The organism is Bacillus sp. GC_Bacil_1, assembly GCF_026540675.1.
Lineage (GTDB): Bacteria > Bacillota > Bacilli > Bacillales > Bacillaceae_G > Bacillus_A > Bacillus_A cereus.
The window spans coordinates 1-48,193 of the sequence record NZ_JALNUG010000029.1; the positions used below are offsets into that span (position 1 = coordinate 1).

Sequence of the window (48,193 nt, forward strand, 5' to 3'; positions counted from 1 at the left end):
ACACAAGTCTTTTGACTTGTGTTTTTTTGTATTGTTAAAAAGAATGGGAAAGAAGTAATGGTAATACAAACACGTTGCACAAGAGTTAATCATATTATATAAGAGATGGGTGTATATTTTTCTGGAAATTGTTAAGGATTAGAAGTATAAAATAGGTTCACTTAAATAGGGAGGGAAGGTTATGAAATTACAAAGTGAAGTTTGTATTGTTTGTGAGGCAAAAAGAAAAGAAGGTATATATGTTTATAATAATTTAATATGTTATGAATGTGAAAAGGATATGGTGAATACAGAGACAGATGATCCGAAATATATACATTATTTAAAGCAACTTCGAAAATTAGAAGTATCATATTTTTAAATAGGCATATGCCTATTATTTTTTTTGTTCTGTATAATAGATGGAGAATGAATAATAAGGAAGAGATGTAGATGAATCAAAATCATATGCCTTTATATGAGGCGTTAATCGAGTTTAAAGAAAGAGGGCCGTTATCCTTTCATGTCCCAGGTCATAAGAATGGTTTAAACTTCCCTCAGAAGGCAATAAGAGAGTTTAAAGATATTCTATCTATTGATGTAACTGAGTTAGCAGGACTAGATGATTTGCATAGTCCGTTTGAATGTATAGATGAGGCACAACGATTATTGGCTGAAGTGTATGATACAAAGAAAAGTTATTTTTTAATTAATGGTTCAACAGTCGGGAACTTAGCGATGATTTTGTCTTGTTGTGGGGAACATGATATTGTTCTTGTACAAAGAAATTGTCATAAATCAATTATTAATGGTTTAAAACTAGCGGGAGCAAATCCCATTTTTTTAGATCCATGGATTGATGAAACTTATAATGTACCAGTGGGAGTTCGTAATGAAATTATTAAGAAAGCAATTGGAAAATATCCAAATGCGAAAGCACTCATTCTAACGCATCCTAATTATTATGGTATGGGGATGGATTTAGAGGCAAGCATCGCTTTTGCACATGCACATGAAATCCCTGTTTTGATAGATGAGGCACATGGGGCACATCTTTGTTTAGGAGAACCATTCCCGAAATCAGCGTTAACATATGGTGCAGATATTGTAGTGCATTCTGCACATAAGACATTACCCGCAATGACAATGGGTTCCTATTTACATATAAATAGTCACTTAGTAGATGAAGAGAAGGTTACTACTTATTTAAGTATGCTACAATCTAGTAGTCCATCGTATCCAATTATGGCTTCCTTGGATATAGCACGCTTTACAATGGCGCGTATAAAAGAAGAAGGTCATGGTGAAATTGTTGAGTTTTTACGGAGATTTAAGGAACGGTTACGTTCTATTCCCCAAATCGCCATTTTAGAATATCCGTTGCAAGACGAGTTAAAGGTTACCGTACAAACTCGTTGTCAGTTATCAGGGTACGAATTACAGTCCGTATTTGAAAAGGTCGGTATATATACAGAGATGGCTGATCCGTACAATGTCCTATTTATTTTACCCCTGCAAGCAAATGAGGGGTATATGAAGGTTATAGAGATGATCCGAGTAGCATTGCAACATTATGACGTGAAAGACAAGAGGGAATCTATTCGTTATACTTATAAAGGTGAATTCTCTCCGTTGCCGTATACGTATAAACAACTAGAAAGATATGGAACAAGGATAGTATTTATAGAAGAGGCTGTTGGAATGATAGCGGCGGAAATGGTGATTCCGTATCCACCTGGGATTCCATTGGTTATGTATGGAGAGAGAATTACTTCAGAGCATAAAGAGCAAATTATGTATTTAGAGAGAGCAGGAGCTCGTTTTCAAGGTAATACGAAATATATGAAAGTGTATGATATAGAAAGTAGGTTTTAGGATGAAGGGATTATTTGTAACAATTGAAGGCCCAGAAGGTTCAGGTAAAACAACGTTAATTAAAAGCTTATTGCCATATTTTGAACAAAAAGCACAAAAGGTAATGGCGACAAGGGAACCAGGTGGTATTGCAATTTCTGAGGACATTAGGACGATTTTACATAAACAAGAATATACGATGATGGAAGCACGTACAGAAGCGCTTCTTTATGCTGCTGCGCGCAGACAACATTTAGTAGAAAAAGTTATGCCAGCACTTAATGAGAACTATCTCGTGTTATGTGATCGTTTTATAGATAGTTCTTTAGCATATCAAGGCTATGCAAGAGGATTGGGTATGGATAAGGTATTTGAAATAAATCGTTTCGCAACAGAGGACTGTATGCCTAGTTTAACAATTTATCTAGACATTGAGCCTGAGGTTGGCTTGGCTCGGATTGAAAAAGATGCAGGACGTGAAGTAAATCGACTAGATATGGAAGATATCTCTTTCCATAAACGTGTGCGCGAAGGGTATTTACAAGTTGTAGAACGTTTCTCGGAGCGTATTGTATTGGTAAATGCTGATCAGCCGATGGAAAAACTTATAGAAGAAGTTGTTCAGATTATAGAAGATAAATTGTTATAATAGAAGGAAAGAATAAAATAAGTGAGGTATGCATTATGATGAAGACGTGGGAGCAGCTTTCTGCTATACAACCCATCGGTGTAAAAATGTTGATGAATAGCATTGCAAAAGAGCGTATATCCCACGCTTACTTGTTAGAGGGAGGGAAAGGTACGGGAAAGTTTGCGACAGCAATTCAAATGGCAAAGAGTTTCCTCTGTTCTCAGCGGAATGGAGTAGAGCCCTGTCATGTATGCACAAATTGTAAGCGAATTGATTCAGGTAACCACCCTAACTTACATATTGTAAAACCAGACGGATTATCTATTAAGAAGCAGCAAATTCATGATTTACAAGAAGAGTTTTCAAAAACAGGATTAGAGGCAAATAAAAAATTATATATTATTGAGCACGCAGATCGTATGACGGCAAATGCGGCAAATACACTTTTGAAATTTTTAGAAGAACCAAGTAGTGATACAACCGCTATTTTACTTACTGAACAAAGTCATCAAATTTTAAATACGATTTTATCTCGTTGCCAAGTTGTTACGTTTAGACCGTTACCTACAGAATCTTTAATTAGAAGATTACAGGAAGAAGGTATTACAGCATCTTTATCGACACTTGCTGCTCAACTCACAAATAGTTTTGATGAAGCTTTAGCTTTATGTAGTGATGAATGGTTTGCACAAGCACGAGCTTTAGTGATAAAATTATGTGAAGCGCTCGAAAAAGATAAAACCTCTATTTTTTTTGTACAAGAAAAATGGGGAAAACACTTTGGAGAGAAAGAACAATTACAGCAAGGGTTAGATATGTTACTCCTTATTTATAAGGATTTACTATATGTTCAACTTGGAGAAGAAGATCGTCTTGTTTTTCATGAGCAGAAAGAGATATTTGAATCGTTTTCCTATGCTCAGAAGCGCATTGTATCAGCTCTCTTTAATATATTAGAGGCAAAAAATAGAATCAACGCTAATGTAAATGCGCAGCTTGTGTTCGAACAGTTAGTGTTGCGGTTGCAGGAGGGATGACCGTTTTGTATGATGTAGTAGGTGTTCGCTTTAAGAAGGCCGGAAAGGTATATTACTTTGATCCAAATCAGTTCGATATCTCTGAAAATGAGTTTGTTATTGTAGAAACGGTAAGAGGTATTGAATACGGAAAAGTAGTTATTACCAAAAAGCAAGTTGATGAAAACGACGTTGTATTACCGCTAAAAAAGGTTATTCGTATTGCAAATGAAAATGATCGTACCATTGTTGAAGAGAACAAACATGCTGCAAAAGAAGCATATCAAGTCTGTCAGCAAAAGGTAGTAGAGCATAATCTTGATATGAAACTTGTAGATGTAGAGTATACATTCGATCGTAATAAGATTATTTTCTATTTTACTGCGGATGGTCGGATTGATTTCCGCGAACTAGTGAAGGACTTAGCGGCAATTTTTAGAACAAGAATTGAACTAAGACAAATTGGTGTTCGTGATGAAGCGAAGATGCTAGGTGGTATTGGTCCATGTGGTCGTATGCTTTGTTGTTCTACTTTTTTAGGAGATTTTGAACCTGTATCCATTAAAATGGCAAAGGATCAAAATTTATCATTAAATCCTGCAAAAATCTCTGGTTTATGTGGTCGCTTAATGTGTTGCTTAAAATATGAGAATGATGAATATGAGGCGGCAAAGGAACAACTTCCTGATTTAGATCAACGTATACAAACCCCGCATGGTACTGGCCGTGTGATCGGATTAAATATTTTAGAAAGATTAATTCAAGTGGAACTAGTAGACAAGGAACGGATAGTAGAATATACGTTAGATGAGTTAGTGAATAAAGGGGTCGTTTCGAGTCAAACCACAGATTAATGAGGTGGGTGCTTGTGGAGAAAAAAGATATTTTTGAATCGGTTTCTAGTATGGAAGAGCAAATTGGACATTTATACAAACAGTTGGGAGAGTTAAAACAGCATCTTGCAGAGTTGTTGGAAGAAAACCAGCATATAAAAATGGAAAATAACAATTTGCGACACCGTTTTGAAGAAGTGCAGAATAAAGAAAAACAAAAAACTCAAAAGCGTAAAGAAGTGAAGCCGAAAACAGATATTGGTGAAGGCTATGACAATTTAGCGAGACTGTATCAAGAAGGTTTTCATATTTGCAATCTACATTATGGAAGTGTACGTAAAGAGGGAGATTGTTTGTTCTGTCTGTCATTCTTAAATAAAAAGTGAAATTACCTTTCCAATTATAATTGGAAAGGTAATTTTTTATACATGAAATAGGGTAGGTTAAGGGTAAGAAAAGGAGCAGTATATGAATTTATATGAAGATGAACGTTTAGATTACTTATTAGCGCAAGACATGAAGATTATACAAAGCCCATCAGTATTTAATTTTTCTTTAGATGCTGTTTTACTGGCAGATTTTGCATGGGTACCAATTCAAAAGGGGAATTTACTTGATTTGTGTACAGGTAACGCAGTTGTCCCCCTTCTATTAAGTACAAGAACAAAAGGAAAGATTACTGGTGTGGAAATTCAAGAACGCTTATATGATATGGGAGTAAGAAGTGTTCAATATAATGGGCTGGAAGAAAGAATTCACCTCATACATGGAGATTTGAAAGATATGCCAGAGAAACTCGGACGTCATCAATATGATGTTGTTACATGTAATCCACCATATTTTCAAACACCTCAAACTTCAGAGAAAAATATGAATGAACATTTAGCGATAGCTCGTCATGAAATTATGTGTACATTAGAAGATGTTGTATCTGCAAGTAGTCAGTTAGTAAAACAAGGTGGGAAAGTGGCGTTTGTACATCGTCCAGGGCGATTACTCGACATTGTCACATTAATGCGTAAATATAAAATTGAACCAAAGCGTGTGCGATTTGTTTATCCTAAGGTTGGAAAAGAAGCAAATACATTGTTAATTGAAGGAATTAAGGATGGAAATGCAGATTTAAAAATTTTACCACCTCTCGTTGTATATGAGAACAATAACGAATATACAAAGGAGATACGTTCAATTTTATATGGAGAAGAATAAGCATTTTTTTTATGTGGTAGAGTGCTCTGATGGAAGTTATTATGCTGGATATACAAACCATATAGAAAAACGAATACAGACTCATAATAGCGGCAAAGGAGCTAAGTATACACGCGTCAGGCTTCCTGTCGTTTTAAAATATGTAGAGACCCATGATGATAAGCGTACAGCTATGCAAGCGGAGTATTACTTTAAGCAATTAACGAGAAAACAAAAAGAGGCATATATGCAAAAAGGAGAACGCTATGTGGCAACAAAAAAGCTTTCAACAAAATGAAAAGGGAGTTTTATATTTAGTACCAACTCCTATTGGAAATTTAGAAGATATGACATTTCGTGCAATCCGAATTTTAAAAGAAGTTGATTTAATTGCTGCTGAAGATACGAGACAAACGAAAAAACTTTGTAATTATTTTGAAATTGAAACACCTGTCACGAGTTATCATGAGCATAATAAAGAAGTAAGTGGAAAGAGAATATTAGAGAAGTTAGAGGATGGAAAGAATGTAGCACTTGTTAGTGACGCTGGTATGCCGTGTATTTCTGATCCGGGTTACGATATTGTTGTTGAGGCAGTAGCTGAGCAATATCATGTAATTCCGCTTCCTGGAGCAAATGCAGCCCTTACAGCATTAATTGCATCCGGTCTTGAAACAAAGCAGTTTTATTTCTATGGTTTCTTGCAGAGAAACAAAAAGGAACGGAAGATGGAGTTAGAAAAGCTTCGTTATGTACAAACTACAATGATGTTTTATGAAGCGCCTCATCGTTTAGATGATACTTTAATTTCGATGCAGGAAGTGTTGGGAAATAGAGAGATTGTATTGTGTCGAGAGTTAACGAAAAAATTTGAGGAATTTATTCGAGGGACAATTCAAGAAGCAATTGAGTGGACGAAGCAAAATGAAGTACGTGGTGAGTTTTGTATTTTAGTAGCTGGTTCAACAGAAGAACCTGCTCCAGAAGAACAATGGTGGGAATCTCTTTCAGTATATGATCATATTGAACACTATATAAATGAAAAAGGTATGAATTCAAAAGAAGCGATTAAAACAGTCGCTAAAGATCGAGATTTGTCGAAAAGAGATGTATATCAAATCTATCATGTCGATAAAAAATAAGCTTCTCATAATTGAGAAGCTTATTTTGCTGTTTCGATATAATCTTGAAGTTCGTTTAAGATTTGCTCAGCGCCTTCTTTGCTTAAGATGATTTTACCTTCAGCTAAAGAAAGGTTACCGTCAGATACTTCACCAGTTACTTGGCAAGTCATGTTTGGTTTATATTTCTTTAAGATGATTTTTTCGTCATCAACATAGATTTCAAGAGCGTCCTTTTCTGCAATACCTAAAGTACGGCGTAATTCGATTGGAATTACTACACGACCTAATTCATCAACTTTACGAACAATACCAGTAGATTTCATAATTTTTTTCCTCCTAAATAAATAGTTTATAAGTTTCGAGTCTATTTTTAGATTCGTCATTTTTCGACAAAATACCCTATGGACATATGATACCAATCATTTACATTTCCGTCAATTCTTAAATTCTATATTTTTTAAAAAGATTTATAGATTTCTTATTTCTTATATATAATAGATTGAGAGGAAATTCCACAATTATTTACAATATTTTCAGAAAAAAATAACAAATTTCAAGTGGAGATTGTATATTTTTTTGAAATATGAGCAATAGATGATAAAGATATCGAGCATTAAGACCCAGAATTCAAAATTAGGTTGGCTTAAAGAAGATAAGTGAGATTCGGGCTGCTCGTAAAAGCCCGATTGATGTGGGCTAATAATCAGTGGGGATGAAGAAAAACCCCACTGATTAAAGTTTCACTTTATATATGAGTTTTTGATATACTGTTTATAAATACATATGAGGTTATTCGGGAGGTCCAAAACAATGACAGAGGAAAATAAGTCCTTTTATATTACTACCCCAATTTATTATCCAAGTGGAAAATTACACATTGGACATGCTTATACGACAGTAGCAGGAGATGCGATGGCACGATATAAGCGTATGCAAGGATATAATGTGCATTATTTAACAGGAACTGATGAGCATGGACAGAAGATCCAAAAGAAAGCAGAAGAGTTAAATATTACGCCACAGGCATATGTTGATAATATTGTTGCAGGAATTAAAGAGCTTTGGGAGAAGATGGATATTTCTTATGATGATTTTATTCGTACAACTGAAGATCGTCATAAAGATGTTGTCGAAAAAATCTTTAAGCAATTAGTAGATCAAGGTGACATTTATCTTGATGAATATGAAGGTTGGTATTCTGTACAAGATGAGACGTTCTATACAGAGCATCAATTAGTAGATCCAATTATGGAAGGTGACAAAGTAGTTGGAGGGAAAAGCCCAGATAGTGGTCATGATGTAGAACTTGTTCGTGAAGAATCTTATTTCTTTAGAATGGGTAAATATGTCGACAGACTATTAAAGTTCTATGAAGATAATCCACATTTCATTCAGCCGGAGTCTCGTAAAAATGAAATGATTAATAATTTTATTAAACCAGGATTAGAAGATTTAGCAGTTTCTCGTACTTCATTTGACTGGGGAGTTCGTGTTCCTGGTAACCCAAAACACGTTATTTACGTATGGGTTGACGCATTATCTAACTATATTACGGCGTTAGGTTATGGAACAGCAAATGAAGAGAAATATAAAAAATTCTGGCCTGCAGATGTGCATTTAGTTGGGAAAGAAATCGTTCGTTTCCATACAATTTATTGGCCGATAATTTTAATGGCATTAGATTTACCTCTTCCAAAGAAAGTCTTTGCTCATGGCTGGATTTTAATGAAGGATGGAAAGATGAGTAAGTCAAAAGGAAACGTAGTAGATCCAGTTACATTAATCGATCGTTATGGATTAGATGCATTACGTTATTACTTACTTCGTGAAGTTCCATTTGGATCTGATGGCGTATTTACACCAGAAGGATTTGTGGAGCGTATTAATTTCGACTTAGCAAATGACTTAGGTAATTTATTAAATCGTACAGTAGCTATGATTGATAAGTACTTTAACGGAGAAATCCCTGCATTTAAAGCAAATGTAACAGAATTTGATGAAACGTTAGTAGCGTTTGCACAAGATACTTTGAAAAAAGTAGAAGAAGCAATGGAGAATATGGAGTTCTCTGTAGCGTTAGGATCTATTTGGCAATTGGTTAGTCGTACGAATAAATATATTGATGAAACACAACCATGGGTATTAGCAAAAGATGAGAATGATCGTGAAAAGTTAGCTTCCGTAATGGCTCATTTAGCAGAAGTACTTCGTCAAACAGGTATTATGCTTATGCCATTCTTAACAGTAGCACCAAGCAAGATGTTTGCTCAGCTTGGCCTTACTGATGAGGCTCATAAATCTTGGGAAAGTCTATCTACAATTGGCTGTATTCCAGCTGGAACAAAAGTAGAAAAAGGAAACCCGATTTTCCCTCGTTTAGAAATAGAATTGGAAGTAGAGTACATTAAAGAACAAATGAAAAGCTCTGCCCCTAAAGTAGAAGAGAAAAAAGAAGAAGAGCCGAAGGCAGAAGAAATTACAATTGATGATTTCTTTAAAGTAGAATTACGCGTAGCTGAAGTACTATCTGCTGAACCTGTGAAAAAAGCAGACAAGTTGTTAAAAATCCAACTAGACTTAGGCACAGAAAAGCGTCAAGTTGTTTCTGGAATTGCAAAATTCTATTCGCCAGAAGACCTAAAAGGTAAAAAGGTTATTTGTGTAACAAACTTAAAACCTGTAAAATTACGCGGTGAATTATCGCAAGGTATGATTTTAGCGGGTGAAGAGAATGGCGTATTGTCATTAGCATCAATTGACCAAAATCTACCAAATGGTACAAAAATCAAGTAATTAAGACAAGAAAAGAGATGTTTCACGTGTAACATGTGTGAAGCGTCTTTTTTCTTTTTACATTCTCTATTTTTGCATTAAGATTGTAGTATTGTTATCGTTAAGTTATTAAAGAACTTATTTTTGTAGAATAAACTGGATTTCAATATAAAAGGAGTTATGTATTATGTTGTTTGATACACATTCGCATTTGAATGCAGAGCAATTTGAAGAAGATTTGCAAGAAGTTATTGCCCGAATGAAAGAAGCGGGAGTTACTTATACAGTTGTTGTTGGTTTTGATGAAGTAACGATAAAAAAGGCGATGGAATTAGCTGAAGCTTATGATTTTATTTACGCTGCGGTTGGATGGCATCCAGTTGATGCAATTGACATGACAGAAGAACATTTAGCTTGGTTAGAAGAACTTGCTTCTCATCCTAAAGTCGTTGCACTTGGAGAAATGGGTTTAGATTATCATTGGGATAAGTCTCCAAAAGAAATACAGAAAGAAGTATTTCGTAAACAAATTGCATTAGCGAAAAAAGTGAAATTGCCGATTATTATACATAATCGCGATGCAACTCAAGATATTGTTGATATTCTAGAAGAAGAGAATGCAGCTGAAGTAGGAGGCATTATGCATTGTTTTAGCGGCAGCGTAGAAGTAGCAGAGCGATGTGTTGATATGAACTTTCTAATTTCGTTAGGCGGACCAGTTACATTTAAAAACGCTAAAAAGCCGAAAGAGGTTGCTACGGAGATTCCATTAGAGAAATTGTTAATAGAGACGGATTGTCCATATCTAACGCCGCATCCATTTCGAGGGAAACGAAATGAACCGAGTTATGTAAAACTCGTAGCAGAAGAAATTGCGAATTTAAAAGGTGTTTCTTATGAGGAAGTAGCAGAAATGACAACCAAAAATGCAAAAGCTTTATTTGGTGTTGAATAAAAAAGAATGGGGAAACCTGTTCTTTTTTATTTTGAAAAAACACTAGTAGAAGTGATGAAGAAAATAAATGTGAATGATGAAGTGTTACAATAAGGACAGAGAACAAAGATTTTTCTATTCTATTTTTTAAAATATAAGAATGAGGAAAATAATAATGGAAAAGTCGTCATTTTTTTGTTTTACTAAGTAGAGACGAAACGAGTGTGGAGGCAAGCATGAAAATAAAAGAGATTATCGTTGTAGAAGGTAAAGATGATACAGTTGCGATTAAGCGTGCTGTTGATGCGGATACAATTGAAACGAACGGTTCAGCAATCGGTGATCATGTTATTGAGCAAGTTAAATTAGCGCAGCAAAAAAGGGGCGTTATTATTTTCACAGATCCAGATTATCCTGGAGAGCGTATTCGAAAAATTATTTCTGACAAGGTTCCCGGCTGTAAGCATGCCTTTTTACCGAAGGAAGAAGCGCTTGCTAAAAGGAAAAAGGGAGTTGGGATCGAACATGCTTCTAATGAGTCGATTCGCCGTGCTCTAGAGAATATACATGAAGAAATGGAAGCTTATACAAGTGAAATTAGTTGGAGTGATTTAGTCGATGCAGGCTTAGTGGGCGGAGAAATGGCAAAGAGCCGCAGAGAAAGAATGGGTAAGCTATTAAAGATTGGTTATACAAATGCAAAACAGTTACATAAACGATTACAGATGTTTCAAGTTTCAAAGGAATCATTTGGAGAAGCTTATAAGCAAGTAATACAGGAGGAAAAAAAATGAAGGATATCGCAACGCCAAATCGTACAAAAGACATTGTTGAAAAGTATGGATTTTCATTCAAAAAAAGTTTAGGACAAAACTTTTTAATTGATACAAATGTATTAAATCGTATTGTCGATCATGCAGAAATTGGTTCAGAAAGTGGTGCAATTGAAATTGGACCAGGTATCGGTGCATTAACAGAGCAATTAGCGAAGCGTGCTAAAAAAGTAGTGGCTTTTGAAATTGATCAAAGACTATTACCAATTTTAGATGAGACGTTAGCACCATATGGTAACGTTACAGTTATTAATAAAGACGTACTAAAAGCGGATGTACATGAAGTATTTAATGAGCAATTTGAAGAAGGGCAAGATGTAATGGTAGTAGCTAACTTGCCATACTATATTACAACGCCAATTTTATTTAAATTGCTTGAAGAAAAGTTACCAGTTCGTGGATTTGTTGTTATGATGCAAAAAGAAGTTGGAGATCGTTTAGCTGCTAAACCTGGAACGAAAGAGTATGGTTCTTTATCGATTGCTATTCAGTATTATACAGAAGTTGAAACAGTTATGACTGTACCGCGTACAGTGTTTGTACCACAGCCAAATGTTGATTCTGCAATTATTCGCCTTCTAAAGCGTCCGAAACCGGTTGTAGAGGTGACAGATGAAACATTCTTCTTTGAAGTAGTACGAGCAAGTTTCGCACAGCGCCGTAAAACTTTGATGAATAATTTATCAAATAATTTAAATGGTTTCCCGAAAGATAAGGAATTATTGGATCGAATTTTAACAGAAGTAGGAATTGATCCAAAGCGAAGAGGCGAAACGCTATCTATTGAAGAGTTTGCAACATTAAGTAATGCATTGGTTCTTCATAAATTATCATAAGAATATGAAAGGGACAGTTCAACTTGAACTGTCCCTTTTGTCACCTTTCTCCCTCTAAATTCATATTTTAAAAACAGGTAAGATGGCCTAATGAGTTTGGAGGTAGGAGAATGGCTTTACATGTTGGAGAATTAGTGGAACGATATTCTCATAAGAGGGATATTCTTTTTCGTATTATAGAAATAAAAGGCGAGATAGCTATATTGTTTGGAGAGGAAATTAGACTGGTGGCGGATGCGCCACTTGAAGATTTAATTAGTATAGATCAACGAGAACATAAAAAAAGGGTGAAGCGTGAGAAAGAAACAATGGAGCGCACGTATCGTTTGTTTCAACAAGATTATGTGTTAATGAAACAAAGGCATGAACATACTTCAACTGGTGGATACACAAGTGAGGTGAATTATTTTCAAATGCCGGGACGTGTATTGCATATAGATGGAGACCCTTTATATTTGCGCAAGTGCTTAGACTTATATAACAAAATTGGCGTTCCTGTACAAGGTATTCATTGTAAAGAAACGGAGATGCATGAAAAAGTAGTAGACTTAATAGATCACTTTCGCCCAGACATTCTCGTTATTACGGGGCATGATGCATATACAAAATCGAAAGGAGTGAAGGGAGATTTAGCGGCATATAGGCATTCAAGGCATTTTGTACAGGCTGTTCGAGAAGTGCGAAAAAAATATCCATCATTGGATCAACTTGTTATTTTTGCTGGGGCATGTCAATCGCACTTTGAGGCACTAATTCGTGCAGGGGCCAATTTCGCTAGTTCACCATCTAGAATTAATATTCATGCACTAGATCCTGTATATGTAGTTGGTAAAATTAGTTTTACTTCATTTATGGAGAGAGTCAATGTATGGGATGTCGTACGTAATACAATTACTGGTGAAAAGGGACTAGGTGGAATTGAAACGAGAGGGATTTTACGAACGGGATTACCTTTTCAACATTACGAGGAGTAAGCAGGGTACATATGTATCTTGCTTTTTTGTATGGAAGGATTTAAATGAATTTGGATAAAAAGAGACAAGAACGTACAGACTACGTAATGATACTTTTACAATATAGTATTTCTTCTATCTATTCAAACGCAAGATGATATTAGCTGTGAATCGAGGTTAATAATTAGGATAGATATATCGTGTTTTAAGTGTTCAATCTAAATTACAGCGAGGTGTAGCGAAGTATATGTCAAAACGTTTAGATGAAATTAAAAGCGAATTAGATCACCATCTTGGACAGCGACTTATGTTAAAAGCAAATAGTGGAAGAAGAAAAACTGTGGAGCAATCAGGTGTACTAGCAGAAACATACCGTTCTGTTTTTGTTGTACAATTGGATCAACAAGAAGATGCGTTGCAACGTGTATCTTATAGTTATGCAGATGTTTTAACAGAGACAGTAGAGTTAACATTTTATGGAGACCCTCATGATGAGGTCATTTTATAATCCATATATCATTACATATATTCCCATAAATGAAAAGCTATATTATTTTGCATACTAACTATACCGTAGCAAAATAAGGAGGGACTCTGCATTGAGTAGACGAAGAGGTGTCATGTCAAACCAATTTAAAGAAGAGCTAGCAAAAGAGCTTGGCTTTTATGATGTTGTTCAGAAAGAAGGATGGGGCGGAATTCGTGCGAAAGATGCTGGTAACATGGTGAAACGTGCTATAGAAATTGCAGAACAGCAATTAATGAAACGAAACCAGTAGTTGTAAGATACTTTCTATGCTACGGTAGCCGAGGAGACATTCCTCGGCTTTTTGTACTCTAAAAGGTGCCATCATTTTACATAAGTAGTTTCATTCTGAATGCTTTTCGTTATAATTAGGGAAGTGTCATCGTCTTACTATAAATTTATGGTAAAATAAACGATAAAAGATTGAGTACATAGAGTGGGTGAATAGATTGAAGCTACTAGTGAAAGCACCAGCAAAGATTAATCTGTCGTTAGATGTACTGGGAAAAAGACAAGACGGATATCATGAAGTGAAAATGATTATGACAACCATTGATTTAGCAGATCGTCTAGAACTAACGGAATTAGCAGAAGACCGTATTGAAATTTTATCCCATAATCGGTATGTCCCAGACGACCAACGAAATTTAGCTTATCAGGCAGCGAAATTATTAAAAGAGAAGTTTAATGTAAAAAAAGGTGTATCTATTACTATTGAAAAAACGATTCCAGTAGCAGCTGGATTAGCAGGTGGAAGTAGTGATGCAGCAGCGACATTACGTGGTCTTAATAAATTATGGAATTTAGGGCTTACAATTGATGAGTTAGCAGAGCTTGGCGCAGAAATTGGATCAGATGTATCTTTCTGTGTATATGGCGGCACAGCAATTGCCACTGGAAGAGGAGAGAAAATTGAGCATATAAAGACTCCGCCTTCTTGTTGGGTTATTTTAGCGAAACCACATATAGGTGTATCTACTGCTGATGTGTATGGAAATTTAAAGTTAAATCGAGTTACACATCCAAATGTAGATAAAATGGTTGATGTCATAAATTCTGGAGATTATAAAGGGATTTGTGATACTGTTGGTAACGTTTTAGAAGATGTAACATTTGGAATGCATCCTGAAGTTGCACGTATTAAATCACAGATGAAGCGATTCGGAGCGGATGCTGTATTGATGAGTGGAAGTGGTCCAACTGTATTTGGACTTGTACACCATGATTCTCGAATGCATCGCATTTATAACGGATTAAAAGGATTTTGTGAACAGGTCTATGCGGTACGTTTATTAGGAGAGCGAGAAACGCTTGAATAAAGACGTATAATACGTTATGATTTGTTTAGAATATTCGTGATTTGAGGTGAGAGTATGAAAATTAGAAGAAGTACAAGATTAGTCGATATGACTTATTACTTGCTACAAAACCCTCGTCAGCTAGTATCTCTCACTTTTTTTGCTGAAAGGTATCAATCGGCTAAGTCTTCCATTAGTGAGGATTTAGTTATTATTAAGCAAACGTTTGAACAACAAGGGGTCGGCACATTGCAAACGATACCAGGAGCAGCAGGAGGAGTGAAATATATACCGTATATAAGTGAAGAAGAGGCAGATCTAATTATTGATGAGCTTTGTGGCTTATTTGAAAATCCAGATCGTATTTTGCCTGGCGGTTACTTATACATGACAGATTTATTGAGTAATCCTCGCCATATTAATGGCGCAGGTCGTTTGTTTGCTTCTGTTTTTGCTAGGCAATCAATTGATGCGGTTATGACAGTGGCAACGAAAGGGATTCCACTTGCTTATGCAGTGGCAAATTACTTAGATGTACCAGTTGTAATTGCAAGGAAAGATAATAAGGTAACAGAAGGTCCGACTGTTAGTATTAACTATGTGTCGGGTTCTTCTAAACGAATTCAAACAATGACGTTAGCAAAACGCAGCCTTCCAGAAGGATCGAATGTTTTAATTATTGATGACTTCATGAAAGCTGGCGGAACGATTCAAGGTATGATGAGTATGTTAGAAGAGTTCAAGGCTAATGTTGTTGGTATTGGTGTATTAGTAGAATCCACAGATATTGAAGAACGACTAATTAATAATTTTGTATCATTAATTCGTCTATCGGAAGTTGATGTGAAAGAAAAAACGATTCAAGTGGAAAAAGGGAATTATTCTCTTGCACCATTTGATGAAGGGCTTGTAGAGGCTGAATAAAAGGTAGAGCAGATAGCTCTATCTTTTTTTATTTTATTTATAGATTATAAAATAGATGGACAAACTGCCTTTCGTACACTATTTTTAAAGAGTAAAATAAATAATAAAAGGGTGAAAAGTATGAAAGTTGTTCAAACAAGCAAGGCACCACAAGCGATTGGACCTTACTCACAAGGGATTATTGTAAATAATATGTTTTATAGCTCAGGACAAATTCCATTAACGGAAAATGGGGAGCTTGTAACAGGAGATGTAACAGTACAAACAGAACAAGTATTTCAAAATTTACAAGCGGTATTAGAGGAAGCGGGTGCTTCATTTGATACAGTCGTAAAAACAACAGTATTTTTAAAGGACATGGATGATTTTAATGCTGTGAATGAAGTATATAGCTCTTATTTCTCTACTCATAAACCAGCTCGATCTTGTGTGCAAGTAGCAAAATTACCGAAAGATGTTTCCGTTGAAATTGAAGTAATCGCCCTAGTTAAGTAACCTTTTGTAAGCGATAACCTCCACTAATCTCTATATTCAACTACATTAAAAATTTTTATCTTAAAAATTTTTAAAAAATTAAAGGGAAAATAGAAAATTTGTGGAATTTATACAAATATATCGCTTATTTAGAAAAGGGTGGTGAACACAAGATGGAAGTGACTGACGTAAGATTACGCCGCGTAAACACAGAAGGCCGCATGAGAGCAATTGCCTCTATTACTTTGGACCATGAATTTGTTGTTCATGATATTCGTGTAATTGATGGTAATAATGGATTATTTGTAGCAATGCCAAGTAAACGTACTCCAGATGGAGAGTTCCGTGACATTGCACATCCGATTAATTCTGGTACACGCTCTAAAATTCAAGATGCGGTTTTAACAGAGTATCATCGTTTAGGCGAGTTAGAAGAGGTTGAGTTTGAAGAAGCAGGTGCTTCGTAAAATTCGAATGAAAAGGGCTTTGACGAAAAGCCTTATAATTTTGTAGCAAACTCCTGTAAGCATTTACAGGAGTTTGTTTTTTTTTTTTTGCTTTATATTTGAAAATTTCATAATTCATTAACATAAAAAGAAGAAACTACTAATTTTTTCAAAATCATTTTAAATAGTATAGCTTATTTCTTAAAAAAGATACTAAAGAGTAAAACATCTTATAAGAATTATGGTAAAATTTAATAGTTAAAATGTGTTTCTTGAAATATATGATGATTTAGGATAATATCTTTAATGGATAAATAGGTTGCGATGGAGGGTCTATATGTCAAACAGATTTGCAGTGATTCTAGCTGCAGGTAAAGGCACACGTATGAAGTCTAAGCTATACAAAGTGCTGCATCCTGTATGTGGAAAACCTATGGTACAACACGTAGTCGATCAAGTATCTCAATTAGGATTGCAGAAACTTGTAACGGTTGTTGGGCATGGTGCTGAAATGGTACAAGAACAGCTAGGAAACGTAAGTGAGTTTGCATTACAAGCAGAACAACTTGGTACAGCACATGCTGTAGATCAAGCTGCAAGTGTACTTGCAAATGAAGAAGGAACAACTTTAGTTATTTGTGGGGATACGCCGCTAATAACTGCTGAAACGATGGAAGCATTACTTCAGCAACATAAAGAAGCAGGAGCAATGGCGACGGTGCTAACAGCGTACATAGAAGAACCTGCTGGATATGGCCGTATTGTTCGTAATGAGAATGGTCATGTTGAAAAGATTGTTGAGCATAAAGATGCAAATGAGAAAGAATTAGCTATTAAAGAAATCAATACAGGTACGTATTGTTTTGATAATAAGGCTTTATTTGCTTCACTTTCTAAAGTTTCAAATGATAACGTACAAGGTGAATATTACCTTCCAGATGTTATTGAGATTTTAAAAAATGAAGGTCATATCGTATCAGCTTATCAAACAGAGCAGTTCGATGAAACGTTAGGTGTTAACGACAGAGTCGCTCTATCGCAAGCGGAAATTATTATGAAAAACCGTATCAACCGAAAGAACATGGTAAATGGTGTTACAATTATTGATCCAAGTAACACTTATATTTCTGCTGATGCAATTATCGGTAGTGATACAGTTCTTCATCCAGGAACAATTATTGAGGGGAACACTGTAATTGGTTCTGATTGTGAAATTGGACCGCATACAGTAATTCGTGATAGTGAAATTGGAGATCGTACGACAATTCGTCAATCTACTGTACATGATAGTAAACTTGGTACAGAAGTATCGATTGGTCCATTTGCACACATTCGCCCAGATTCAGTTATTGGAGACGAAGTACGCGTTGGAAACTTCGTGGAAATCAAAAAAACTGTCTTTGGTAATAGAAGTAAAGCTTCACACTTGAGTTATATCGGGGATGCACAAGTTGGAGAAGACGTGAATCTTGGTTGTGGTTCAATTACGGTGAACTATGACGGTAAGAATAAATTCAAAACTGTGATTGGTAATGGGGTATTTATTGGATGTAATTCAAACCTTGTTGCTCCAGTAACAGTTGAAGATGGTGCTTATGTGGCAGCAGGCTCTACAATTACAGAGAATGTTCCATCAAAAGCATTATCGGTAGCACGTGCACGTCAAGTTAACAAAGAAGACTATGTTGATCAATTGCTGAATAAGAAAAAATCATAATGTGGAGGGTTAATCTAGATGTCGACTCAATATCTAAATTCTAATTTGAAAGTATTCTCTTTAAACTCTAATAAGGAACTTGCTGAGCAGATTGCAAAGCATATTGGAGTAGGACTAGGAAAATGTTCTGTTGATCGTTTTAGTGATGGAGAAGTTCAAATTAACATTGAAGAAAGTATCCGTGGTTGCGATGTATTCATTATTCAATCTACAAGCTTCCCAGTAAACGAACATATCATGGAATTACTTATTATGATCGATGCATTAAAACGTGCATCTGCGAAAACAATTAATATTGTTATTCCTTATTATGGTTATGCGCGTCAAGACCGTAAAGCGCGTTCTCGTGAACCAATTACATCGAAACTTGTAGCAAACTTGCTTGAAACAGCAGGTGCAACTCGTGTAATCACTCTAGATTTACATGCTCCACAAATTCAAGGGTTCTTTGATATCCCAATCGACCACTTAATGGGTGTACCGATTCTTTCTGATTACTTTGAAACAAAAGGTCTTAAAGATATCGTAATCGTGTCTCCTGATCATGGTGGTGTAACTCGTGCAAGAAAAATGGCAGATCGTCTAAAAGCGCCAATCGCTATTATTGATAAGCGTCGTCCTCGCCCGAACGTATCAGAGGTAATGAACATTATCGGTAATATTGAAGGAAAAACAGCGATTTTAATTGATGACATCATTGATACAGCTGGTACAATTACATTAGCAGCAAACGCTCTTGTTGAGAACGGTGCTTCTGAAGTATATGCTTGCTGTACACACCCAGTATTATCTGGCCCAGCAATTGAGCGTATTCAAAATTCAAATATTAAAGAGTTAGTTGTAACGAACTCTATCGTATTACCAGAAGAGAAGAAAATCGACAAAGTACATGAACTTTCAGTTGCTCCATTAATTGGAGAAGCAATCATTCGTGTATACGAAGAAGAATCTGTGAGTGTATTATTCAATTAATTGGATAGAATGAGACGTAACCAATTTTGGTTACGTCTTTTCGTATCGAAAAAAGAAAGTAGTGGTACAAGAATGAAATTGATAGTAGGACTTGGGAACCCAGGTAGAGAATATGAATTAACAAGGCATAATATTGGATTTATGGCCATTGATGAACTTGCGAAGCGTTGGAACATTTCTTTGAATGAACAAAAATTTAAAGGTGTATTTGGTGCAGGGTTTGTTAATGGAGAAAAGGTAATCTTATTAAAGCCGTTAACATATATGAATTTATCTGGGGAAAGTATTCGTCCACTCATGGATTATTATAAAATTGATGTTGAGGACTTCGTTGTTATGTACGACGATTTAGACATTCCTGTAGGTAAATTGCGTCTTCGCATGAAAGGTAGTGCTGGTGGACATAATGGTGTAAAGTCAACGATTTCGCACCTAGGAACACAAGAATTTCAACGTATCCGTATGGGAATCGATCGCCCGAAAAATGGAATGAAGGTAGTCGATTATGTATTAGGACGCTTTACATCTGAAGAGATTCCGGATGTTAACCATTCTATTGAAAAAGCAGCGGATGCATGTGAAGAGTGGCTAAATAAGCCTTTTCTCCAAATCATGAATACTTTCAATAGTTAAAAATGAGATTGGGAATATTTCTCTTTTGTTTTACCCATACTAGTAGTAATTGAATTTTTAGGAGGCTAGTATGGAAGGGTATTATTATTGCAGACACTGCGGAGGTAATGTAGGCTCCATTAACGCAGAAAAAGTATATAGCGACGTTTTATTTCAACTAACAGAGCAAGAAGTAGTAGAGATGATTCATTTTCATGAGAATGGAAATATATATATAAAAACAATTTGTGAATCGTGTCAAGAAACGCTCGCATCTTATCCTGAGTATTATGAGTATGAAAAATTTCTGCAATAAAATGTTGTCGCTTTGGCATGTCCAAAGCATTTTTCTGTTTTCCTTTTCCAAAATATTTGCATAAAATAGAATGACTTGCTCTTTATGTTGAGAGGAGTTTTAAAAATGATAGGTTTATTAGAGCAATTTTATAAAAATGAAGAGATACAATCGGTTATTAATGGATTAGAAGATGGGTTAAAAGAACAACTTATATCAGGGATGGCAACGTCTTCTCGTTCATTATTAATGGCGGCTTTATATAAAAAAACAAAAAAATCACAATTAATCGTTACACATAACTTATACCAAGCACAAAAAGTACATGAAGATTTAGTGGCGTTACTTGGTGAAAAAGATGTGTGGCTATATCCAGTGAATGAACTGATAGCATCGGAAATTGGGGTTGCAAGTCCAGAATTGAAGGCGCAACGTATAGAAGTGTTAAATCGCTTGGCTGCGGGAGAGAATGGAATCATTGTAGCGCCAGTGGCAGGATTGCGTAGATTTTTACCAATAAAAGAATTGTGGAAGCAAAAGCAAGTTGAAATCAATCTAGGGCAAGAGATTGATTTAGATGCGCTCTTGCATACTTTACATCATATTGGCTATGAACGTAAGGCGATGGTAGAAGCTCCAGGGGAGTTCAGTTTACGCGGGGGAATATTAGATATTTATCCTTTAACTGAAGAACTACCATTTCGTATTGAATTTTTTGATACAGAAGTCGATTCTATTCGATTATTTGATGTGGATGAACAGCGTTCTCAAGGTAAAAAAGAAAGCGTTAGGTTTGGTCCGGCAACAGAGTTTTTATTTTCACAGGAAGAATTAAAATCAGGAATTCAGCATCTTGAAGAAGGTTTGACTAAGACGATGCAAAAACTTTCTGATGATAAACTAAAGACTACAGTGCTTGAGACGGTAAGTCATGAAATTGAGATGTTGAAAAACGGGCAAAGTATAGAACAGATGTTTAAATACTTATCTATTTTCTATAAAGAACCTGCTAGTCTGATAGATTATTTACCAGAAGATGGTGTTGTAATTTTAGATGAGATTTCCCGTATTCAAGAAACAGCATCACATCTTGAAACAGAAGAGGCGGAATGGTATATATCACTTCTTGGTGAAGGAACAATTATTCAAGATTTATCTTTCTCTCACGCATTTGAGGGGTTTCTTCATCATAAAAAAAGAAGTTTTGTATATTTAACGTTATTCTTGCGTCATATCGCACACACACATCCGCAAAATATTGTAAATGTAACATGTAAAACAATGCAAGATTTCCATGGACAGATGAATTTGTTAAAAACAGAAATTGATAGATGGAATGAAGGGCATTTTACGACTGTTGTACTTGGAACAGATGATGAACGTGTGAAGAAATTACAACATATTTTAAGTGATTATGATATTGAGGCAGATATTGTAGAAGGCACAGATATCTTATTGCCTGGAAGGCTACAAATTGCTGTAGGTGATTTACATGCAGGGTTTGAAATGCCGATGCAAAAGCTTGTTGTCATTACTGAAAAGGAGCTTTTTCATAAGAAAGTTAAAAAATCACAACGTAAACAAAAGTTATCGAATGCTGAACGTATTAAAAGTTATTCGGAATTAAAAGTTGGAGATTATGTAGTTCACGTAAATCATGGTATAGGTAAATTTTTAGGTATTGAGACATTAGAGATTAATGGTGTTCATAAAGATTATTTAAATATTAAATATCAAGGTAATGATAAGTTATACGTTCCAATTGAACAAATTGATCAAGTCCAAAAATATGTAGGGTCTGAAGGTAAGGATCCGAAAGTTTACAAATTAGGCGGAAATGATTGGAAAAAGGTTAAAACGAAAGTTGAAAAATCTGTACAAGACATTGCGGATGACCTAATTAAACTATATGCTGAGCGCGAAGCTTCAAAAGGCTATGCATATACGCCGGATACGGCAGAACAACAAGAGTTCGAATCATCTTTCCCATATCAAGAGACAGAGGATCAGTTACGTTCTATTGACGAGATTAAAAAAGATATGGAACGCGGACGCCCGATGGATAGGCTCCTTTGTGGTGATGTAGGGTATGGAAAGACGGAAGTGGCTATTCGTGCGGCATTTAAAGCAATTATGGATGAAAAACAAGTTGCGATTTTAGTACCGACAACGATTCTTGCGCAGCAACACTATGAAACAATTCGAGAGCGTTTTCAAGATTATCCAATCAATATAGGATTATTAAGTAGATTCCGTACGAGAAAGCAACAAAATGAAACGATTAAGGGCTTAAAGGATGGCACAATAGATATTGTAATCGGAACACATCGTATTTTATCTAAAGATGTCACTTATAAAGATTTAGGGCTTCTTATTATTGATGAAGAACAAAGATTTGGTGTGACGCATAAAGAAAAAATTAAACAATTGAAGGCGAATGTTGACGTATTAACATTAACGGCAACTCCGATTCCGCGGACGCTTCATATGTCTATGCTTGGTGTGCGCGACTTATCTGTTATTGAGACACCGCCAGAAAATCGTTTCCCAGTCCAAACGTATGTAGTAGAGTATAATCCAGCATTAATGCGAGAGGCGATAGAGCGAGAGCTTGCAAGAGGCGGTCAAATTTACTTCCTATATAACCGTGTAGAGGATATTGAAAGAAAAGCAGATGAAATTTCGATGTTAGTTCCAGATGCTCGCGTAACGTACGCACATGGGAAAATGAACGAAAGTGAATTAGAGTCTGTTATGCTATCATTTTTAGAAGGACAGCATGATGTTCTTGTAAGTACAACAATTATTGAGACGGGTGTAGATATTCCGAACGTAAATACGTTAATTGTATTTGATGCAGATCGTATGGGGTTATCACAGTTGTACCAGCTTCGTGGGCGTGTTGGACGTTCTAATCGTGTTGCATATGCATACTTTGCCTATAAACGTGACAAAGTGCTGTCAGAAGTTGCAGAGAAGCGTCTGCAAGCAATTAAAGAGTTCACAGAACTTGGATCTGGTTTCAAAATTGCGATGAGAGATTTATCTATTCGTGGAGCAGGTAATTTGTTAGGAGCAGAACAGCATGGGTTTATTGATTCTGTCGGATTTGATCTGTATTCTCAAATGTTAAAAGATGCAATTGAACAGCGAAGAGGAACAGATGGGGCTGAAAATACAGTTAATGTTGAAATTGACTTAGAGGTAGATGCATACTTACCAGATGCTTATATTTCAGATAGTAAGCAAAAAATTATGATGTATAAACAATTTAGAGGTGTTTCTGCAATTGAGGATATTGAAGAATTGCAGGAAGAAATGATCGATAGATTCGGTGATTACCCACAAGAAGTTGGTTATTTATTACAAATTGCAAATATTAAAGTGTTGGCAATGAAAGAACAAATTGAGTTAATTAAGCAGAATAAATTTGAAGTAACATTCCTGTTTTCTGAACAAGCAAGTCAAAATATTGATGGTGGAAAATTATTCATGCTCGGAAATAGTTTTGGGCGTATGATCGGTCTAGGAATGGAAGGATCACAATTGAAAATTGTTATGAAAACAAATGGCTTAGAGACATCGAAGTGGTTAACAATTGCTGAAAATTTATTAAAAGGCTTACCAGATGTGAAAAAAGAAGTAATAAATGCCTAAAATAAGATAAAAAAATACAATTCGACGTGCATAGAAGAACTAATGTGTAAAATACTATGTCTAACAGTTGGTGATTTTTACATGAACAGGTAAATTCACCACTTTGATCATCAGTAGAAAGTGAGGCAGCATTAGAATGAAAGCAACTGGAATCGTACGTCGAATTGATGATTTAGGCAGGGTAGTAATCCCAAAGGAAATTCGTAGAACTTTACGTATTCGAGAAGGAGACCCACTAGAAATATTTGTTGATCGCGATGGAGAAGTAATTTTAAAGAAGTATTCTCCAATTAGTGAACTAGGTGATTTTGCAAAGGAATATGCTGAGGCTTTATATGACAGCTTAGGACATAATGTGCTTGTCTGTGACCGAGATTCTATCATCGCAGTATCAGGCGTATCGAAAAAAGAATACTTAAATAAAAGTGTTGGCGATCTAATCGAAAAAACGATGGAAGAAAGAAAGTCTGTTATTATGACGGACGAAAGTGATATTTCCATTATCGATGGTGTAACAGAAAAGGTTCATTCTTATACAGTTGGACCGATTGTTGCAAACGGAGACCCAATTGGAGCCGTCATTATTTTTTCAAAAGAAGCTATTATAAGCGAAATCGAGCATAAAGCGGTTAATACTGCTGCCAGTTTCTTAGCGAAACAAATGGAACAGTAAGGGTATATTGATTTTAGAAGTAGCAATCTTTCCTAATTATGATCTTTCTTTTTGAGAAATCAATTATTTGGAGATATATGTATATTGAATGAAGGTAGCGCTTTGCTACCTTTTTTCATTGAATATTTTTAACGTGTAGGGACCTAGTATTACCCGTGGTGGTAAGGGAGTTTGTACTTTTCTTTATGATATAATACGAGAGGTGAGAATAGAAAAAGGAGTTTTCTTGTATGGAAGCGAAGAAGTATCAAGCCTTTTGGCGTGGGGCTATTATATTAACGATTGCAAGTTTTGTTACAAAAGTATTAAGCGCTTTTTACCGTATTCCATATCAAAATATAGCAGGGGATATTGGTTTTTATATTTACCAACAAATTTACCCGTTTTATGGATTTTGTTTAATTTTAGCTACTTATGGATTTCCTGTTATCATTTCAAAAATGGTTGCAGAACGACTAGAGTGGGGAAAACAGAGAGAAGCAGAAGAAATTATTTGTGTATCTTTTTGGTTTTTATTAGGAATTGGTTTTATAGGTTTCTTTACATTGTTTTTTGGGGCCGAAACAATCGCGATAGCTATGGGCGATATGCACTTAGATAAGTTGGTACGTGTTATTTCATTTTCGTTCTTATTGATGCCGTTTTTGTCTGTAGCAAGAGGGTATTTTCAAGGGTTCAATAATATGATGCCAACGGCTGTTTCGCAAGTAATAGAACAAACAATTCGAGTTTCTATTATTGTATTTTTATCGCTATTCCTAATTGCTCACGGATTTGATTTATATACAGTTGGTGCAGGGGCTATGTTAGGCTCAATTGCGGGTGGACTTATTGGGATTATTGTACTTATGTTGTATATGCGTCGAGATTTTCGTTCCATATTTTTTAAACGTGTAGCGAGAATTAAGGGTAAAAGGAAGATAATTAAAATCCTTTTTTGGCAGGGATTAGCGATTTGTGTTAGTAATTTAGTGCTTATTTTTATACAGATGGCTGATTCAATGTCCTTGTACACTTTACTTATTGGTGCGGGAGAACAGGCTGAAAGTGCAAAAGTATTAAAGGGTGTTTATGATAGAAGTATTCCGCTAATGCAATTAGGTACTGTTGTGACGACTTCTTTCTCGTTATCACTTATTCCAATTATTACAGCGGCGAAGGAAAGAGGAGATCTTTCCTTTATTCAAGAAAAGGTAAAGTTAGCAATGAAAATAACATTTGTTATTGGATTTGCAGCAGCTATTGGACTAACTTGTATTATTCAACCTACGAATATTATGTTGTTTGAAAATAGTGATGGATCAGATGTTTTATCTATTTTATCTTTATCTATTTTATTTAGTTCATTGTCAATTACGACGGCTTCTATTTTACAAGGGTTGGGACAAACATTTAAGCCAGCATTATTTGTTGTATTTGGAGGTTGCTTAAAGTTAGCGTTAAATTATATATTCATGCCTTATTTTGGTGTGAAAGGGGCAGCCTTAGCGACTTTATGTGCGTTAATCATAATTTCTGGACTAAATAGTTTGTTGCTTATGAGAGCTGTATCAGGGTCACTTATCAATAAGCGAAATATGTTAGGTGTAGTAATTAGTGGTATCTGTATGGGATTTGTATTAATGATGTTCACGCGTGTGTTGCAGATGTCTGGATTAGTAATTGATACGGAACATAGAGCGAGCGCGACGCTTGAAGCGTTGTTAGGTGTAGCCATCGGCGGATTGACATATATGTTTTTTATTTTAAAATTACGTGTATTTACAAAAAAAGAATTAGGAACTGTTATGAAACAAGAGAAAAAAGAAGGTTCATTGAAGAAGAGTGGATAGAGGTGACAGGTTGTGAGTGGAATCATTACTGTTTTAGGTTTAGGTGCTGGTGAATTAGATCAGCTAACGATGGGTGTATATCGAAAAATAAAAGAAGCAGACCATCTGTTTGTTAGAACGAAGGAACATCCGGTTATAGAAGAATTGGAGAAAGAAGGTATACAATATACGGCTTTTGATGCTGTATATGAAGCACATGATACGTTTGAAATTGTATATGAAACAATTGCGAATAAATTGCTAGAACAAGCTGAAGGTACAGAAATTATCTATGCGGTTCCGGGGCATCCACTTGTAGCAGAAAGAACAGTTCAGCTATTGTTGGAAAAAGGAGACGTTTCAAATGTTGAAGTGCGAATTGAGGGTGGACAAAGTTTCCTTGATCCTATGTTTGCAAGCCTAAAAATTGATCCGATTGAAGGATTTCAATTACTTGATGCTACATCATTTGAAAGAGGGCAATTAGAATTACGTCAACATTTAATCTTTTGCCAAGTATATGATGCATTCGTTGCATCTGATGTGAAATTAACATTAATGGAGATGTTGCCAGATGATTATGAAGTGTATATCGTAACAGCTGCAGGAACTTCATTTGAACAAGTAAAGAAGGTACCGTTGTACATGTTAGATCATGAAACGGAATTGAATAATTTAACAAGTGTGTACGTGCCACCTGTTCAGGAGCGTGCGTCCTTGTATCAACAGTTTGATGTTCTTAGAGAAATTATTGCAGACCTGCGTGGTCCAAATGGTTGTCCGTGGGATAAAAAGCAAACGCATCAATCATTAAAGAAATATTTAATTGAGGAAGCTTATGAGGTGTTGGAAGCAATTGATGAAGAGGATGATGATCACTTAGTAGAAGAATTAGGTGATATATTATTACAAGTTATGCTTCATGCTCAAATCGGAGAAGATGAAGGTTGGTTCTCTATAGATGATATCATTCGAACTCTATCTGAAAAAATGGTTCGTCGCCATCCACATGTATTTGGAAATACGGATGTAAACAATGCTGATGAAGTGATTGCCAATTGGGAAGAAATTAAAAAACAAGAAAAAGGATTCGTGAAAGAATCTGTTTTAAATGGCGTTCCTAAAAGTTTGCCGCAGTTACTACGCGCCTTTGAAATTCAGAAGAAAGCTGGTAAGGTTGGATTTGATTGGGTTGATGTGCAGCCGATGATAGAGAAAGCTTTGGAAGAATGGCAAGAGTTCCAACAAGAAGTTACAAACATGGATGAGGAAAAGATGCTAGGTGAGTTTGGTGATTTACTATTTGCATTTGTTAATATAGCCCGTCATTACAAAATAGATCCAGAAGAGGCGTTACGTTCAACTAATGAGAAATTTACTGGTCGTTTTTTATACATGGAGGCAAAAGTAGCTGAAATGAATAAAGAGATGGAAGATTTATCATTAGAACAGTTAGATGTTTTATGGGAAGAAGCGAAACAAACAGAGCGTTAATAGGGGGATTTGATATGCGTCTAGATAAGTTTTTAAAAGTGTCACGTTTAATTAAAAGAAGAACATTAGCGAAAGAAGTAGCTGATCAAGGAAGAATATCTATTAATGGTCAAGTGGCAAAAGCGAGTTCTGATGTGAAAGTAGCTGATGAATTAACAATTCGTTTTGGTCAAAAAATAGTGACTGTAAAAATAAATGAATTGAAAGAAACAACTAAAAAAGAAGATGCAGCAAATATGTATAGCTTAGTTCGTGAAGAAAAAGTAAAAGCGGAAGAAGGCTTGTTCTAAAATCATGTATCCCCTCATACATTACTATTAGCTAGTAAAAACCTATGGGGGGATTTACGTGAATAATGGTTACTCACCTACGTCTTCTAATCAACAAAATGTTTCTGTAGAACATGACATTATTATGCGTGGCAGGCGTATAATTGATATTACCGGTGTGAAGCAGGTAGAGAGTTTTGATAGCGAAGAGTTTTTGCTAGAGACCGTAATGGGTTTTTTAACGATTCGTGGTCAAAATTTACAAATGAAAAATTTAGATGTAGAAAAAGGTATTGTGTCGATTAAAGGGAAAGTTAATGAGATGCTGTATATTGATGAAAATCAAGGAGAAAAAACTAAAGGTTTCTTTAGTAAGTTGTTTAAATGAGTCTAACAATTCAGTTGTATACAATGCTTTCAATGATTGGAATGGGTGCTTGGATTGGAGCGTCTTTAGATACATATCAACGTTTTTTAAAGCGCCAAGAACGTAAACGTTGGCTTGTATTTATACAAGATATATTATTTTGGATTGTCCAAGCATTATTCGTCTTTTATGTATTGCTTCTCGTAAATGAAGCTGAACTACGTATATATGTGTTTTTGGCATTGTTATGTGGTTTTGCGGCATATCAAAGCTTACTGAAAGCACTATACATGAAGCTGTTAAATTTTCTCATCTATATTTTTATGCAAACAACATATTTTTTTGTTCGAATTATACAGCTACTCATGATAAAACCTGTTATTATTATAGCGCAGCTATTTATTGCATTTATATTATTCTTATTTCGTATACTGCTTTCAATTGGACATGTGTTATGGAAAATTGTGATTTGGATATTACTTTTCATATGGAAAGTTTTTTTCTGGCCTGTTCGATTTATTGCTTCGCTCATATGGAAACTTCTCCCTAATCGTGTTAAACTTTTTATAGTGAAACATATAGGGTTCCTGCAATATATAGCAAAATTGAAGGGACATATCTTCCAAATATGGGAGCGTATAAAAAAGAAGTTAGGGGGACCTCGGAAATGAGGGAACTGAGACAAAGAACAATCGAAAAACAGAGTCCAAATCCTGTTAAAGAGCATATAATACAAACGGATGAGAACAGGAAGCGACTTTATCGCCGTTTAGCGGTTTTTCTTGTCTTTACTTTTACAATTATTGCGAGTATTAGTGTAACGTTTTATCAACAAAACAGTTCCATTAAAGCAAAAGAAGCAAAAGTTAAGGACATGAAAAAAGAACTGGATTCATTAACGAATAAAGAAAAAAGTCTAAAAGACGAAGTTCAAAAGTTAAATGATGAAGAGTACGTATTAAAGATTGCTAGAAGGGATTATTTCTTCTCTGGTAAAGGGGAGATAATTTTTCCTGTTTCGAAGTAGAGTATGTCTTATTGACACTATATTTTAGGATTATATATAATAAAGTAAAATTTGACTTTTTAACCACTAAGGAGGAGCATTTTTTTTATGTCAATCGAGGTAGGCAGCAAGTTACAGGGTAAAGTAACAGGTATTACAAATTTTGGGGCTTTTGTGGAGCTGCCAGAAGGCTTAACTGGTCTTGTTCATATTAGTGAAGTTGCTGATAACTATGTAAAAGATATTAACGATCACTTAAAAGTGGGCGACCAAGTAGAAGTAAAAGTTATTAATGTTGAAAAAGATGGAAAGATTGGTTTATCTATCAAAAAAGCGAAAGAACGTGAAAAAACAGAAGGAGATCGTCCACGCGGTGAATACCAACGCGGTGGTGATCAACAACGTTCTGGACGTCCACAACGTAATAATCGCTCTTTCAACAGAGATAATCGTGGTGGCGGTAACGACCGAGCTCCAAAAGAAACATTTGAGCAAAAGATGGCACGCTTCTTAAAGGATAGCGAAGATCGTTTAACTTCTTTAAAGCGTAACACAGAGTCTAAACGTGGTGGCCGTGGCGCACGTCGCGGATAATAAGGCCGTTTAGTTTTTAACATATAGAGAGGTACCCAGAGTGATGGCTCAGGGTGCTTTTTTATATGTGAAAATATATTTTAAAAAAGTTTTCAAGATGTGTTGACTTTAAATAATATCTGATGTAAGATACTAATTGTCCGTTAAATAAGACGACATGGCGGTGTAGCTCAGCTGGCTAGAGCGTACGGTTCATACCCGTGAGGTCGGGGGTTCGATCCCCTCCGCCGCTATATTTATTTTAACGGCCCGTTGGTCAAGTGGTTAAGACACCGCCCTTTCACGGCGGTAACACGGGTTCGAATCCCGTACGGGTCATCTAAAAAGATCATGCAAATTTGCATGATCTTTTTTTGTTAAATGGATTAAGACATACAACACTTCTACAAAATCACCCTATATTTTCTGAATATTTAATTAAAAAATCAAGGATAACTTACATACCGTGTATATCTGTAGAGTTATTTCGAATAAAAAGTCGAACGATTATAAAAGTGAAAACTGTTGTTTTGACAAAAATCCCAACAATCATCTTTTATAATGACAGTAATTAAACTATGCAGGTGGTGTTAAAAATATGCCTAAAGCAGGAAGGAATACTATGAATACAAGTGCATTGGCAATGAATGAGAGTCAGCTTGGAGGAATAAAGTGGACGAGTAAGTTGCGAATGAAATTCGAACAAGTTTTCTTTAGATGGGGATTTATTATTGTTGTTATTGGTTTTCTTTTGGGAAGAGCATATATATTAACAAATATTTTACCGTTTGCACTACCGTTTTTTGCTGCTGTTTATGTTATGAAGCGGGATAAGATGCCGCTAGCATTTTTAGCTCTAATGGGAGGAGCTCTTTCAGTCTCGATAGATAATTTGTTTTTTACTTTTGCATCTATCTTTACTTTCTTCATTTATAATATCTTCTTTAGTAGATTTACACGTAAAACCGTTGGACTTGTTCCATTTCAAGTATTTATCTCCGCATTAACCGCACACTTAGTTGTTGTATATTTTGCGCAACAAACTGTCACCATGTACGATTTACTCGTTAGTACCATTGAGGCTGGGCTTAGTTTCGTATTAACTATGATATTTTTACAAAGTGTCCCGCTTTTAGTGGAAAGGAAAGGAAAACAACAGGCTTTAGAGACAGAAGAAATTGTTTGTTTGATTATATTACTAGCATCTGTTTTAACGGGTACAACAGATTGGTTTGTATATGATGCTTCTATTCAACATATTTTTACAAGGTATTTAGTACTAGTATTTGCATTTATTGCGGGTGCTGCTACAGGATCTACAGTGGGGGTCGTAACAGGATTGATATTAAGTTTAGCAAATGTGTCTAGTTTGTCTCAGCTTAGCCTTCTCGCTTTTTCTGGATTACTTGGTGGGTTGTTAAAAGAAGGGAAGCGTTTAGGTGTTAGTTTAGGTTTATTAATAGGGACAAGCTTAATTACATTATATGTAGACAAGCAGACAAATATTGTAACAACTTTAATTGAGTCAGGTGTAGCGATTGCTATCTTCTTATTAACGCCAAAGCTTGTTTTGGATCGTATTGCTAAATTTATGCCAGGTACACAAGAGCATTCGCAAGATCAACAACAATATTTAAGAAGGATGCGTGATGTTACAGCGAACAAAATCAACCAATTCGCAAATGTATTTGCTGCTTTATCTAATAGTTTTTCTGTATATGGGTATGTAGAGGAAGAAGATAAAGAGACAGAAGCAGATTTGTTTTTGAGTACAATTACTGCGAAAACATGTCAAACGTGCTTTAAAAAGGATCAATGCTGGGTAGTGAATTTCGATAAAACGTACGATTATATGAAACAAATAATGAATGAAACGGAAGAAGGAACCCTGCAACATAATCGTAAATTAGTTCGTGAGTGGGACAAGCATTGTGTGAGAGGGAAAAAAGTGACGGATTTAGTAGCGGGTGAATTAGATCACTTCTATGAGGGACAAAAATTGCGAAAACAAATGAAGGAAAATCGTAGAATAGTAGCGGAGCAACTATTAGGTGTATCAAAAGTTATGGAAGATTTTGCTAAGGAGATACAACGAGAGCGTGAAAATCATCAAGTGCAGGAAGAGCAGATTATGCAAGCGTTCCGTGATTTTGGTGTCGAAGTAGAGCATGTTGATATTTATTGTTTAGATAGAGGAAGTATTGATATTGAAATGTTGATTCCAGTTGCATCTAATGAACATGGTGAATGTGAAAAGTTAGTTGCACCGATGCTTTCGGATATCCTTAAAGAAAATATTGTCGTTAAACATGAAGAAAAGTCTTCTTATCCGAATGGTCACAGTTTAATATCATTTGGTTCGGCGAAGACGTATTCTCTTGATACAGGATTGGCTACAGCCGCAAAAGGCGGTGGGTTTGTTTCGGGTGACTCTTATGCGATGATGGATTTAAGTGTTGGTAAATACGCACTTGCGATTAGTGATGGTATGGGTAATGGGCAAAGAGCTCATATGGAAAGTAAGGAAACGGTGAAATTATTACAAAAAATACTCCAATCGGGTATTGATGAAGAAATAGCTATTAAGTCTATCAATTCAATCCTTTCTTTGAGAACGACAGAAGAGATGTTTACAACATTAGATTTAGCTATGGTAGATTTGCGGGATGCGAGTGCTAGGTTTTTAAAGATTGGATCAACGCCGAGTTTTGTTAAACGCGCGAATAATATTTTGAAAATTGAAGCAAGTAATTTACCGATGGGAATCATCGAAGATGTTGAAGTTGATGTGGTGGGTGAACAATTAAAAACGGGCGATATCCTTATTATGATGAGCGATGGGATTTTTGAGGGCGCGCAGCATGTAGAGAATCATGAATTATGGATGAAGCGGAAAATTAAAGAATTGCAAACCGAAGACCCGCAAGAAATTGCTGATATCATTATGGAAGAAGTGATTCGCTCTTGTGATGGTTATATAAATGATGATATGACTATTGTGGTGGCAAAAGTGAAGAAAAATATGCCGAAGTGGGCTACGATTCCGATTGTAGGAATGCAGGCGCAGTAAAATATAAGTGGAATGTTTATCTATAATTTGATTTTAAAAACCTAGGTGAATACCTAGGTTTTTTTGTGGGAAAAGGTAATGTTATTGATTTTATGAATATACACGGAGGATGTAAGATAAAAATGTAATTTTTGTATATCTTTTTTTTGCACAATGTTTGTAAAAGTTGTACCATTATAGACAAGGTAACTAACGTTGCTGTTCTTGTTTAATGAAAGGTGATTGCGAAGTTGAAAGATACATTTGTTGAAAAAGTAGATGACTTTGTAAAGCAGCATGATGTATTAAAGAATGATTCAACAATTGTTGTGGGAGTTTCTGGTGGTCCTGACTCGTTAGCCCTTTTATATTATTTATTAGAAAAAAGAGCGGAAAAACAGTTGGAAATTGTAGTAGCTCATGTGGATCATATGTTTAGAGGTGATGAATCTCATGAGGATTTACAGTTTGTGCAGGACCTTTGTGAAGAACTGGGAATTATTTGTGAAACGATAAGGATTAATGTATCACAATATCAACAGCAATACGGAATGAATGCACAGGTTGCTGCTAGAGAATGCAGATATGCATTTTTGGAAAGAATAATGAAGAAATATGATGCAAGATATGTTGCTCTTGGACATCATGGAGATGATCAAGTCGAGACAATTTTAATGCGTCTTGTAAGAGGGAGTACTCCGAAAGGATATGCAGGAATTGCAGTGAAGCGTCCTTTTCATAATGGATATTTAATTAGGCCGTTACTTGGGGTAACGAAGGAAGAAATTGTTGATTACTGTAATAAGCTAAATTTAATTCCACGTATAGATCCGAGTAATAAAAAGGAAGTATATACAAGGAATCGATTACGTAAATATGTCCTTCCTCACTTAAAAGAAGAAAATCCACAAATGCATGAGAAATTCCAAAAATTTAGCGTGCAGATGCAAGAGGATGAGGCTTATTTGCAGGAATTAGCTTTTGAGAAAATGAATAAAGTAATTACAAAAAAAAGTGATAAACAAATTAGCTTATCAATTCCTGCCTTTGAATCCATGTCTATGCCTTTACAAAGAAGAGGGATTCAACTAATATTAAACTATCTTTATGAATATAAGATTCCATCTTCTCTTTCTTCTATACATATTGACAAGGTGATTGAGTTTTTTAAGCGGACACAACCTTCAGGTTCACTTGATTTTCCAGGTGATTTGAAAATTGTTCGCACATACGAGGAGTGTAGCTTTAGATTTAAACAAGAAATTGTCTCTCCTTTTTTGCAAGATTTATCAGTACCCGGGACCATTACACTATTGAACGGGGATGAATTTGTAACAGAGGTGAGCGAAGATATACCAAGTAACATGAATGAAACAGTATTTGTTGCTAAGTATAATGATATATCATATCCACTTCGTATTCGTTCTAGGGAAAATGGAGATCGCATGTCAATACAAGGTATGGATGGCACGAAAAAGATAAAAGCTATTTTTATCGAAGCGAAAGTACCAAAAGAAAAAAGAGAAGAATGGCCGGTCGTTTGTGATGCAAGTGGGAACATTATTTGGGTACCCTTGTTGAAGCGATCTGCATTTGCAATTTCGAAAGAGATGGCAAAGAAGGGTAAATATATGATTATTCACTACAAAAGCAAGGAGTCTTCCGGGAGGATAATGAAATGATGAATCAAGATATCGAAAAAGTATTAATTTCTGAAGAACAAATACAAGAAAAGGTGCGCGAACTAGGTGCAGTTATTGCAGAGGATTATAAAAACACAGTACCTCTTGCAATTGGTGTATTAAAAGGCGCAATGCCATTTATGGCAGATTTATTAAAGAGAACAGATACATATCTTGAAATGGATTTTATGGCTGTATCTAGTTATGGTCACTCTACAGTTTCAACAGGCGAAGTGAAAATTTTAAAAGATCTTGATACTTCTGTAGAAGGTCGCGATATTTTAATCGTCGAAGATATTATTGATAGTGGTCTTACACTAAGCTACTTAGTAGACTTATTCAAATATCGTAAAGCGAAGTCTGTAAAAATTGTTACATTATTAGATAAGCCAACAGGCCGTAAGGTTGATCTGAAAGCGGATTATGTTGGATTTACTGTTCCACATGAATTTGTAGTAGGATATGGATTAGATTATAAAGAGCAGTACCGTAATCTTCCTTATGTAGGCGTATTAAAACCAAGCGTTTACTCAAATTAATTAAATACAGGCTTTACAATTGTATAGGAAAGTTTTTCTATGTTACGATTTACTATAGTGTTTATGCCGTGAGAGGAGGTTAGGAATGAATCGTATCTTCCGTAATACCATCTTTTATTTACTGATATTCTTAGTAGTAATTGGAATCGTGAGCTATTTTAATGGTTCGACACAAAAAACGACATCAGTTAGCTACGACAAATTCATTACTAAACTAGAAAGCGGTGAAGTGCGTAATGTGCAACTTCAACCGAAAAATGGTGTATTTGAGGTAAAAGGACAATTCAATAACTCTAGCCAAGGAGAACAATTTGTTACTTATGCACCAAATACTGAGGAATTACAAAAGAAAATCAATGATAAAGCGAAAGGTGCCGAAGTTAAGTATCAACCAGCAGAAGAAACAAGTGCTTGGGTAACATTCTTTACTTCAATCATTCCGTTTGTCATCATCTTCATTTTATTCTTCTTCTTATTAAACCAGGCTCAAGGCGGCGGTAGCCGTGTTATGAACTTCGGGAAAAGTAAGGCGAAGTTATATAATGATGAAAAGAAAAAAGTTCGTTTCAGAGATGTTGCTGGGGCGGATGAAGAGAAACAAGAACTTGTCGAGGTAGTTGAATTCTTAAAAGACCCTCGTAAGTTTTCTGAAGTTGGTGCCCGTATTCCAAAGGGTGTCCTATTAGTTGGACCTCCAGGTACAGGTAAAACTTTATTAGCACGTGCTGTTGCAGGTGAGGCTGGCGTTCCATTCTTCTCTATCAGTGGTTCTGACTTTGTAGAGATGTTTGTCGGTGTCGGTGCATCACGTGTACGTGATTTATTTGAAAATGCAAAGAAAAATGCTCCTTGTATCATTTTCATTGATGAAATTGATGCAGTAGGTCGTCAACGTGGCGCAGGTCTTGGTGGTGGTCATGATGAGCGTGAGCAAACATTGAACCAGTTACTTGTTGAAATGGATGGATTCGGTGCAAACGAAGGTATTATTATCATTGCTGCGACAAACCGTCCAGACATTCTTGACCCAGCGTTATTACGTCCAGGTCGTTTTGACCGTCAAATTACAGTAGATCGTCCAGATGTAAATGGCCGTGAAGCTGTACTGAAAGTACATGCGCGTAATAAACCGCTTGATGAGCATATTAATTTAAGAGCAATTGCGACTCGTACACCAGGATTCTCTGGTGCGGATCTTGAAAACTTATTAAACGAAGCTGCTTTAGTAGCTGCACGTCGAGATAAGAAGAAGATTGATATGAGTGATATCGATGAAGCAACGGATCGTGTTATTGCAGGTCCAGCTAAGAAAAGTCGTGTTATCTCTGAAAAAGAACGTAATATCGTTGCTTTCCATGAAGCAGGCCATACTGTAATTGGTGTTGTTCTTGATGAAGCTGATGTCGTTCATAAAGTAACAATTGTCCCTCGTGGTCAGGCTGGTGGATATGCGGTAATGCTTCCGAAAGAAGATCGTTACTTCATGACAAAGCCAGAGTTACTTGATAAAATCACTGGTTTACTTGGTGGGCGAGTAGCTGAGGAGATTGTATTTGGTGAAGCAAGTACAGGTGCTCACAACGATTTCCAACGTGCAACTGGTATTGCAAGACGTATGGTTACGGAATTCGGTATGAGTGATAAGCTTGGACCGATGCAATTTGGTAGCTCACAAGGTGGTCAGGTATTCTTAGGAAGAGACTTCCATTCAGAACAAAACTACAGTGATGCAATCGCACATGAAATTGATGTGGAAATGCAAACAATTATTAAAGAATGTTATGCTCGTGCGAAACATATTCTTACTGAAAAACGAGATAAGCTTGATATTATCGCGAAAACGTTACTTGAAGTAGAAACATTAGACGCAGAGCAAATTAATCATTTATATGATTATGGCAGATTACCTGAGCGTCCAACATCTTCAGATGATGTGAAAGTAAACATCAATATGAAGAAAGACGATGAAGATAAAGAAGATAAGTAAGAAATGAAGGAGTGACTATCGTCACTCCTTTTTTGTTTGTTAAGATTTTTGTTAATTACTATTAAGGGCTTAGTGGATAAAGTAATTTAAGTAAAACTAGTATTAAAAATTGAAATAGAGAGCAATCTTTTTGTAAAATGATGAGGATAGGAAAGCTGATTATATAAGTATGTGTGATATGATGTTTTTATAAGTTTTATACATACTACACAAATATAGATTAAATAAGATAAGTGGTGAGAATATGATTTTTGTATTGGATGTAGGGAACACAAATGCTGTACTAGGCGTGTTTGAAGAGGGGGAACTTCGTCAGCATTGGCGCATGGAAACAGATCGTCATAAGACAGAAGATGAATATGGAATGCTTGTAAAACAGTTACTTGATCATGAGGGTCTTTCGTTTGAAGATGTGAAAGGTATTATTGTGTCTTCAGTCGTACCACCAATTATGTTCGCTTTAGAACGTATGTGTGAAAAATATTTTAAAATTAAACCGCTTGTAGTAGGGCCTGGAATAAAAACGGGGCTAAATATTAAATATGAAAATCCACGTGAAGTAGGCGCAGATCGAATTGTAAATGCAGTAGCGGGAATCCAATTGTATGGAAGTCCACTTATTATTGTTGATTTTGGTACGGCTACTACATATTGTTATATTAATGAAGAAAAGCATTATATGGGTGGAGTTATTACGCCAGGAATTATGATTTCAGCAGAGGCTTTATATAGTAGGGCAGCAAAACTTCCTCGTATTGAAATTACAAAACCGAGCAGTGTTGTTGGGAAGAATACAGTAAGTGCGATGCAATCAGGTATTCTTTATGGTTATGTAGGACAAGTGGAAGGTATTGTTAAGCGTATGAAAGAAGAAGCTAAACAAGAACCGAAAGTTATTGCAACAGGTGGATTGGCGAAATTAATTTCAGAAGAATCGAATGTAATTGATATTGTAGATCCATTTTTAACGTTAAAAGGCTTGTATATGTTATATGAGCGTAATGCAAATTTACAGCATGAGAAAGGTGAATAAATAAGTATGAAAGATTATTTAGTAAAAGCGTTAGCGTTTGATGGAGAAGTACGTGCGTATAGTGTACGTACAACGAATACAGTAAGTGAGGCACAAAGACGTCATGATACATGGAGGACAGCTTCGGCGGCACTTGGTCGTTCTTTAACTGCAGGTACAATGATGGGTGCGATGTTAAAAGGTGATCAAAAGTTAACGATTAAGGTAGAAGGTAATGGTCCGATTGGCCCTATCTTAGTAGATGCTCATGCAAATGGGGATGTACGTGGCTACGTAACGAATCCACATGTTGATTTTGAAGGAACGGAACAAGGGAAATTACGTGTATATCAAGCGGTAGGTACAGAAGGGTTTGTAACAGTAATTAAAGATATTGGTATGCGTGAGCCGTTTATCGGTCAATCTCCAATCGTTTCGGGAGAACTAGGGGAAGATTTCACGTATTATTTCGCAGTTTCTGAGCAGACGCCTTCTTCTGTTGGTGTGGGTGTACTTGTAAATGGAGATGACAGCGTATTAGCGGCGGGTGGATTTATCCTTCAAATTATGCCGGGCGCACAGGAAGAAACAATTTCATTCATTGAAGATCGTTTGCAAAAAATCCCGCCTGTATCAACATTGATCGAACAAGGTCTTTCTCCAGAAGAGCTACTATATGCAGTCCTTGGAGAAGATAAAGTAAAAGTATTAGAAACAATGGATGTTCAATTTAATTGTACGTGCTCACGTGAACGTATTGAGAGTGTGTTAATTAGTTTAGGTAAAACAGAGTTAGAGCAAATTCGTGAAGAAGAAGAAGAAACAGAAGTTCATTGTCATTTCTGTAATGAACGATACAAGTTCTCTAAAGAAGATATTACAAATTTAATTGAGAATTTGTAATAAGGGGATTAACCCTCCGAATAGATTGACAAACAGGGAATTTTCTGACAAAATCTAAATATAGATAAAACCAATAAAAATACTCGGTGTTAGGAGTGACAGGAATGCGAGTGGCACAATCAGTTTCAGAATTAATCGGGAAAACGCCGATCGTTAAGTTGAACCGCATCGTAGAATCAGACAGCGCAGATATATACTTAAAACTAGAATTTATGAATCCAGGGAGTAGCGTTAAAGATCGTATTGCACTAGCTATGATTGAAGATGCTGAAAAAAAGGGATTGTTAAAAGAGGGCGATACAATCATTGAGCCAACAAGTGGTAACACAGGGATTGGTTTAGCGATGGTAGCGGCTGCTAAAGGATATAATGCAATTTTAGTAATGCCAGAAACAATGAGTATTGAGCGTCGTAATTTATTACGTGCTTACGGTGCTGAATTAGTATTGACTCCAGGTCCTGAAGGGATGGGTGGAGCAATTCGTAAAGCGACTGAATTAGCGAAAGAGCATGGCTACTTTATACCACAACAGTTCAAAAACCAATCAAATCCAGAAATTCACCGTTTAACAACAGGTCCAGAAATTATTGAACAAATGGGCGACCAATTAGATGCGTTTATTGCAGGTATTGGTACAGGTGGAACGATTACTGGTGCTGGTGAAGTGCTGAAGGAAGCGTATAAAGATATTAAAATTTATGCAGTAGAACCTGCAGATTCACCAGTATTATCTGGGGGGAAACCAGGTCCACATAAAATCCAAGGAATTGGGGCGGGATTTGTTCCGGAGACGTTGGATGTAGAAGTATATGATGAAATTATTCAAGTGAAAACAGAGCAAGCATTTGAATATGCGAGAAGAGTGGCTAAAGAGGAAGGTATTTTAGTTGGTATCTCTTCAGGCGCAGTTATTTATGCAGCAACAGAAGTTGCGAAAAAGTTAGGTAAAGGGAAAAAGGTACTTGTTATTATCCCGAGTAACGGTGAACGTTATTTAAGTACACCACTTTATCAATTTGAATCATAATTAAATGCGATTGAAAAAGCATCCTTGAAAAAGGATGCTTTTTCTTTTTGGATTGGAAATAGGAAAAGAGTGAATGACTAGAAAACTTCATGTAAAATAAGAGGTAGTATAATTAAATTATTTTCACTAGCCTTCGAGTATAATCAATCTCTATATAAATAACTTATGTAGTTGGAGCTGGTTCATCTAAGAGGGTGGGATAAAAGAAGACGGGGTGTTGATATGCAACGAAGGAAATCTTTAGCGCTTTCTATTCCATATCAGTTAGATTTCTTTAAGCAATATAAATTTCTTTCTCAGGATAAGCCGCAACATATTTTGCTGGAAAGTGGACGTGGCGGTCGTTATAACATAGTGGGTTTAAACCCGGTAGCGGTAATCCAAGGGAAGGGTGAAAAGTTACATATAAGTGAAAGCGGTAAGGAAACAATAAAAAGAGGGAATCCATTAGATTTAATGCAAGAATATATGGAGAAATGGAAAACAGACTACAATCCAGAGTACCCGCCTTTTCAAGGTGGTGCAATTGGCTACTTTAGTTATGATTGTATCCGTTATATCGAAAAACTCCCTTCTCTTGCAGAGGATGATCTGAATATACCCGATATATACTTTTTATTATTTGACGATGTGTTTGTCTATGATCAAAAAGAAAAGCTATTGTGGATTATTACACATTATGTAGATAAGCATGCAGAAGCAGAAGAACGTTTAAATGAATGGAAGGATCTTTGGGTGGCAGAAGTGCCTGAAGTGACTATGCCGTTTGAACGTCCTAAAAAGAAAAATGAAGCGGTTGCCTTTACAGAAACAGGCTTTATGAAGGCAGTTGAATGTATTCAAGAATATATTGGAGCGGGTGATGTGTTCCAAGTAAACTTGTCGACTAGACAAGAAAGAACTTTACAAACGCATCCACTAGAAATTTATACAAGTCTTCGTGAAATTAATCCATCTCCATATATGGGTTACCTGGAGCTTGGGGATTTTCAAATTGTTAGTGGATCGCCAGAGTTGTTAATTAAGAAACAAGGAACTGAAGTAAGTACAAGACCAATTGCTGGAACGAGATCTAGAGGCGCGGATGAGCAAGAGGATGAAGAATTAGCAAGAGAATTAATTGAGAACGAAAAAGAAAGAGCAGAGCATGTAATGCTTGTGGATTTAGAAAGAAATGATTTAGGGCGTGTTTGTAAATATGGCACTGTAGAAGTAGATGAATTTATGGTAATTGAGAAATACTCACATGTTATGCATATTGTTTCTAATGTGCGTGGTGAGGTGGAAGAAGATAAAGATGCTTTTGATTTAGTGAAGGCTGTATTCCCTGGTGGAACAATTACTGGTGCCCCGAAAATACGTACAATGGAAATTATTGAGGAATTAGAACCTGTTCGCCGAGGGATTTATACAGGTTCAATCGGTTGGATTGGTTATTCTGGAGATACAGAATTGAATATTGTAATTAGAACACTTCTTGCTAAAGATGGAAAAGCTCATGTACAAGCGGGGGCGGGAATTGTAATTGATTCAAATCCGGAAAACGAATATAAAGAGTCGTTAAAAAAGGCGATTGCTTTATGGCGTGCAAAAGAACGTAGCGAAGAAACGGTTAGGTGAGAGAAATGATATTAATGATTGATAATTATGATTCTTTTACATTTAATTTAGTGCAGTTTCTTGGAGAACTTGGACAAGAGCTCGTTGTTAAACGTAACGATGAAGTGACGATTTCAGATATCGAGAATATGAAACCAGATTTTCTAATGATTTCTCCAGGTCCATGTAGTCCTAATGAAGCGGGGATTAGTATGGAAGTTATTAAATACTTCGCGGGGAAGATTCCGATTTTTGGAGTTTGTTTAGGGCATCAATCTATTGCACAAGTGTTTGGTGGAGAGGTTGTTCGTGCAGAACGATTAATGCATGGGAAAACTTCGCTTATGCATCATGATGGAAAGACGATTTTTTCGGATATTCCTAATCCGTTTACTGCGACGCGCTATCATTCCCTTATTGTTAAGAAAGAGACGTTACCAGATTGCTTAGAGGTAACATCTTGGACGGAGGAAGGGGAAATTATGGCACTTCGTCATAAGACATTGCCGATAGAGGGTGTGCAATTCCATCCGGAATCTATTATGACTTCTCATGGGAAAGAGTTATTGCAGAATTTCATTCGTAAATACAGTCCAAGTGCGACATTATGTTAATTTACGTAAATGGTCAGTATGTAGAAGCAAGTGAAGCGAGAATTTCTCCTTATGATCATGGTTATTTATATGGTCTTGGAGTTTTTGAAACGTTTCGTATTTATAATGGTCATCCTTTCTTATTGGATGATCATTATGACCGTTTAATAGAGGCGCTGGATACATTGCAAATTAAATGGACAATGACAAAAAATGATGTGATGCTTATTTTGAAAGATTTACTCGCTAAGAATGAATTGAAGCATGCATATGTACGTTTTAATGTATCGGCAGGTATAGATGAAATAGGATTACAAACGGAAATATACGAAGAGCCTTCGGTTATTGTTTTTATAAAACCTTTAACAGCTCCAGGAGATGTAGTAGAAAAAGAAGGTGTTATTTTAAAACAAGTGCGAAATACACCGGAAGGGACATTTCGCCTGAAGTCTCATCACTATTTAAATAATATTTTAGGTAAGCGTGAAATTGGAAATGTTGTGAGCAAGGAAGGTATTTTCCTTACTGAAGCAGGTTATGTTGCAGAGGGTATTGTTTCGAATCTATTTTTTGTGAAAGGTGATGTTTTATATACACCTTCGTTAGAGACAGGTATTTTAAATGGTATCACTCGTGCGTTTATTATAAAGAGTGCTGAAGAATTAAATATAGAAGTAAAGGAAGGTTTCTTTACAAAAGATGAGCTACTTTCAGCGGATGAAGTCTTCGTAACAAACTCCATTCAAGAAATTGTTCCGCTTTATCGTATAGAAGCGCAGGATTTCCCGGGTAAAGTAGGAGTGGTTACAAAAAGTTTAATGTACCTTTATGGAATGCAAAGAGAGAAATTATGGAGCAGAAATGAATTACGAAGAGGAGATGTGTAGTTTGAAGTGGGATTATGATTTACGCTGCGGCGAATATACATTGAATTTAAATGAAAAGACATTAATTATGGGGATTTTAAATGTAACACCAGATTCGTTTTCTGATGGTGGGAGTTACAACGAGGTAGATGCTGCGGTACGTCACGCAAAAGAAATGCAAGGTGAAGGTGCTCATATTATTGATATTGGTGGCGAATCTACTCGCCCAGGTTTTGCTAAAGTATCAGTAGAAGAAGAAATAAAGCGAGTCGTCCCGATGATTCAAGCAGTTTCAAAAGAAGTAAAATTACCTATATCTATCGATACATATAAAGCTGAAGTTGCAAAACAAGCAATTGAGGCTGGTGCTCATATTATTAATGATATTTGGGGGGCGAAGGCGGAGCCGAAAATTGCTGAAGTCGCAGCCCATTATGATGTACCCATCATTTTAATGCATAACCGTGATAATATGAATTATCGTAATTTAATGGCGGATATGATTGCTGATTTGTATGACAGTATTAAAATTGCTAAAAATGCTGGTGTGCGAGATGAGAATATTATTTTAGATCCAGGTATCGGTTTTGCTAAAACACCGGAGCAGAACTTAGAGGCGATGCGTAATTTAGAACAGTTAAATGTGCTAGGTTATCCGGTTCTCTTAGGTACTTCGAGAAAGTCCTTTATTGGGCACGTATTAGATTTGCCAGTAGAGGAACGCCTTGAGGGAACGGGAGCTACTGTTTGTCTTGGTATTGAAAAGGGCTGTGAGTTTGTTCGTGTCCATGATGTGAAAGAAATGGCGCGTATGGCTAAAATGATGGATGCGATGATTGGTAAGGGGGTAAGGTAATTGGATAAAATTTATATCCATGATATGGAATTTTACGGTTATCATGGTGTGTTTCCAGAGGAGAATAGATTAGGTCAGAGATTTAAAGTTGACTTAACGGTGGAGTTGGATTTAAAGCGTGCAGGGGAAAGTGATGACTTAGAGCATTCTGTCAATTATGGAGAGCTTTTCGAATTATGTAGAAAAGTTGTTGAGGATAGAAAGTATAAGCTTGTGGAGAGTATCGCTGAAAATATTGCTGCAGATATATTAAAGCAATATAAAAGGATTTCACGGTGTACAATTAAGGTGATTAAACCAGATCCGCCGATACCGGGCCATTATCGCGCTGTAGCAGTAGAAATTACGAGAGAACGTCCATGAATAATATAGCGTACATTGCATTAGGGTCAAATATTGGAGAGCGTTATACGTATTTAACTGAAGCCATTCAGTTTTTAAATAAAAGTCCGTATATTCAAGTTGATGATGTTTCGTCAGTGTATGAAACTGATCCAGTTGGCTATACTGACCAAAGTTGTTTTTTAAATTTAGTTATAAAAATTTCTACCAATTTATCACCGCAAGAATTATTGAAAGTAACACAAAAAGTAGAAAATGACCTAGGAAGAAAAAGGGAAATTAGGTGGGGGCCGAGGACTATCGACCTTGACATTTTACTTTATAATCAAGAGAATATTGAAGCAGAGAATCTTATTGTTCCGCATCCGCGGATGTTCGAAAGAGCTTTTGTTATCGTTCCGTTGTTAGAGATTAATCAAGATATAAAACAAAACATTTCACGTTCACAAGTAGAAGAAATGAAAAGGCGAGAGGGAGTAACGGTATGGAAGCAGAAAAATGGGGAAGACGCATTCGTGCTTTTCGAAAGCTAAAAGGCTACACGCAAGAAGGTTTTGCTAAAGAATTAGGGGTATCAGTATCTGTTTTAGGTGAAGTTGAGAGAGGGAATCGATCGCCTTCTCAAGATTTTGTAGTAGAAGTTGCTAAGGCGTTAAATGTTTCGATAGATGAATTAATGCCAAGGTGACTGTGCAGGAAGGAGTAGGTTGATTGTTAAAGATTGCAAATATTGAGATGAAAAATCCGGTTGTATTAGCACCGATGGCGGGAGTTTGTAACTCTGCATTCCGTTTAACAGTTAAAGAATTTGGTGCAGGTTTAGTTTGTGCTGAAATGGTAAGTGATAAGGCAATATTACTGAATAACAAAAGAACATTAGATATGTTATATATTGATGAGAGAGAAAAACCATTAAGTTTACAAATTTTCGGTGGAGAGAAAGAAACGCTTGTAGATGCTGCGAAATACGTAGATAAATATACGACAGCAGACATTATTGATATTAATATGGGTTGCCCAGTACCGAAAATCGTTAAATGTGATGCGGGGGCAAGGTGGCTTCTAGATCCAAATAAAATATACGAAATGGTAGCAGCGGTTGTAGATGCTGTTGAAAAGCCGGTTACGGTTAAAATGCGTATCGGTTGGGATGAAGAACATATTTTCGCAATAGAAAATGCTAGAGCTGTTGAGCGTGCTGGCGGACAAGCTGTGGCGGTTCACGGACGTACGCGAGTGCAAATGTATGAAGGGAAAGCAGATTGGGATATCATTAAACAAGTAAAGCAAGCTGTGAATATCCCGGTTATCGGAAATGGTGATGTCGAAACACCGCAAGATGCGAAGCGTATGCTTGATGAGATTGGTGTAGATGGTGTTATGATTGGTCGTGCAGCTCTTGGGGATCCATGGATGATTTATCGTACGGTAAAGTATTTAGAGACAGGTGAATTAATGCCGGAACCAACAGTCCGTGAGAAAATTGATGTATGTATGTTGCATCTAGATCGTCTTATCGATTTAAAGAACGAAAATGTTGCTGTAAGAGAGATGAGAAAGCATGCGGCTTGGTATTTAAAAGGTGTTCGTGGTAATGCGAGTGTGCGTAATGGTATCAATACTTGCAACACGCGTGAAGACCTTGCGAATGTATTAGGTGCATTTGTAGAAGAAGTAGAGGCGAAACAACAAACAATTTACGTTGGTTAATAAGGAGGACGGAGAAGATTGACATTCTTCTACACACTTCCTATAATTACGTGAAAGAAAGAAGAACTGCCAGTTAGTTGCTGGCAGTTTTTCTAGTTGAGTAGAAAATGCTATACTGTATATATTGTAAAAATTAATAGAGCTGGAGTGATATCAATATCATGGATAACATGAACCACGAAGAATTAAACGACCAATTGCTTGTTCGTCGTGAAAAGCTACATAATTTACGTGAGCAAGGAATCGATCCGTTCGGTAAACGATTTGAACGCACAAATTCAACAACCGACTTAGTAAGTCTATATGGAGAATTCTCTAAAGAAGAATTAGAAGAGAAGGAAATCACGGTTTCTATCGCTGGTCGTATTATGACAAAACGCGGTAAAGGAAAAGCTGGATTCGCACACATTCAAGATTTACACGGACAAGTTCAAATTTACGTTCGTAAAGATACTGTTGGAGATGAAGAGTACGAGTTATTTACGACAGCAGATTTAGGTGACTTAGTAGGTATTGAAGGTAAAGTGTTCAAAACAAACGTTGGAGAACTTTCAGTAAAAGCAACAGGATTTACGCTTTTAACGAAATCTCTTCGTCCATTGCCGGATAAATACCATGGATTAAAAGATGTTGAACAAAGATACCGTCAACGTTACTTAGACTTAATTACAAGTATGGAAAGTCGTGAAACATTTGTTACTCGTAGTAAAATCATTCGTGAAATGAGAAGGTATTTAGATGACAACGGTTATCTTGAAGTAGAAACGCCTATGATGCACGCGATTGCGGGTGGAGCATCTGCTCGTCCTTTCACTACGCATCATAATGCGTTAGATATGGAATTATATATGCGTATCGCAATTGAACTTCATTTAAAACGTCTTATTGTGGGCGGATTAGAAAAAGTTTATGAGATCGGCCGTGTATTCCGTAATGAGGGTGTATCAACTCGTCATAATCCTGAGTTTACGATGATTGAATTATATGAAGCGTACGCTGATTATAATGATATTATGAAACTAACAGAAAATATGGTTGCTCATATTGCGAAAAAAGTATTGGGTACAACAACGATCCAATATGGTGATTATGAAATTAATCTAGAACCAGAATGGACACGTCTTCATATGGTAGATGCAATTAAGCAACACTCTGGAGCGGATTTCTGGACTCCGATGAGTGTAGAAGAAGCGCGTGAGCTTGCAAAAGAACATAATGTAGAAATTAAGGATACAATGGAAGTTGGGCATATCATTAATGAGTTCTTCGAGCAAAAAGTAGAAGATAAATTAATTCAACCAACATTTATTTACGGTCATCCGGTAGAAATTTCGCCACTTGCGAAAAAGAATGACGAAGATCCACGATTCACAGATCGTTTCGAGTTATTTATCGTTGCACGTGAACATGCAAATGCATTCACTGAGTTAAACGATCCAATTGATCAAAAAGAACGTTTTGAAGCTCAATTAAAAGAGCGTGAGCAAGGTAATGACGAAGCTCACATGATGGATGATGATTATATCGAAGCTCTTGAGTACGGTATGCCTCCTACGGGTGGATTAGGAATCGGTATTGATCGTCTAGTTATGTTATTAACAAATGCACCATCTATTCGTGATGTATTATTATTCCCTGCTATGCGTCATAAACAAGACTAAGCTTTGGAGATTTCTCCAAAGCTTTTTTTATTTGAGTATGAGTTGCGTGGGTATAATAGATCTTGCTGGTGCGAGAAATTATATTTATATAGAAGAAATGTGCTGTTTTTATACTTTTTTACTAAGTTAAAAATTTTATTAGAAAAACTATTGCATTTTAATAATTAAACTGGTATATTTATATCCGTTGCCACGAAAGGTAACAAGCAAAACAAACGAAAAACAACTTATTGAAAAAAGTTGTTGACGAAAATATAACAAAATGTTATATTGATAAAGTCGCTTGTGAGCGAAAACGT

At 36.0% G+C, this 48,193-nt stretch carries 50 protein-coding genes and 2 tRNA genes; 51 read left to right on the plus strand and 1 reads right to left on the minus strand.

Translation table 11 applies throughout. The features are described from left to right. Positions 1-181: 181 nt before the first annotated feature. From OXT04_RS27820 to rsmI, 9 genes are all read left to right on the plus strand, one after another. Complete coding sequence (locus OXT04_RS27820; protein ID WP_090978606.1) at positions 182-361, plus strand: sigma factor G inhibitor Gin; 180 nt, start codon at positions 182-184, stop codon at positions 359-361. Positions 362-432: 71 nt separating this feature from the next. Beyond that, the gene (locus tag OXT04_RS27825; protein ID WP_267418729.1) at positions 433-1,854 is read left to right on the plus strand and encodes an aminotransferase class I/II-fold pyridoxal phosphate-dependent enzyme; all 1,422 of its coding nucleotides are present in this window, start codon (positions 433-435) and stop codon (positions 1,852-1,854) included. A gap of 1 nt (position 1,855) precedes the next feature. Continuing rightward, complete coding sequence (tmk, locus tag OXT04_RS27830; protein ID WP_000677220.1) at positions 1,856-2,482, plus strand: dTMP kinase; 627 nt, start codon at positions 1,856-1,858, stop codon at positions 2,480-2,482. Positions 2,483-2,517: 35 nt separating this feature from the next. Further along, a complete protein-coding gene (holB, locus tag OXT04_RS27835; RefSeq protein ID WP_267418731.1) occupies positions 2,518-3,501 on the plus strand; it encodes a DNA polymerase III subunit delta' in 984 nt (327 codons plus the stop codon). Positions 3,502-3,506: 5 nt separating this feature from the next. After that, on the plus strand, positions 3,507-4,334 hold the full coding sequence (locus OXT04_RS27840) for a PSP1 domain-containing protein (protein ID WP_000272429.1): 828 nt from the start codon (positions 3,507-3,509) through the stop codon (positions 4,332-4,334). A gap of 14 nt (positions 4,335-4,348) precedes the next feature. Further along, positions 4,349-4,699, plus strand: coding sequence for a DNA replication initiation control protein YabA (gene yabA, locus OXT04_RS27845; protein ID WP_000412063.1), 351 nt, complete (start codon positions 4,349-4,351; stop codon positions 4,697-4,699). Between the two features lie 82 nt (positions 4,700-4,781). Then, positions 4,782-5,522 carry a tRNA1(Val) (adenine(37)-N6)-methyltransferase gene (locus tag OXT04_RS27850; RefSeq protein WP_001055355.1) on the plus strand — a complete coding sequence of 247 codons (741 nt, stop codon included), beginning with the start codon at positions 4,782-4,784 and terminating at the stop codon, positions 5,520-5,522. Further along, a complete protein-coding gene (locus OXT04_RS27855) occupies positions 5,509-5,799 on the plus strand; it encodes a GIY-YIG nuclease family protein (RefSeq protein ID WP_000414350.1) in 291 nt (96 codons plus the stop codon). Before OXT04_RS27850 ends, OXT04_RS27855 begins: the two co-directional genes overlap by 14 nt. Continuing rightward, positions 5,768-6,643, plus strand: coding sequence for a 16S rRNA (cytidine(1402)-2'-O)-methyltransferase (rsmI, locus tag OXT04_RS27860; protein ID WP_000267824.1), 876 nt, complete (start codon positions 5,768-5,770; stop codon positions 6,641-6,643). Before OXT04_RS27855 ends, rsmI begins: the two co-directional genes overlap by 32 nt. A 20-nt stretch (positions 6,644-6,663) precedes the next feature. Here the strand turns inward: rsmI and OXT04_RS27865 are convergent, their stop codons facing one another. Continuing rightward, entirely contained in the window at positions 6,664-6,948 is a 285-nt protein-coding gene (locus OXT04_RS27865) for a transition state genes transcriptional regulator AbrB (RefSeq protein WP_000843036.1), read from the minus strand. A 487-nt stretch (positions 6,949-7,435) separates the two neighbouring features. On the opposite strand from OXT04_RS27865, the gene metG reads away from it, so the two are divergent. The 42 genes from metG (at position 7,436) to lysS (ending at position 47,894) form a co-directional block, all read left to right on the plus strand. Then, positions 7,436-9,418, plus strand: coding sequence for a methionine--tRNA ligase (metG, locus tag OXT04_RS27870; protein ID WP_232733559.1), 1,983 nt, complete (start codon positions 7,436-7,438; stop codon positions 9,416-9,418). A 166-nt stretch (positions 9,419-9,584) separates the two neighbouring features. After that, complete coding sequence (locus tag OXT04_RS27875; RefSeq protein WP_000895840.1) at positions 9,585-10,352, plus strand: TatD family hydrolase; 768 nt, start codon at positions 9,585-9,587, stop codon at positions 10,350-10,352. A gap of 215 nt (positions 10,353-10,567) precedes the next feature. After that, a complete protein-coding gene (rnmV, locus tag OXT04_RS27880; RefSeq protein WP_000692837.1) occupies positions 10,568-11,125 on the plus strand; it encodes a ribonuclease M5 in 558 nt (185 codons plus the stop codon). Next, positions 11,122-12,000 (plus strand): 16S rRNA (adenine(1518)-N(6)/adenine(1519)-N(6))-dimethyltransferase RsmA, encoded by an 879-nt coding sequence (gene rsmA, locus OXT04_RS27885; protein ID WP_000651548.1) that lies wholly within the window; start codon positions 11,122-11,124, stop codon positions 11,998-12,000. Before rnmV ends, rsmA begins: the two co-directional genes overlap by 4 nt. A gap of 110 nt (positions 12,001-12,110) precedes the next feature. Then, positions 12,111-12,974, plus strand: a complete 864-nt coding sequence (yabG, locus tag OXT04_RS27890) for a sporulation peptidase YabG (RefSeq protein WP_001173734.1) — start codon at positions 12,111-12,113, stop codon at positions 12,972-12,974. Positions 12,975-13,200: 226 nt separating this feature from the next. After that, on the plus strand, positions 13,201-13,461 hold the full coding sequence (gene veg, locus OXT04_RS27895; RefSeq protein ID WP_000044346.1) for a biofilm formation stimulator Veg: 261 nt from the start codon (positions 13,201-13,203) through the stop codon (positions 13,459-13,461). Positions 13,462-13,552: 91 nt separating this feature from the next. Next, positions 13,553-13,732, plus strand: coding sequence for an acid-soluble spore protein SspF (sspF, locus tag OXT04_RS27900; protein ID WP_002094215.1), 180 nt, complete (start codon positions 13,553-13,555; stop codon positions 13,730-13,732). A gap of 196 nt (positions 13,733-13,928) precedes the next feature. After that, the gene (ispE, locus tag OXT04_RS27905; RefSeq protein ID WP_000772104.1) at positions 13,929-14,798 is read left to right on the plus strand and encodes a 4-(cytidine 5'-diphospho)-2-C-methyl-D-erythritol kinase; all 870 of its coding nucleotides are present in this window, start codon (positions 13,929-13,931) and stop codon (positions 14,796-14,798) included. A 54-nt stretch (positions 14,799-14,852) separates the two neighbouring features. After that, positions 14,853-15,701: a pur operon repressor gene (gene purR / locus OXT04_RS27910; protein ID WP_000702467.1), complete on the plus strand. Its 849-nt coding sequence runs from the start codon at positions 14,853-14,855 to the stop codon at positions 15,699-15,701. A gap of 120 nt (positions 15,702-15,821) precedes the next feature. After that, positions 15,822-16,196: a RidA family protein gene (locus OXT04_RS27915; RefSeq protein WP_000869823.1), complete on the plus strand. Its 375-nt coding sequence runs from the start codon at positions 15,822-15,824 to the stop codon at positions 16,194-16,196. Between the two features lie 152 nt (positions 16,197-16,348). After that, entirely contained in the window at positions 16,349-16,642 is a 294-nt protein-coding gene (spoVG, locus tag OXT04_RS27920) for a septation regulator SpoVG (RefSeq protein WP_000454041.1), read from the plus strand. A gap of 316 nt (positions 16,643-16,958) precedes the next feature. Further along, entirely contained in the window at positions 16,959-18,338 is a 1,380-nt protein-coding gene (glmU, locus tag OXT04_RS27925) for a bifunctional UDP-N-acetylglucosamine diphosphorylase/glucosamine-1-phosphate N-acetyltransferase GlmU (protein ID WP_053563253.1), read from the plus strand. 18 nt (positions 18,339-18,356) lie between these two features. Further along, on the plus strand, positions 18,357-19,310 hold the full coding sequence (locus tag OXT04_RS27930) for a ribose-phosphate diphosphokinase (RefSeq protein WP_000107420.1): 954 nt from the start codon (positions 18,357-18,359) through the stop codon (positions 19,308-19,310). Between the two features lie 72 nt (positions 19,311-19,382). Then, positions 19,383-19,943 (plus strand): aminoacyl-tRNA hydrolase, encoded by a 561-nt coding sequence (pth, locus tag OXT04_RS27935; protein ID WP_000767702.1) that lies wholly within the window; start codon positions 19,383-19,385, stop codon positions 19,941-19,943. A gap of 70 nt (positions 19,944-20,013) precedes the next feature. Further along, positions 20,014-20,238 carry an anti-sigma-F factor Fin family protein gene (locus OXT04_RS27940; protein ID WP_000399438.1) on the plus strand — a complete coding sequence of 75 codons (225 nt, stop codon included), beginning with the start codon at positions 20,014-20,016 and terminating at the stop codon, positions 20,236-20,238. Between the two features lie 105 nt (positions 20,239-20,343). Continuing rightward, positions 20,344-23,874 carry a transcription-repair coupling factor gene (gene mfd, locus OXT04_RS27945; protein WP_267418747.1) on the plus strand — a complete coding sequence of 1,177 codons (3,531 nt, stop codon included), beginning with the start codon at positions 20,344-20,346 and terminating at the stop codon, positions 23,872-23,874. A gap of 136 nt (positions 23,875-24,010) precedes the next feature. Continuing rightward, a complete protein-coding gene (gene spoVT, locus OXT04_RS27950) occupies positions 24,011-24,547 on the plus strand; it encodes a stage V sporulation protein T (RefSeq protein ID WP_000648306.1) in 537 nt (178 codons plus the stop codon). 230 nt (positions 24,548-24,777) lie between these two features. Then, a complete protein-coding gene (locus OXT04_RS27955; RefSeq protein WP_090978608.1) occupies positions 24,778-26,379 on the plus strand; it encodes a putative polysaccharide biosynthesis protein in 1,602 nt (533 codons plus the stop codon). A 12-nt stretch (positions 26,380-26,391) separates the two neighbouring features. Further along, complete coding sequence (yabN, locus tag OXT04_RS27960; protein WP_000014278.1) at positions 26,392-27,852, plus strand: bifunctional methyltransferase/pyrophosphohydrolase YabN; 1,461 nt, start codon at positions 26,392-26,394, stop codon at positions 27,850-27,852. 14 nt (positions 27,853-27,866) lie between these two features. Continuing rightward, complete coding sequence (locus OXT04_RS27965; RefSeq protein ID WP_001234876.1) at positions 27,867-28,142, plus strand: RNA-binding S4 domain-containing protein; 276 nt, start codon at positions 27,867-27,869, stop codon at positions 28,140-28,142. 58 nt (positions 28,143-28,200) lie between these two features. Further along, complete coding sequence (yabP, locus tag OXT04_RS27970) at positions 28,201-28,509, plus strand: sporulation protein YabP (protein ID WP_001059104.1); 309 nt, start codon at positions 28,201-28,203, stop codon at positions 28,507-28,509. Next, positions 28,506-29,159, plus strand: coding sequence for a spore cortex biosynthesis protein YabQ (gene yabQ / locus OXT04_RS27975; protein WP_000059781.1), 654 nt, complete (start codon positions 28,506-28,508; stop codon positions 29,157-29,159). The genes yabP and yabQ overlap by 4 nt, the downstream gene beginning before the upstream one ends. Next, positions 29,156-29,515 (plus strand): cell division protein DivIC, encoded by a 360-nt coding sequence (gene divIC / locus OXT04_RS27980; protein WP_001208739.1) that lies wholly within the window; start codon positions 29,156-29,158, stop codon positions 29,513-29,515. The genes yabQ and divIC overlap by 4 nt, the downstream gene beginning before the upstream one ends. A gap of 87 nt (positions 29,516-29,602) precedes the next feature. Further along, a complete protein-coding gene (locus OXT04_RS27985; protein WP_000021451.1) occupies positions 29,603-30,088 on the plus strand; it encodes a S1 domain-containing RNA-binding protein in 486 nt (161 codons plus the stop codon). A 159-nt stretch (positions 30,089-30,247) separates the two neighbouring features. Then, positions 30,248-30,321, plus strand: a tRNA-Met gene (locus OXT04_RS27990). A 13-nt stretch (positions 30,322-30,334) separates the two neighbouring features. Then, a tRNA-Glu gene (locus OXT04_RS27995) sits at positions 30,335-30,406 on the plus strand. 259 nt (positions 30,407-30,665) lie between these two features. Then, positions 30,666-33,137, plus strand: a complete 2,472-nt coding sequence (gene spoIIE, locus OXT04_RS28000; protein ID WP_001123550.1) for a stage II sporulation protein E — start codon at positions 30,666-30,668, stop codon at positions 33,135-33,137. A 230-nt stretch (positions 33,138-33,367) separates the two neighbouring features. Next, positions 33,368-34,798 (plus strand): tRNA lysidine(34) synthetase TilS, encoded by a 1,431-nt coding sequence (gene tilS, locus OXT04_RS28005; protein WP_000655457.1) that lies wholly within the window; start codon positions 33,368-33,370, stop codon positions 34,796-34,798. Continuing rightward, positions 34,795-35,337 carry a hypoxanthine phosphoribosyltransferase gene (gene hpt / locus OXT04_RS28010; RefSeq protein WP_000981846.1) on the plus strand — a complete coding sequence of 181 codons (543 nt, stop codon included), beginning with the start codon at positions 34,795-34,797 and terminating at the stop codon, positions 35,335-35,337. The genes tilS and hpt overlap by 4 nt, the downstream gene beginning before the upstream one ends. Before the next feature lie 85 nt (positions 35,338-35,422). Then, positions 35,423-37,324 (plus strand): ATP-dependent zinc metalloprotease FtsH, encoded by a 1,902-nt coding sequence (ftsH, locus tag OXT04_RS28015; RefSeq protein WP_001079669.1) that lies wholly within the window; start codon positions 35,423-35,425, stop codon positions 37,322-37,324. A gap of 244 nt (positions 37,325-37,568) precedes the next feature. Further along, positions 37,569-38,357 (plus strand): type III pantothenate kinase, encoded by a 789-nt coding sequence (locus tag OXT04_RS28020; protein WP_000578365.1) that lies wholly within the window; start codon positions 37,569-37,571, stop codon positions 38,355-38,357. 6 nt (positions 38,358-38,363) lie between these two features. Beyond that, a complete protein-coding gene (hslO, locus tag OXT04_RS28025) occupies positions 38,364-39,239 on the plus strand; it encodes a redox-regulated molecular chaperone HslO (protein WP_000656367.1) in 876 nt (291 codons plus the stop codon). 104 nt (positions 39,240-39,343) lie between these two features. After that, positions 39,344-40,267, plus strand: a complete 924-nt coding sequence (gene cysK / locus OXT04_RS28030; protein WP_001261712.1) for a cysteine synthase A — start codon at positions 39,344-39,346, stop codon at positions 40,265-40,267. A gap of 222 nt (positions 40,268-40,489) precedes the next feature. After that, positions 40,490-41,887 carry an aminodeoxychorismate synthase component I gene (gene pabB / locus OXT04_RS28035; RefSeq protein ID WP_016513294.1) on the plus strand — a complete coding sequence of 466 codons (1,398 nt, stop codon included), beginning with the start codon at positions 40,490-40,492 and terminating at the stop codon, positions 41,885-41,887. A 5-nt stretch (positions 41,888-41,892) separates the two neighbouring features. Continuing rightward, positions 41,893-42,480: an aminodeoxychorismate/anthranilate synthase component II gene (gene pabA / locus OXT04_RS28040; RefSeq protein WP_000602297.1), complete on the plus strand. Its 588-nt coding sequence runs from the start codon at positions 41,893-41,895 to the stop codon at positions 42,478-42,480. Continuing rightward, positions 42,474-43,346 carry an aminodeoxychorismate lyase gene (gene pabC, locus OXT04_RS28045; protein ID WP_016513295.1) on the plus strand — a complete coding sequence of 291 codons (873 nt, stop codon included), beginning with the start codon at positions 42,474-42,476 and terminating at the stop codon, positions 43,344-43,346. Before pabA ends, pabC begins: the two co-directional genes overlap by 7 nt. Next, a complete protein-coding gene (gene folP / locus OXT04_RS28050; protein WP_002103948.1) occupies positions 43,321-44,181 on the plus strand; it encodes a dihydropteroate synthase in 861 nt (286 codons plus the stop codon). The genes pabC and folP overlap by 26 nt, the downstream gene beginning before the upstream one ends. Beyond that, positions 44,182-44,544 (plus strand): dihydroneopterin aldolase, encoded by a 363-nt coding sequence (folB, locus tag OXT04_RS28055; RefSeq protein WP_000358069.1) that lies wholly within the window; start codon positions 44,182-44,184, stop codon positions 44,542-44,544. After that, the gene (gene folK, locus OXT04_RS28060; RefSeq protein WP_001059456.1) at positions 44,541-45,056 is read left to right on the plus strand and encodes a 2-amino-4-hydroxy-6-hydroxymethyldihydropteridine diphosphokinase; all 516 of its coding nucleotides are present in this window, start codon (positions 44,541-44,543) and stop codon (positions 45,054-45,056) included. Before folB ends, folK begins: the two co-directional genes overlap by 4 nt. Beyond that, entirely contained in the window at positions 45,008-45,211 is a 204-nt protein-coding gene (locus OXT04_RS28065; protein WP_098284605.1) for a helix-turn-helix domain-containing protein, read from the plus strand. The genes folK and OXT04_RS28065 overlap by 49 nt, the downstream gene beginning before the upstream one ends. A 23-nt stretch (positions 45,212-45,234) precedes the next feature. After that, on the plus strand, positions 45,235-46,233 hold the full coding sequence (gene dusB / locus OXT04_RS28070) for a tRNA dihydrouridine synthase DusB (RefSeq protein ID WP_000912249.1): 999 nt from the start codon (positions 45,235-45,237) through the stop codon (positions 46,231-46,233). A 161-nt stretch (positions 46,234-46,394) separates the two neighbouring features. After that, a complete protein-coding gene (gene lysS, locus OXT04_RS28075) occupies positions 46,395-47,894 on the plus strand; it encodes a lysine--tRNA ligase (RefSeq protein ID WP_000369686.1) in 1,500 nt (499 codons plus the stop codon). The last annotated feature ends 299 nt before the right edge of the window (positions 47,895-48,193 follow it).

What these genes read in the sequence shown, in the direction of transcription:
- glmU (WP_053563253.1), top strand. Translation starts at nt 16,959, where the DNA reads ATGTCAAACAGATTTGCAGTGATTCTAGCTGCAGGTAAAGGCACACGT.
- hslO (WP_000656367.1), top strand. Translation starts at nt 38,364, where the DNA reads ATGAAAGATTATTTAGTAAAAGCGTTAGCGTTTGATGGAGAAGTACGT.
- OXT04_RS28065 (WP_098284605.1), top strand. Translation starts at nt 45,008, where the DNA reads ATGGAAGCAGAAAAATGGGGAAGACGCATTCGTGCTTTTCGAAAGCTA.
- OXT04_RS27930 (WP_000107420.1), top strand. Translation starts at nt 18,357, where the DNA reads ATGTCGACTCAATATCTAAATTCTAATTTGAAAGTATTCTCTTTAAAC.
- yabQ (WP_000059781.1), top strand. Translation starts at nt 28,506, where the DNA reads ATGAGTCTAACAATTCAGTTGTATACAATGCTTTCAATGATTGGAATG.
- purR (WP_000702467.1), top strand. Translation starts at nt 14,853, where the DNA reads ATGAAAATTAGAAGAAGTACAAGATTAGTCGATATGACTTATTACTTG.
- folP (WP_002103948.1), top strand. Translation starts at nt 43,321, where the DNA reads ATGAATTACGAAGAGGAGATGTGTAGTTTGAAGTGGGATTATGATTTA.
- holB (WP_267418731.1), top strand. Translation starts at nt 2,518, where the DNA reads ATGATGAAGACGTGGGAGCAGCTTTCTGCTATACAACCCATCGGTGTA.
- yabG (WP_001173734.1), top strand. Translation starts at nt 12,111, where the DNA reads ATGGCTTTACATGTTGGAGAATTAGTGGAACGATATTCTCATAAGAGG.
- ftsH (WP_001079669.1), top strand. Translation starts at nt 35,423, where the DNA reads ATGAATCGTATCTTCCGTAATACCATCTTTTATTTACTGATATTCTTA.
- rsmA (WP_000651548.1), top strand. Translation starts at nt 11,122, where the DNA reads ATGAAGGATATCGCAACGCCAAATCGTACAAAAGACATTGTTGAAAAG.
- hpt (WP_000981846.1), top strand. Translation starts at nt 34,795, where the DNA reads ATGATGAATCAAGATATCGAAAAAGTATTAATTTCTGAAGAACAAATA.
- rsmI (WP_000267824.1), top strand. Translation starts at nt 5,768, where the DNA reads ATGTGGCAACAAAAAAGCTTTCAACAAAATGAAAAGGGAGTTTTATAT.
- divIC (WP_001208739.1), top strand. Translation starts at nt 29,156, where the DNA reads ATGAGGGAACTGAGACAAAGAACAATCGAAAAACAGAGTCCAAATCCT.
- OXT04_RS27850 (WP_001055355.1), top strand. Translation starts at nt 4,782, where the DNA reads ATGAATTTATATGAAGATGAACGTTTAGATTACTTATTAGCGCAAGAC.
- metG (WP_232733559.1), top strand. Translation starts at nt 7,436, where the DNA reads ATGACAGAGGAAAATAAGTCCTTTTATATTACTACCCCAATTTATTAT.
- pabB (WP_016513294.1), top strand. Translation starts at nt 40,490, where the DNA reads ATGCAACGAAGGAAATCTTTAGCGCTTTCTATTCCATATCAGTTAGAT.
- spoIIE (WP_001123550.1), top strand. Translation starts at nt 30,666, where the DNA reads ATGCCTAAAGCAGGAAGGAATACTATGAATACAAGTGCATTGGCAATG.
- OXT04_RS27820 (WP_090978606.1), top strand. Translation starts at nt 182, where the DNA reads ATGAAATTACAAAGTGAAGTTTGTATTGTTTGTGAGGCAAAAAGAAAA.
- tmk (WP_000677220.1), top strand. Translation starts at nt 1,856, where the DNA reads ATGAAGGGATTATTTGTAACAATTGAAGGCCCAGAAGGTTCAGGTAAA.
- OXT04_RS27940 (WP_000399438.1), top strand. Translation starts at nt 20,014, where the DNA reads ATGGAAGGGTATTATTATTGCAGACACTGCGGAGGTAATGTAGGCTCC.
- cysK (WP_001261712.1), top strand. Translation starts at nt 39,344, where the DNA reads ATGCGAGTGGCACAATCAGTTTCAGAATTAATCGGGAAAACGCCGATC.
- veg (WP_000044346.1), top strand. Translation starts at nt 13,201, where the DNA reads ATGTCAAAACGTTTAGATGAAATTAAAAGCGAATTAGATCACCATCTT.
- OXT04_RS28020 (WP_000578365.1), top strand. Translation starts at nt 37,569, where the DNA reads ATGATTTTTGTATTGGATGTAGGGAACACAAATGCTGTACTAGGCGTG.
- pth (WP_000767702.1), top strand. Translation starts at nt 19,383, where the DNA reads ATGAAATTGATAGTAGGACTTGGGAACCCAGGTAGAGAATATGAATTA.
- OXT04_RS27965 (WP_001234876.1), top strand. Translation starts at nt 27,867, where the DNA reads ATGCGTCTAGATAAGTTTTTAAAAGTGTCACGTTTAATTAAAAGAAGA.
- OXT04_RS27915 (WP_000869823.1), top strand. Translation starts at nt 15,822, where the DNA reads ATGAAAGTTGTTCAAACAAGCAAGGCACCACAAGCGATTGGACCTTAC.
- rnmV (WP_000692837.1), top strand. Translation starts at nt 10,568, where the DNA reads ATGAAAATAAAAGAGATTATCGTTGTAGAAGGTAAAGATGATACAGTT.
- spoVG (WP_000454041.1), top strand. Translation starts at nt 16,349, where the DNA reads ATGGAAGTGACTGACGTAAGATTACGCCGCGTAAACACAGAAGGCCGC.
- pabC (WP_016513295.1), top strand. Translation starts at nt 42,474, where the DNA reads ATGTTAATTTACGTAAATGGTCAGTATGTAGAAGCAAGTGAAGCGAGA.
- folK (WP_001059456.1), top strand. Translation starts at nt 44,541, where the DNA reads ATGAATAATATAGCGTACATTGCATTAGGGTCAAATATTGGAGAGCGT.
- OXT04_RS27825 (WP_267418729.1), top strand. Translation starts at nt 433, where the DNA reads ATGAATCAAAATCATATGCCTTTATATGAGGCGTTAATCGAGTTTAAA.
- OXT04_RS27875 (WP_000895840.1), top strand. Translation starts at nt 9,585, where the DNA reads ATGTTGTTTGATACACATTCGCATTTGAATGCAGAGCAATTTGAAGAA.
- pabA (WP_000602297.1), top strand. Translation starts at nt 41,893, where the DNA reads ATGATATTAATGATTGATAATTATGATTCTTTTACATTTAATTTAGTG.
- OXT04_RS27855 (WP_000414350.1), top strand. Translation starts at nt 5,509, where the DNA reads ATGGAGAAGAATAAGCATTTTTTTTATGTGGTAGAGTGCTCTGATGGA.
- OXT04_RS27955 (WP_090978608.1), top strand. Translation starts at nt 24,778, where the DNA reads ATGGAAGCGAAGAAGTATCAAGCCTTTTGGCGTGGGGCTATTATATTA.
- OXT04_RS27985 (WP_000021451.1), top strand. Translation starts at nt 29,603, where the DNA reads ATGTCAATCGAGGTAGGCAGCAAGTTACAGGGTAAAGTAACAGGTATT.
- OXT04_RS27865 (WP_000843036.1), bottom strand. Translation starts at nt 6,948, where the DNA reads ATGAAATCTACTGGTATTGTTCGTAAAGTTGATGAATTAGGTCGTGTA.
- lysS (WP_000369686.1), top strand. Translation starts at nt 46,395, where the DNA reads ATGGATAACATGAACCACGAAGAATTAAACGACCAATTGCTTGTTCGT.
- spoVT (WP_000648306.1), top strand. Translation starts at nt 24,011, where the DNA reads ATGAAAGCAACTGGAATCGTACGTCGAATTGATGATTTAGGCAGGGTA.
- mfd (WP_267418747.1), top strand. Translation starts at nt 20,344, where the DNA reads ATGATAGGTTTATTAGAGCAATTTTATAAAAATGAAGAGATACAATCG.